This window comes from Streptomyces sp. NPDC060205 (genome assembly GCF_042728395.1).
Lineage (GTDB): Bacteria > Actinomycetota > Actinomycetes > Streptomycetales > Streptomycetaceae > Streptomyces.
Window position 1 is genome coordinate 1 of the sequence record NZ_JBHWZP010000007.1, and the last position, 54,787, is coordinate 54,787.

At 69.7% G+C, this 54,787-nt stretch carries 58 protein-coding genes (1 of these 58 cut by a window edge); 37 read left to right on the forward strand and 21 right to left on the reverse strand.

What is annotated here, in order from left to right; genetic code table 11:
* Positions 1–154: 154 nt before the first annotated feature.
* Both ACFWGJ_RS02080 and ACFWGJ_RS02085 read right to left on the reverse strand, forming a co-directional pair.
* Positions 155–607, reverse strand: coding sequence for a GNAT family N-acetyltransferase (locus ACFWGJ_RS02080; RefSeq protein ID WP_381832982.1), 453 nt, complete (start codon positions 605–607; stop codon positions 155–157).
* Positions 608–719: 112 nt separating this feature from the next.
* The gene (locus ACFWGJ_RS02085; protein ID WP_387320368.1) at positions 720–1,829 is read right to left on the reverse strand and encodes a sensor histidine kinase; all 1,110 of its coding nucleotides are present in this window, start codon (positions 1,827–1,829) and stop codon (positions 720–722) included.
* Positions 1,830–2,146: 317 nt separating this feature from the next.
* Between ACFWGJ_RS02085 and ACFWGJ_RS02090 the strand changes: the two genes are divergently transcribed.
* The 5 genes from ACFWGJ_RS02090 to ACFWGJ_RS02110 all read left to right on the forward strand — a co-directional run bounded on the left by ACFWGJ_RS02090 (position 2,147) and on the right by ACFWGJ_RS02110 (position 4,803).
* A complete protein-coding gene (locus tag ACFWGJ_RS02090; protein ID WP_387320312.1) occupies positions 2,147–2,530 on the forward strand; it encodes a sortase-dependent protein in 384 nt (127 codons plus the stop codon).
* 35 nt (positions 2,531–2,565) lie between these two features.
* The gene (locus ACFWGJ_RS02095) at positions 2,566–3,159 is read left to right on the forward strand and encodes a class F sortase (RefSeq protein WP_381834088.1); all 594 of its coding nucleotides are present in this window, start codon (positions 2,566–2,568) and stop codon (positions 3,157–3,159) included.
* A gap of 180 nt (positions 3,160–3,339) precedes the next feature.
* Complete coding sequence (locus tag ACFWGJ_RS02100) at positions 3,340–3,831, forward strand: RNA polymerase sigma factor (RefSeq protein WP_387320313.1); 492 nt, start codon at positions 3,340–3,342, stop codon at positions 3,829–3,831.
* Complete coding sequence (locus ACFWGJ_RS02105) at positions 3,815–4,327, forward strand: hypothetical protein (RefSeq protein ID WP_387320315.1); 513 nt, start codon at positions 3,815–3,817, stop codon at positions 4,325–4,327. Before ACFWGJ_RS02100 ends, ACFWGJ_RS02105 begins: the two co-directional genes overlap by 17 nt.
* Positions 4,328–4,569: 242 nt before the next feature.
* Complete coding sequence (locus tag ACFWGJ_RS02110) at positions 4,570–4,803, forward strand: hypothetical protein (protein WP_387320316.1); 234 nt, start codon at positions 4,570–4,572, stop codon at positions 4,801–4,803.
* 55 nt (positions 4,804–4,858) lie between these two features.
* On the opposite strand, the gene ACFWGJ_RS02115 is transcribed toward ACFWGJ_RS02110, so the two are convergent.
* Positions 4,859–5,227: a PLD nuclease N-terminal domain-containing protein gene (locus tag ACFWGJ_RS02115; protein WP_387320318.1), complete on the reverse strand. Its 369-nt coding sequence runs from the start codon at positions 5,225–5,227 to the stop codon at positions 4,859–4,861.
* A gap of 124 nt (positions 5,228–5,351) precedes the next feature.
* Between ACFWGJ_RS02115 and ACFWGJ_RS02120 the strand changes: the two genes are divergently transcribed.
* From ACFWGJ_RS02120 to ACFWGJ_RS02160, 9 genes are all read left to right on the forward strand, one after another.
* A complete protein-coding gene (locus ACFWGJ_RS02120; RefSeq protein ID WP_387320319.1) occupies positions 5,352–6,812 on the forward strand; it encodes a menaquinone biosynthesis decarboxylase in 1,461 nt (486 codons plus the stop codon).
* Entirely contained in the window at positions 6,809–7,711 is a 903-nt protein-coding gene (mqnP, locus tag ACFWGJ_RS02125; protein WP_387320321.1) for a menaquinone biosynthesis prenyltransferase MqnP, read from the forward strand. The genes ACFWGJ_RS02120 and mqnP overlap by 4 nt, the downstream gene beginning before the upstream one ends.
* A gap of 153 nt (positions 7,712–7,864) precedes the next feature.
* Positions 7,865–8,539, forward strand: coding sequence for a UbiX family flavin prenyltransferase (locus ACFWGJ_RS02130; protein ID WP_387320322.1), 675 nt, complete (start codon positions 7,865–7,867; stop codon positions 8,537–8,539).
* Between the two features lie 55 nt (positions 8,540–8,594).
* The gene (locus ACFWGJ_RS02135) at positions 8,595–9,053 is read left to right on the forward strand and encodes an Lrp/AsnC family transcriptional regulator (protein WP_210881899.1); all 459 of its coding nucleotides are present in this window, start codon (positions 8,595–8,597) and stop codon (positions 9,051–9,053) included.
* Positions 9,054–9,117: 64 nt separating this feature from the next.
* Entirely contained in the window at positions 9,118–10,281 is a 1,164-nt protein-coding gene (mqnE, locus tag ACFWGJ_RS02140; RefSeq protein ID WP_107020871.1) for an aminofutalosine synthase MqnE, read from the forward strand.
* A gap of 301 nt (positions 10,282–10,582) precedes the next feature.
* Entirely contained in the window at positions 10,583–11,161 is a 579-nt protein-coding gene (locus tag ACFWGJ_RS02145; protein WP_387320369.1) for a hypothetical protein, read from the forward strand.
* 137 nt (positions 11,162–11,298) lie between these two features.
* Entirely contained in the window at positions 11,299–11,832 is a 534-nt protein-coding gene (locus ACFWGJ_RS02150; RefSeq protein WP_387320325.1) for a GNAT family N-acetyltransferase, read from the forward strand.
* Positions 11,833–11,940: 108 nt separating this feature from the next.
* Positions 11,941–12,291 carry a DUF4229 domain-containing protein gene (locus tag ACFWGJ_RS02155; protein WP_381832940.1) on the forward strand — a complete coding sequence of 117 codons (351 nt, stop codon included), beginning with the start codon at positions 11,941–11,943 and terminating at the stop codon, positions 12,289–12,291.
* An 83-nt stretch (positions 12,292–12,374) separates the two neighbouring features.
* Positions 12,375–13,049: a TetR/AcrR family transcriptional regulator gene (locus ACFWGJ_RS02160; protein WP_381832943.1), complete on the forward strand. Its 675-nt coding sequence runs from the start codon at positions 12,375–12,377 to the stop codon at positions 13,047–13,049.
* On the opposite strand, the gene ACFWGJ_RS02165 is transcribed toward ACFWGJ_RS02160, so the two are convergent.
* Together ACFWGJ_RS02165 and ACFWGJ_RS02170 are read right to left on the reverse strand one after the other, a co-directional pair.
* The gene (locus tag ACFWGJ_RS02165; protein ID WP_387320327.1) at positions 13,050–13,946 is read right to left on the reverse strand and encodes a MaoC/PaaZ C-terminal domain-containing protein; all 897 of its coding nucleotides are present in this window, start codon (positions 13,944–13,946) and stop codon (positions 13,050–13,052) included.
* 607 nt (positions 13,947–14,553) lie between these two features.
* Positions 14,554–15,894: a 3-oxoacyl-ACP reductase gene (locus ACFWGJ_RS02170; protein ID WP_387320328.1), complete on the reverse strand. Its 1,341-nt coding sequence runs from the start codon at positions 15,892–15,894 to the stop codon at positions 14,554–14,556.
* A gap of 225 nt (positions 15,895–16,119) precedes the next feature.
* Between ACFWGJ_RS02170 and ACFWGJ_RS02175 the strand changes: the two genes are divergently transcribed.
* Together ACFWGJ_RS02175 and ACFWGJ_RS02180 are read left to right on the forward strand one after the other, a co-directional pair.
* Positions 16,120–17,391: an acetyl-CoA C-acetyltransferase gene (locus tag ACFWGJ_RS02175; RefSeq protein ID WP_387320330.1), complete on the forward strand. Its 1,272-nt coding sequence runs from the start codon at positions 16,120–16,122 to the stop codon at positions 17,389–17,391.
* A gap of 251 nt (positions 17,392–17,642) precedes the next feature.
* On the forward strand, positions 17,643–19,559 hold the full coding sequence (locus ACFWGJ_RS02180; RefSeq protein WP_387320331.1) for an AMP-dependent synthetase/ligase: 1,917 nt from the start codon (positions 17,643–17,645) through the stop codon (positions 19,557–19,559).
* 165 nt (positions 19,560–19,724) lie between these two features.
* Here ACFWGJ_RS02180 and ACFWGJ_RS02185 read toward each other — a convergent pair whose 3' ends face one another.
* Positions 19,725–19,928 (reverse strand): cold-shock protein, encoded by a 204-nt coding sequence (locus ACFWGJ_RS02185; protein ID WP_033319512.1) that lies wholly within the window; start codon positions 19,926–19,928, stop codon positions 19,725–19,727.
* Positions 19,929–20,299: 371 nt separating this feature from the next.
* On the opposite strand from ACFWGJ_RS02185, the gene ACFWGJ_RS02190 reads away from it, so the two are divergent.
* Both ACFWGJ_RS02190 and ACFWGJ_RS02195 read left to right on the forward strand, forming a co-directional pair.
* Positions 20,300–21,181 carry a menaquinone biosynthetic enzyme MqnA/MqnD family protein gene (locus tag ACFWGJ_RS02190; protein ID WP_387320333.1) on the forward strand — a complete coding sequence of 294 codons (882 nt, stop codon included), beginning with the start codon at positions 20,300–20,302 and terminating at the stop codon, positions 21,179–21,181.
* A gap of 175 nt (positions 21,182–21,356) precedes the next feature.
* Positions 21,357–23,264 carry a protein kinase gene (locus ACFWGJ_RS02195; RefSeq protein WP_387320334.1) on the forward strand — a complete coding sequence of 636 codons (1,908 nt, stop codon included), beginning with the start codon at positions 21,357–21,359 and terminating at the stop codon, positions 23,262–23,264.
* Between the two features lie 85 nt (positions 23,265–23,349).
* On the opposite strand, the gene ACFWGJ_RS02200 is transcribed toward ACFWGJ_RS02195, so the two are convergent.
* Positions 23,350–27,966, reverse strand: coding sequence for an FtsK/SpoIIIE domain-containing protein (locus ACFWGJ_RS02200; protein WP_387320335.1), 4,617 nt, complete (start codon positions 27,964–27,966; stop codon positions 23,350–23,352).
* A gap of 272 nt (positions 27,967–28,238) precedes the next feature.
* On the opposite strand from ACFWGJ_RS02200, the gene ACFWGJ_RS02205 reads away from it, so the two are divergent.
* The 6 genes from ACFWGJ_RS02205 (at position 28,239) to ACFWGJ_RS02230 (ending at position 32,393) form a co-directional block, all read left to right on the forward strand.
* The gene (locus ACFWGJ_RS02205) at positions 28,239–28,544 is read left to right on the forward strand and encodes a WXG100 family type VII secretion target (RefSeq protein WP_328495768.1); all 306 of its coding nucleotides are present in this window, start codon (positions 28,239–28,241) and stop codon (positions 28,542–28,544) included.
* Positions 28,545–28,692: 148 nt separating this feature from the next.
* Positions 28,693–29,016 (forward strand): hypothetical protein, encoded by a 324-nt coding sequence (locus ACFWGJ_RS02210; RefSeq protein ID WP_387320336.1) that lies wholly within the window; start codon positions 28,693–28,695, stop codon positions 29,014–29,016.
* Between the two features lie 77 nt (positions 29,017–29,093).
* Complete coding sequence (locus ACFWGJ_RS02215; RefSeq protein WP_387320337.1) at positions 29,094–30,386, forward strand: hypothetical protein; 1,293 nt, start codon at positions 29,094–29,096, stop codon at positions 30,384–30,386.
* 16 nt (positions 30,387–30,402) lie between these two features.
* Positions 30,403–31,026, forward strand: a complete 624-nt coding sequence (locus ACFWGJ_RS02220) for a hypothetical protein (RefSeq protein WP_381833605.1) — start codon at positions 30,403–30,405, stop codon at positions 31,024–31,026.
* Entirely contained in the window at positions 31,019–31,618 is a 600-nt protein-coding gene (locus tag ACFWGJ_RS02225; RefSeq protein ID WP_381833607.1) for a hypothetical protein, read from the forward strand. Before ACFWGJ_RS02220 ends, ACFWGJ_RS02225 begins: the two co-directional genes overlap by 8 nt.
* Before the next feature lie 196 nt (positions 31,619–31,814).
* Positions 31,815–32,393 carry a hypothetical protein gene (locus tag ACFWGJ_RS02230; RefSeq protein WP_387320338.1) on the forward strand — a complete coding sequence of 193 codons (579 nt, stop codon included), beginning with the start codon at positions 31,815–31,817 and terminating at the stop codon, positions 32,391–32,393.
* Here the strand turns inward: ACFWGJ_RS02230 and ACFWGJ_RS02235 are convergent.
* The 12 genes from ACFWGJ_RS02235 to ACFWGJ_RS02290 all read right to left on the reverse strand — a co-directional run bounded on the left by ACFWGJ_RS02235 (position 32,376) and on the right by ACFWGJ_RS02290 (position 41,932).
* Positions 32,376–32,990, reverse strand: a complete 615-nt coding sequence (locus ACFWGJ_RS02235) for a hypothetical protein (RefSeq protein WP_387320339.1) — start codon at positions 32,988–32,990, stop codon at positions 32,376–32,378. The genes ACFWGJ_RS02230 and ACFWGJ_RS02235 overlap by 18 nt on opposite strands.
* A 6-nt stretch (positions 32,991–32,996) precedes the next feature.
* Positions 32,997–34,385: a hypothetical protein gene (locus ACFWGJ_RS02240; protein WP_387320340.1), complete on the reverse strand. Its 1,389-nt coding sequence runs from the start codon at positions 34,383–34,385 to the stop codon at positions 32,997–32,999.
* Positions 34,382–34,684, reverse strand: coding sequence for a hypothetical protein (locus ACFWGJ_RS02245; protein WP_366782212.1), 303 nt, complete (start codon positions 34,682–34,684; stop codon positions 34,382–34,384). Before ACFWGJ_RS02245 ends, ACFWGJ_RS02240 begins: the two co-directional genes overlap by 4 nt.
* A gap of 30 nt (positions 34,685–34,714) precedes the next feature.
* Entirely contained in the window at positions 34,715–35,362 is a 648-nt protein-coding gene (locus tag ACFWGJ_RS02250; protein WP_387320341.1) for a hypothetical protein, read from the reverse strand.
* A gap of 72 nt (positions 35,363–35,434) precedes the next feature.
* On the reverse strand, positions 35,435–36,043 hold the full coding sequence (locus ACFWGJ_RS02255) for a hypothetical protein (protein WP_387320342.1): 609 nt from the start codon (positions 36,041–36,043) through the stop codon (positions 35,435–35,437).
* Between the two features lie 98 nt (positions 36,044–36,141).
* Positions 36,142–36,876: a hypothetical protein gene (locus tag ACFWGJ_RS02260; protein WP_381832601.1), complete on the reverse strand. Its 735-nt coding sequence runs from the start codon at positions 36,874–36,876 to the stop codon at positions 36,142–36,144.
* Positions 36,877–36,923: 47 nt separating this feature from the next.
* On the reverse strand, positions 36,924–37,835 hold the full coding sequence (locus ACFWGJ_RS02265) for a hypothetical protein (protein WP_381832604.1): 912 nt from the start codon (positions 37,833–37,835) through the stop codon (positions 36,924–36,926).
* A gap of 96 nt (positions 37,836–37,931) precedes the next feature.
* Entirely contained in the window at positions 37,932–39,194 is a 1,263-nt protein-coding gene (locus ACFWGJ_RS02270; protein WP_387320343.1) for an enoyl-CoA hydratase/isomerase family protein, read from the reverse strand.
* Between the two features lie 2 nt (positions 39,195–39,196).
* On the reverse strand, positions 39,197–39,496 hold the full coding sequence (locus ACFWGJ_RS02275) for a hypothetical protein (RefSeq protein ID WP_387320344.1): 300 nt from the start codon (positions 39,494–39,496) through the stop codon (positions 39,197–39,199).
* A gap of 55 nt (positions 39,497–39,551) precedes the next feature.
* A complete protein-coding gene (locus ACFWGJ_RS02280; protein WP_387320345.1) occupies positions 39,552–40,637 on the reverse strand; it encodes a hypothetical protein in 1,086 nt (361 codons plus the stop codon).
* Positions 40,634–41,302: a hypothetical protein gene (locus tag ACFWGJ_RS02285; protein WP_387320346.1), complete on the reverse strand. Its 669-nt coding sequence runs from the start codon at positions 41,300–41,302 to the stop codon at positions 40,634–40,636. The genes ACFWGJ_RS02280 and ACFWGJ_RS02285 overlap by 4 nt, the downstream gene beginning before the upstream one ends.
* Before the next feature lie 249 nt (positions 41,303–41,551).
* Entirely contained in the window at positions 41,552–41,932 is a 381-nt protein-coding gene (locus ACFWGJ_RS02290) for a hypothetical protein (RefSeq protein ID WP_387320347.1), read from the reverse strand.
* Between the two features lie 351 nt (positions 41,933–42,283).
* On the opposite strand from ACFWGJ_RS02290, the gene ACFWGJ_RS02295 reads away from it, so the two are divergent.
* Entirely contained in the window at positions 42,284–42,565 is a 282-nt protein-coding gene (locus tag ACFWGJ_RS02295) for a winged helix-turn-helix domain-containing protein (RefSeq protein WP_381834495.1), read from the forward strand.
* A 47-nt stretch (positions 42,566–42,612) separates the two neighbouring features.
* Positions 42,613–44,019 (forward strand): metallophosphoesterase, encoded by a 1,407-nt coding sequence (locus ACFWGJ_RS02300; RefSeq protein ID WP_387320348.1) that lies wholly within the window; start codon positions 42,613–42,615, stop codon positions 44,017–44,019.
* 26 nt (positions 44,020–44,045) lie between these two features.
* Here ACFWGJ_RS02300 and ACFWGJ_RS02305 read toward each other — a convergent pair whose 3' ends face one another.
* Positions 44,046–45,020 carry a hypothetical protein gene (locus ACFWGJ_RS02305; RefSeq protein ID WP_387320349.1) on the reverse strand — a complete coding sequence of 325 codons (975 nt, stop codon included), beginning with the start codon at positions 45,018–45,020 and terminating at the stop codon, positions 44,046–44,048.
* A gap of 209 nt (positions 45,021–45,229) precedes the next feature.
* Here ACFWGJ_RS02305 and ACFWGJ_RS02310 point away from each other — a divergent pair, with 209 nt between their 5' ends.
* The 4 genes from ACFWGJ_RS02310 (at position 45,230) to ACFWGJ_RS02325 (ending at position 47,798) form a co-directional block, all read left to right on the forward strand.
* Positions 45,230–45,877 carry a hypothetical protein gene (locus ACFWGJ_RS02310; RefSeq protein WP_387320370.1) on the forward strand — a complete coding sequence of 216 codons (648 nt, stop codon included), beginning with the start codon at positions 45,230–45,232 and terminating at the stop codon, positions 45,875–45,877.
* A 187-nt stretch (positions 45,878–46,064) separates the two neighbouring features.
* Complete coding sequence (locus tag ACFWGJ_RS02315; protein WP_387320350.1) at positions 46,065–46,586, forward strand: hypothetical protein; 522 nt, start codon at positions 46,065–46,067, stop codon at positions 46,584–46,586.
* Positions 46,587–46,630: 44 nt separating this feature from the next.
* Positions 46,631–47,143 (forward strand): hypothetical protein, encoded by a 513-nt coding sequence (locus tag ACFWGJ_RS02320; protein WP_387320351.1) that lies wholly within the window; start codon positions 46,631–46,633, stop codon positions 47,141–47,143.
* Between the two features lie 10 nt (positions 47,144–47,153).
* Complete coding sequence (locus ACFWGJ_RS02325) at positions 47,154–47,798, forward strand: hypothetical protein (protein WP_387320352.1); 645 nt, start codon at positions 47,154–47,156, stop codon at positions 47,796–47,798.
* A gap of 17 nt (positions 47,799–47,815) precedes the next feature.
* On the opposite strand, the gene ACFWGJ_RS02330 is transcribed toward ACFWGJ_RS02325, so the two are convergent.
* Positions 47,816–48,790 carry a hypothetical protein gene (locus ACFWGJ_RS02330; protein WP_387320353.1) on the reverse strand — a complete coding sequence of 325 codons (975 nt, stop codon included), beginning with the start codon at positions 48,788–48,790 and terminating at the stop codon, positions 47,816–47,818.
* Positions 48,791–49,253: 463 nt separating this feature from the next.
* Between ACFWGJ_RS02330 and ACFWGJ_RS02335 the strand changes: the two genes are divergently transcribed.
* The 7 genes from ACFWGJ_RS02335 to ACFWGJ_RS02365 all read left to right on the forward strand — a co-directional run.
* Positions 49,254–49,988 (forward strand): hypothetical protein, encoded by a 735-nt coding sequence (locus ACFWGJ_RS02335; RefSeq protein WP_387320354.1) that lies wholly within the window; start codon positions 49,254–49,256, stop codon positions 49,986–49,988.
* 21 nt (positions 49,989–50,009) lie between these two features.
* The gene (locus tag ACFWGJ_RS02340) at positions 50,010–50,861 is read left to right on the forward strand and encodes a hypothetical protein (protein ID WP_387320355.1); all 852 of its coding nucleotides are present in this window, start codon (positions 50,010–50,012) and stop codon (positions 50,859–50,861) included.
* Positions 50,858–52,168 carry a CpaF family protein gene (locus ACFWGJ_RS02345; protein ID WP_387320356.1) on the forward strand — a complete coding sequence of 437 codons (1,311 nt, stop codon included), beginning with the start codon at positions 50,858–50,860 and terminating at the stop codon, positions 52,166–52,168. Before ACFWGJ_RS02340 ends, ACFWGJ_RS02345 begins: the two co-directional genes overlap by 4 nt.
* An 88-nt stretch (positions 52,169–52,256) precedes the next feature.
* Positions 52,257–53,228 carry a type II secretion system F family protein gene (locus ACFWGJ_RS02350; RefSeq protein WP_387320371.1) on the forward strand — a complete coding sequence of 324 codons (972 nt, stop codon included), beginning with the start codon at positions 52,257–52,259 and terminating at the stop codon, positions 53,226–53,228.
* The gene (locus ACFWGJ_RS02355) at positions 53,225–54,157 is read left to right on the forward strand and encodes a type II secretion system F family protein (protein WP_387320357.1); all 933 of its coding nucleotides are present in this window, start codon (positions 53,225–53,227) and stop codon (positions 54,155–54,157) included. The genes ACFWGJ_RS02350 and ACFWGJ_RS02355 overlap by 4 nt, the downstream gene beginning before the upstream one ends.
* A gap of 81 nt (positions 54,158–54,238) precedes the next feature.
* Positions 54,239–54,490 carry a hypothetical protein gene (locus tag ACFWGJ_RS02360; RefSeq protein ID WP_055509289.1) on the forward strand — a complete coding sequence of 84 codons (252 nt, stop codon included), beginning with the start codon at positions 54,239–54,241 and terminating at the stop codon, positions 54,488–54,490.
* Between the two features lie 113 nt (positions 54,491–54,603).
* Positions 54,604–54,787 carry the 5' end (the start) of a TadE family protein gene (locus ACFWGJ_RS02365; protein ID WP_387320372.1) on the forward strand. It continues 197 nt past the right edge of the window, so 184 of the gene's 381 nt are visible here — the first part of the coding sequence; it begins with the start codon at positions 54,604–54,606; the stop codon falls past the right edge of the window.

A 54,787-nucleotide genomic window follows, 5' to 3' on the forward strand; every position in this document is an offset into this window, starting at 1 on the left:
CCAGGGGCGCGGGGAACGGCGCGAGCTTTTGGTCTTTAGGGGCGCGGGGAACTGCGCAGGCTTGTGGTTTTTTGGGGGCGCGGGGAACTGCGCGGCCCACCCCCACCGGCCCGCAGGTGAACGCGGTGTTTGAGGGGCGCGGGGAACGGCGCGGTCAGCCCCCACTCAGCCGCAGATCGATCCACAGGTCGCTGCCACCCGGCAGGGTGTAGCGGTCGAACTCGGCATACCCGTGGGCCAGCGCGAACCGCAACCCCTCCGCGTTGGCGGCCAGCACGACGGTCTCGACCGTCGTGGCGCCGAGCGCGCGGGCCAGCGCCAGCCCCCGTACGTGGAGCCGCTCGCCGAACCCCCGGCGGCGATGGCCGGGGAGCACGCGGGCGATCACGGTGGCCGCGGCCCCTTCGCCCTCCGGCGGCCGGACCGTCGTACAGCCCACCAGTACGCCGTCGAGGTACGCCACCTCCAGGTGGTACCGCCCGGCCCGGTCGCGGACCTCGGCCAAGGACAGCGCGGCCGGCGGGACGATCACGTTGTGGACGTGCCGCCAGTCCTCCAGAGCGCCCTCGGAGACGGCGTCGACGTGCTCGATACGAAGGTCGGTCATCACAGCAGGCAAGCGCGTGGGCCGACAACGCGTCAACCGGGTTGATGCCGTTGCCCCTCCGGCGGGGATCCGGCGGGGGTCCGGCGAGGACGAGGTGATCGATGTCGGCGGCTCAGTCGGTTGTGGGGGGCAGGCGCAGGCGGACTCCGTAGCCGCCGTCGGCCGTGGGGCCGGCCTCGAAGGAGCCCGCGAGGTTCTCCGCCCGTTCGCCGAGGCCTATCAACCCGACCCGTGAGCCGGGCAGTTCGAGTACGGGGCGGGTCGGTGGGGTGTTGATGACGGTGACGCCCAGTCCGTCGCCGCCGTGCCACAGGCATACCGTCGTGGTGGCGCCGGGCGCGTGCTTGCGTACGTTCGTCAGGGCCTCCTGCACGGTCCGGTAGACCGCGCGCTCGGCCGGTGCCCCGATGCCGGACGGCAGTTCGCCCCTCAGCGTCACCTCGATACCGCTGGAGTCGATCAGCTGCCGGAGGTCGGCCAGGGTCGGCTGCGCCGCCGGTTCGGGCGTACGGCCGCCCGAGGCACGTAACAGCGCGACCATGTGCCGCAGTTCGTCGAGGGTGGTCACGCTCAGCCCGCGGATCGCACGGGCGGCCTCGCGTGTCTCGGCGTCCTTCGCGCCCACCTGGAGAGCCCCGGCCCGTACGGCGATGAGGCTGACCTGGTGGGAGACGACATCGTGCATCTCCCGCGCCAGCTGAGCCCGTTCGCGGGCCACGACGCTCTGCGCGTGCATGAGGCGCTCGTGCTCCCGGGCCTCCTCGACCTCGGCAAGCCGGTCGGCGGCGTCACGGCTGGCCTGCACCAACTGGCCCAGGAAGACCGGCGCGGCGGCCGTCGCCAGGAGATAGACGAAGTCCACGAACGTCCAGAAGCGGTCGTCCCGCGTGTACTCCGACAGCGGCCACGGCAGCGCGGAGGCCAGCGCCGACGCGATGGCGCAGCCGACGAGCAGCCGCCGGTCCCGGCTGCGTTCGGCGAGGGTGTAGAGGGCGGCGAGCGGGACCACCACGACCGACGAGAACAGCGCGGCGGGCAGTGACAGCAGGAACACCGCCAGGGGGAAGCGCCGCCGCACGACGAGCGCGGCGCAGGCGGCGGCCGAGAGGGCCAGTTCGAGCGGGTTGTAGTCGTCGAGCTGGAGTCCCACGTCCACGGCCGCGAGGGCGGCGAGCAGGGCGTCGGCCGGTATGGCTCTCACGTATGCGGCTCCGGCGGACACGGCCTTCACGGGGTTGCGGACCGGTGCCTCGTCGTCCCCTGCTGCCTGAACCCGGATCACGCGCGTTTCGCTCCTCCCCGCCCGGCCGCCCTGCCGCCCCGTCCCCGAGGCGCCCCCGGCCAGGCCCGCCGAATGCCGGCCAAGCCTAGAGCGAGGCGGCAGGCGGTGGGGCTGGTGTGTGCCGGTGCCGTACCCGTTCGAGGACTTTGCCTGCTCTTTACAACCCGGTCCGCCGCTGCCTCGTCTCTCCGCTCGCCATCCGCAACGCAGCCGTCCGCCGTACCACCGTGCGGACGGACCGATGAGAGAGAGCACACATGCGCCGAACTGTCCTCAGCGCCCTGGCACTCGCGTGCACCGCCGTGCTGGCGAGCACGGTGCCCGCGTTCGCCGACGGGTCGTCCCCGAGCCCCGTCCCCGCCTCGGCGAAGCCGAGCGCCGAACCGACGAAGGCCCCGGCCCCGGCCGAGAGCAAGCCGGCCACCGAGCCGAGCACCGCGCCCACCGAGGCGCCGTCCAAGGCACCCTCGGACGCCGAGGTGTCCGCCGTACCGAGCGGAGCGCCCGACACCGGTGAGGTGTCGACCGGTTCGACGTCCGGCGGCGAGAGCGGTCTGATCGGCGGGGGCGCCGCCGCGGCGGTCGCGCTGGGCGGCGCGGCCGTCTACGTCGTACGCCGCCGTCGGGCGACCGGGGCGTGACTTGGCCGTCCAGGCGCGCCTTCGTCACCGCGGCGATGGCCACCCTGCTCGTGGGCTGCGGCGGAGGAGGGGGTGGCGTGCGCGACGGCGCCGTCACCGACCGCGGCCGCGAGAGTTCGGCACCGCCCGCGAGCTCCGCCGGGAAGAACGTGCGCGCCCTCGCCCGCTCGGTGCCCGTCGGGCTGCGTATCCCGGCCATCGGGGTCGACACCCCGGTCATGAAGCTGGGGCTCGCCCCGGACGGCAGCGTCGAGGTGCCTCCGGTCGAGGCCGGCGACCGGGCGGGCTGGTACCGCCATTCGCCGACGCCCGGCCAGGTCGGCCCGTCGGTGATCCTCGGCCATGTCACGGTCGGCAGGTACGGGGACGGCGTGTTCCTCGATCTCAAGCGGCTGCGGCGGGGCGACCGGATCGAGGCGCGGCTGGAGAACGGCACGGCGGCGGAGTTCACCGTCAGCGAGGTACGGACGGTCGCGCAGGCGCGGTTCCCGACCAAGGACGTGTACGGGGACGTGGGCCGGCCCGAGCTGCGGCTCATCACGTGCGGCGGCCCCCGCAGCGGTGACGGCTACCGCGACAGCGTGATCGTCTTCGCGGAGCTGAGTCAGAGCGGCCCGGGGGGTTCCTGACCCGCGCCACCCGCGCCGCCCACGCCACCCGCGCCGCCCACGCCGAAGTCACACCACCAGTATCACCAGTACCACCCGCACCACCCGCACCCCTGAATCCCGGGCCGTCGGAACCGTACGCCGACGGTCCGGGATCCTTCCGGGTGCACGACCCCTACAGTCGTCACGACCTGGAGAGCGTTGAAACGGTCCCGCGAGCAGGCAGCGTCCGAGCTGTTCGCCGCCCTCTACCCGCGCCTCGCCGGCTGGTGCCGCCGACTGGTCGACGACGACGAGACGGCCCACGAGATCGCCTCGGAGGCGTTCACCCGGCTCTGGGCCCGCTGGACCGCCGTGGCCGAACCCCGCGGCTTCCTCTACGTGACCGCGGCGAACATCGTCCGGGACCACTGGCGCAAACTGGAGCGCGAACGCAGGGCGGTGCGCCGTGCGACGGCCGAGGCCGCCGTCCGCCCGGAGACCGAACAGGCGGACCCGTCGGTGCGCCTGCTCGTACAGTCGCTGCCGGAACGGCTGCGCGTCCCGATCCTGCTGCACTACTACGCCGACATGCCGATCCGGGAGGTGTCCGTGCTGACCGGGCGCAAGGAAGGAACCGTCAAGGCCGATCTCCACGCGGCCCGTGAACTGCTCCGCGCCCATCTGAGGAGAAGCGTTGATCACACACTCTGACGACGGCCCGGACTTCGAACCCGACGATCCCCTCGCCGTCATCCTGCGGCCCGCCTCCGACTACCTCGGCCCGCCCCCCGGCCGGTACGAGGCGATCCGGCGCGGCGCGGCCCGGCGCCGGCTGCTCCGTGCCGCGGCCGGGGCCGGCCTGCTGTGCGCCGTCACGGCGCTCGTGGCCCTGCCGGTGCGGCTGGCGGCGCCCGACCGGCCCGTGACCCCGACGGTCCCCCTCGCCCCGCCGTCCACGAGCGGTCCTCCTGCGGCCTCGCCCACGCCGTCGCCGTCGACCGGGGCCGGTGAGTCCGACAGGCCCACCCCGGCGGCCGAGGCCACCGAGGCGCCCCCGGCCGCGAGCCCCGACGCGTCGACCGGTCCGTCCGCGGCGGCCCCCAGCAAGCCGCCCGCGGACTCGTCGGCACCCGTCGCGGTACCGACCGAGAAGCCGACGACGGAACCGACGCCGACCCCGAAGTCACCTTCCAAGAGCCCTCAGTGACGGTATGTCAGGCGTGGTGCGGTGGACGCCGGGTGCCGGGCGCCGGCCGCATGCCCGGGGTGGGGCTGGCCCCACCCCGGGTCTGGTAGGTCGCTTCATGGCGACGGCGGGCGGACGGCGGCAGAGTTGAACTCAGGAAGTCCAAGGGGAAGTTCGGTCCGAACTTCAACCAAGAACTTCAACCGCGAACTGAAGCCAGGAACCTCGACCGACAGCCGCCCCGCCGCCCGGAAGGAACCGCCATGAACATCTCCACGACCTCCGGTCCGATCACCGGCCTCGCGACCACTGCCGTCGTGACCGATGTCCGCGCGACCCCCGAGAGCGAACTCGCCCCGCTGCTCGCCGCCTGGGACGACGCGCACTCCGGCGCCTGCGACGATCACGATCTCGAATGGCGGCACCTGCTGGACGAGATGGCCCACCCCCGGACCACGCAGGCGTTCTACCGGCTGGCCGCGTCCGCCGGGAGCTGATCCCGGCGCGGCCCCCGGCGCCCGCCCCCGGTCAGGACTTCGCTCAAGATTTCGGTCAGGACTTCGGCGGAGCGGCGTCCTCGGGACCCTCGCCGCCGGTGTCGTCCTTGCCGCTGCCCCTCCCGTCGCGTTCGCCCTTGTCCTTGCCGTCGTCCTTGTTCTCGTCCCTGAGGGACTTGAGGAAGTCGGGGTTGTCGTCGGGCGCGACCCAGCCGCCCCGGCGGGACGAGGAGGCGTCACGCGGGGTGCGGACCCGGCCGACGATCAGCCAGGAGATCGAGCCGACGAGCGGGAACAGCAGCACGAGGATCGCCCAGAGCGGCTTCGGGATGTAGCGGACGTCCTTCTCATCGGTCGTGATGCAGTCGATGAAGGCGTAGATGCTGAGTGCCAGCGGCACCAGGATCATCAGCACCCGAAGCATGCGGTGGTTCCCCCTGCTGTGGAGACGCGTACGGAGACGGGTCCGGAAGAACCCGTGGCCGTCGGGGCCGGTCGAGCGGCCCCCCTTACAGGACCAGCGTAGCGAGTAGCCGATACTGGGACGCATGGCTTACGACGATCTTCGCTCCCTGCTCCGGGCGCTGGAGCGCGAGGGCGACCTCCAGCGCATCAAGGCCGAGGTGGACCCGTACCTGGAGGTCGGGGAGATCGTCGACCGCGTCCAGAAGGCGGGCGGCCCCGCGCTGCTCTTCGAGAACGTGCGCGGCTCGGCGATGCCGCTGGCGATGAACGTCTTCGGGACGGACCGCCGCCTGCTCAAGGCGCTCGGCCTGAAGTCGTACGCCGAGATCAGCGAGAAGATCGGCGGACTGCTGAAACCCGAGCTGCCGCAGGGCTTCGTCGGGGTGCGCGAGGCCTTCGGGAAGCTCGGCGCCATGACGCACGTACCGCCGAAGAAGGTGAAGTCGGACAACGCCCCTGTCCAGGAGGTCGTGCTCACCGGCGACGACGTCGACCTCGACCTGCTGCCGGCGCTCTTCACCTGGCCGCAGGACGGCGGGTCCTTCTTCAATCTCGGGCTGACCCACACCAAGGACCCCGAGTCCGGCATCCGCAACCTCGGGCTCTACCGCCTGCAGCGCCACGACAAGCGCACCATCGGCATGCACTGGCAGATCCACAAGGACAGCCGCAACCACTACGCGGTGGCCGCGCGCCGCGGCGAGCGGCTGCCGGTCGCGATCGCCTTCGGCTGCCCGCCGGCCGTGACGTACGCCTCCACCGCGCCGCTGCCCGGAGACATCGACGAGTACCTCTTCGCCGGGTTCCTCCAGGGCAAGCGGATCGAGATGGTCGACTGCAAGACGGTGCCGCTCCAGGTGCCCGCGCAGGCCGAGGTCGTCATCGAGGGCTGGCTGGAGCCGGGCGAGATGCTTCCCGAGGGCCCCTTCGGCGACCACACCGGCTTCTACACACCGCAGGAACCGTTCCCGGCGCTCACCATCGACTGCGTCACGATGCGCAAGCGTCCGCTGATCCAGTCGATCGTGGTCGGCCGCCCGCCCACGGAGGACGGTCCGCTGGGCCGCGCGACGGAACGCTTCTTCCTCCCGCTCCTCAAGATCATCGTGCCGGACATCGTGGACTACCACCTCCCCGAGGCGGGCGGTTTCCACAACTGCGCGATCGTCGCGATCGACAAGAAGTACCCGAAGCACGCCCAGAAGGTGATGCACGCCGTCTGGGGCGCCCACATGATGTCCCTGACCAAACTGATCGTGATCGTCGACTCCGACTGCGACGTCCACGACCTGCACGAGGTCGCGTGGCGCGCGCTGGGCAACACGGACTACTCCCGCGACCTCACCGTGGTCGAGGGCCCGGTCGACCACCTCGACCATGCCTCCTACCAGCAGTTCTGGGGCGGCAAGGCGGGCATCGACGCCACACGCAAGTGGCCCGAGGAGGGCTACACACGCGACGGCGGCTGGCCCGAGATGGTCCTCTCGGACCCGGATACGGCGGCGAAGGTCGACCGCCGCTGGAAGGAGTACGGACTCTCGTGAGCAGCGCATCAGCGGCGATCCCGCAGCCCGGGCGCACGAAGGCGTTCCTGCGGCTCGTCATGATCGAGCACTCCGTCTTCGCGCTGCCGTTCGCGTACATCGCGGCGCTGACGGCGATGTTCCTGACGGACGGCAACATCCAGTGGGGCCGGCTGCTCCTCGTCACCGTGGCGATGGTCGGGCTGCGGACCTTCGCGATGGCCGTGAACCGGATCATCGACCGGGAGATCGACGCCCGCAATCCCCGTACGGCCCAGCGTGAGCTGGTCACCGGCGCGATGTCGGTCAAGCACGCCTGGACGGGCGCGCTGGTGGCCCTCGTGTTCTTCCTCGGCGCGGCGGCCCTGCTCAACCCGCTCTGTCTGGCGCTGGCCCCCGTCGCGGTGATCCCGATGGTGGTCTACCCGTACGGCAAGCGGTTCACGAACTTTCCGCAGGCCATCCTGGGTCTCGCCCAGGCGATGGGCCCGATCGGCGGCTGGCTGGCGATCACCGGCGAGTGGTCGTGGGACGCCGTGATCCTCGGCCTCGCGGTCGGCATCTGGATCGGCGGCTTCGACCTGATCTACGCCTGCCAGGACGTGCGCACGGACCGCGAGGTCGGCGTGAAGTCGGTCCCGGCGCGCTTCGGCGTACCGGCCGCGATCTGGGGCGCGCGCGGCTGCCACGCCGTGACGACCGGCCTCCTGGTCTGGTACGCGCTGGCCACCGACGCGGAGATCTTTTTCTGGCTGGGACTGCTGATCGTGGCAGCCGCCTTCCTGTACGAGCACACGATCGTCCGCCCGACCGACCTGTCCCGGCTGAACCGGGCGTTCTTCCAGGTCAACGGATTCATCGGCATCGCCCTGTTCGCGTGCGCGCTGCTGGACCTGCTGGTGCGGGGCCTCACGGTCTGACCGGCGGCACGTTTCGGCCCGGCCCGCGCCGGCCCGGCGGGCGCGGGCTTTCCCGACGGGAGCGGGGGCGTCGGCGCACCGCCCGGCCGCCCGTGGGCCCGAAGGCGCGCCACCGGTCCTGAGCCGGTGGCGTCGCGCCGGTAGGCTCAAGGTGTGAACGCAGGAGAAACAGAGCGTCGGCCTTGGATCGTGGGGGTCTCCGGCGCGTCCGGAACGCCGTATGCCGCCGCCGTGCTGCGTGCTCTCCTCGCGGCCGGTGAGAGCGTCGACCTCGTCGTCTCCCGGGCCTCGCGGCTCACCCTGCTCGACGAGACCGGGATCAGTTTCCGGGACGCCCACTGGCAGGACGACCTGCGGGAGTGGCTCGGCCGGGGGGCCGACGGCAAGCCCGGCACGTTCGCGGTGGACGTCGACGCCGTACGGCACTGGAGCGCGGGGGACCTGGCGGCGGGGCCGTCCTCCGGTTCGTACCCTTCGAAGGGCATGCTCATCGTGCCCGCCTCCACCGCCTGTGTCGCCGGGGTCGCGCTCGGCCTCTCCAAGGACCTGCTGCAGCGCGCCGCGAGCGTCGTCCTCAAGGAGCGGCGCAAGCTGGTCGTCGCCGTCAGGGAGACCCCGCTGAACGGGCAGACGCTGCGGCACCTGGTGACCCTCGACGACGCGGGCGCGACCGTACTGCCGGCGTCCCCGGCGTTCTACGCGGGGGCCACGCACATCCAGGACCTGGTGGACTTCGTCGCCGGGCGCGCGCTGGACGCGGCGGGCGTCGGGCACACGCTCTACCGCCGCTGGGAGGGCGAACTCGGCGGCGGCTCCCGCACCACCTGAACACAGCGCTACCCACTCATACTTCAGGAACTTTCAGCGGAAGGCTATCGATCGCATGGACGCGGTGGACAGGCAGCTCATCCAGGCTCTCAGGGAGAACGGCCGGGCCTCCTACGCGGAGCTGGGACGCCTCGTCGGACTGTCGGGGCCCAGCGTCACCGACCGCATCAACCGCCTGGAGGCGGCCGGTGTCATCACCGGCTACCGCGCGACGGTCGACTCGGCCTCGCTCGGACTCGGCGTCATCGCCCTCATCGGCATCTCCCTCTCCGACGCCGCCGACCACGAGGACGTGGCACGCCGGATGAAGGACCTCGGCGAGATCGAGGACTGCTGGTTCATCGCCGGCGACGACTCCTACATGCTCAAGGTCCGCGCGTCCGACGTGGACGGCCTGGAGCGGACCATCCGCCGGCTGTCCGGGACGAAGGGCGTCTCCAGGACCCGTACCACCATCGTGCTCTCCACGAAGTGGGAGAACCGGGTGGGCGAGCTGCCCGAGGAGGAGCAGTAGGGGCGCCGGAGTACGGTTGAGCGGTTGACACGAATAGGCGCAGGTCACAAGGAGAGGTACACGCATGGACGTCGGGCTCAAGCGCGAGCTGGAGGACAAGGTCCGGGCCGGTGAGCGGCTGACCCGCGAGGACGGCATCGCGCTCTACGAGTCGGACGACCTGGCCTGGCTGGGCGGGCTCGCCCACGAGGTGCGCACCCGCAAGAACGGTGACGTCGTCCACTTCAACGTCAACCGCCACCTCAACATGACGAACGTGTGCACCGCGTCGTGCGCCTACTGCTCGTTCCAGCGCAAGCCGGGCGAGAAGGACGCGTACACGATGCGTATCGAGGAGGCGGTCAAGCTCGCCAAGGCGATGGAGGGCGAGAACCTCACCGAACTGCACATCGTCAACGGGCTCCACCCGAACCTGCCGTGGCGCTACTACCCGCGGTCCTTGAGTGAACTGAAGAAGGCCCTTCCGAACGTCTCCCTGAAGGCCTTCACCGCCACCGAGATCCACCACTTCGAGACGATCTCCGGGCTCAGCGCCTCCGAGATCCTCGACGAGCTGATCGACGCGGGCCTCGAATCCCTCACCGGCGGCGGCGCGGAGATCTTCGACTGGGAGGTCCGCCAGCACATCGTCGACCACCGCACCCACTGGGAGGACTGGTCGCGCATCCACCGCCTCGCGCACGAGAAGGGTCTCAAGACCCCGTGCACGATGCTGTACGGGCACATCGAGGAGCCCCGCCACCGGGTCGACCACGTCCTGCGGCTGCGTGAGCTGCAGGACGAGACCGGCGGTTTCCAGGTCTTCATCCCGCTGCGCTACCAGCACGACTTCGTCGACATGAAGGACGGGAAGGTACGCAATCGGCTGCAGGCCCGTACGCAGATGGCGACCGGCGCGGAGGCCCTGAAGACCTTCGCGGTCTCGCGGCTGCTCTTCGACAACGTGCCGCACGTCAAGGTCTTCTGGGTCATGCACGGCGTCCAGACCGCGCAGCTCGCGCTGCAGCACGGCGCGGACGACATGGACGGGTCGGTCGTCGAGTACAAGATCACGCACGACGCGGACAACTACGGCACGCCGAACAAGCTCACGCGTGAGGATCTGCTCGACCTGATCCGCGATGCGGGGTTCCGGCCGGTGGAGCGCAACACCCGGTACGAGATCATTCGCGAGTACGAGGCCGCACCCGCGGGGCGGCGGGAGTCGCCCCAGCCCATGCGGTTCTGATTTCTGGCCGGCGCCGACCCTGGGGGCTGCTCCGCCGACCCTGGGGGCTGCCGCCCCCAGGCCCCCGCCCAGCCCCTCGCCTCCGCGTTCTTCTGCGGGTGCGTGAGGGCTGGGCGCGCCGTTCCCCGCGCCCCTGAGGGGCGAAAAGATTGCGCCGTTCCCTACGTCCTTTCGATGAGATAGAACGTTCGGTCTTGACAGTGGCCGCCGGCTGCCTTTAGCTGTGATGTGACCGAACGTCCTCCCTCATCTCTGTGACGTCTTGAAAGGCATTGCTGTGGACACCTCCGTGAACTCCCCCGTGGACCCCTTCGTCGGGACCGCCCCCGCCTCCGCCTCCACCCCGGCCACCGTCCCCGCGGCCCTGCGCAAGCTGTACTTCGTGCGCTTCGCCTTCGCCGCGGTGTGGGCCGCCCTGCTGTTCACGAGTGCCGACACGCTGGGGCCGGTGAGCGTGACGCTGCTCCTGCTGTACCCCCTGTTCGACGTGGCGGCGGCGGTCGTGGACCTCCGGGCCGCCCGGGCCAACGGCGGTAAGGCTCCGGCGCTGCTCGTGAACATCGCGATCAGCTCGCTGACCGTCATCGGCCTGGCCGTCGCCGCCACGTCCGGCATCCCGGCCGTCCTGCGGGTCTGGGGAGCCTGGGCCGTCGTCTCGGGCATCGTGCAGCTCGTCGCGGGCGCCCTCCGCCGGAAGCTGGGCGGCCAGTGGCCGATGATCGTCAGCGGCGCCATCTCGACCCTCGCGGGCTCGTCCTTCATCGCCTCGGCCGCCGGCGACGACGCCTCGCTGTCGAGCCTCGCCGGTTACGCCTTCCTCGGCGGCCTCTTCTTCCTGGCCTCGGCGCTCCGTCTGGGCCGCGCCCGCGACGCGGTGTGACCCCGACCTCGCCCGCGGCGGCGGTGAGGGTCGCGCGACGGTCGCGAGAGGGTGGTGCGAGGTCGCGTGCGGGGTCGCGCGGCCCTCGTCACGGCAGCCACTTGAGTCACGGGCCAGGTAATAAGTAATCTGCCCTCATGGCCCTTACGTTCGAGCTCGACCCCTCCGTCGGCCCCGCCCTGCGGGACGGCATCACCGACCTGTGGGCCGACGTGTCCAATGCGGGCGGCTCCGTCGGCTTCGTACCGCCCGTCTCGCGCGAGACCGTACGGCCGGAGCTCGTGAAGCACTTCGTCGCGATGGCCGAGGGCCGCACCCGGCTCCTGGTCGGCCGCGACGAGGACGGAACCGTCGCGGCGACCGCCTTCCTCACCCACAACACCCACCGCCTGATGACGCACTGGCTGTGGCTGTACACGGTGATGGTGCACCCGAGACACCAGGGCAAGGGCTACGGCCGTGACCTGCTCACGGCCGCCGCCGACGCCGCCCGCGGTCTCGACGGCATAGAGGCGATACGGCTCACCTGCCGGGGCGGTGAGGGCCTGGAGCGGTTCTACGGATCGTGCGGCTACAAGGAGGTCGGCCGCGTACCGGACGCGATCAGGGTGTCGCCGGGCGACGACCGGGACGACGTCACGATGCTGCTGTCCCTGGGCCGCGTCGACTGAGGCCGGCGGGGGCGCGTACCCCGGTACCCCCCTACAAGATCGCGGCCCGCGCGTGCTTCACTGGACGGTGCCCTTTGGGAACGTTCGGAACGGGAAGAGTGGATTGAGATGCTCCGCTACACACTGATGCGCCTGGGGATCTTCGTGGGCTGCCTCGTGGTCGTCTGGGGCCTCGTCTACTCCGGCGTCGCTCCGCGCGGCCTCGGCGACTCGAACGGCATGTGGGTCGTCATGCTCGCCCTGGTCGTCTCGGCGCCCATCAGCTTCGTGGTGCTGCGCAAGGAGCGCGACCGCGCCTCGATCCAGGTCGTCCAGCGCGTCGACCGTATGAAGTCCAACCTGGAGGCGAACCGCAACCAGGAGGACGAGGCGGCCGACGCGGCCTCGGTCACGACGTCCGGCGAGACGCCGGGCGAGGTGTCCGGCGACGTGTCCGGCGCCCGGAGCCGGACGGCCTGAAGGCGACGGCGGGCCGCACCCCGGCTCCGCTGCGACGCCACCTCGCCCCGGCGCGACCGCCCGCAGAACATACTCTTTCCTGTATGGGTGCAGTGAAGAGCAAGCGGATGCCCCGTGCCGTGCGCGAACAGCAGATGCTGGACGCCGCCGTACGGACCTTCGGGCAGCGGGGCTACCGGGCCGCCTCGATGGACGAGATCGCCGATCTGGCGGGCGTGTCCAAGCCGTTGGTCTACCTGTACCTGAACAGCAAGGAAGACCTCTTCACCGCGTGCATCCGGCGTGAGGCCGCCGCGCTCACCGCGGCCGTACGCGCCGGAGTCCGGCCCGAGCTGCCCGCCGACCGCCAACTCTGGGAAGGCCTGCGGGCGTTCTTCACACACACCGCGCAGAACCCGGACGGCTGGGCGGTGCTGCACCGTCAGGCGCGTACGCACGGGGAGCCCTTCGCCGCCGAGATCACCTCGATGCGCGAGGAGATCGTGGCGTTCGTCACCCAGCTGATCGTGGTCGCCGCGCGGGAGGCCCACCGCGACCCCTCCCTGCCCGAGCGTGAGGTCGCGGGCCTCGCGGAAGCCCTCGTCGGCGCCGCGGAATCCCTCGCCGCCTGGGCCAACGCCACCCCGGGAGTCTCCGCCCGGCAGGCCGCCGCGACCCTGATGAACTTCGCGTGGGCGGGCCTGGGCGACCTGATGGAGGGGCAGCCGTGGGCGCAGGCCCCGGAGACCGCACCCGCACCGGAGGGCGCTGCGCCCTGATCAGGTGAGCGGCAGCACTTCCCCCGTCAGATGCAGCCGGCCGCCGTCGGCCCCGCGCAGCTCGAAACGGCTGCTGCCCGCCCCGTACGACACCGTGCCCGGCAGCAGCACCGGTGCCTTGAACTCCGCCCGGATACGGGCCGCTTGGGGTGTGCCGCGTTCGGCGAGGCAGCGCGCCACGGTCCACATGCCGTGCGCGACGGTCCGGGGGAAGCCGAACATGCGGGCGGTGAGGGGGTGGAGGTGGATCGGATTGCGGTCCCCGGACGCGGACCCGTACCGCCGTCCGACGTCCTGCGCGAGACGCCACTCGGCGAGCACGGGCAGCGGCTCGGGCTCCGCCGCGGCGGCCCGCTCGGCAGCGCGTCCGTCTTCCGCGGGCCGCGCGACGGCGTGCCGTGCCAGATACGTACTGCGGGACTCCCACACGAGGTCGCCGGCCGCCCGTACCTCGGTCGTGACGACGGCCTCCGTCCCGCGCCTGTGGGGCACCAAGGCGTCGACGCTCACGGCGAGTTCGTACTCGCCGGTGGCCGTGAGCGCCCGGTGCCGGGTGATCCCGATGGACGTGTGCACCAGCCCGAGCAGCGGCAGCGGGAACGTCCGCGCGCTCATCAGCCGCATGGCCGCGGGGAAGCCGAGCACGTGCGGGTAGGTCGGGGGCAGCTCGTCCGCCCCCACGCCGAACCCGCAGGCGCGCTCGTACGCGGCGAGCCTGCCGAGGTCCACCCGGACGCCGGGGAGGATCAGCCGGGTGCGGGGTGCGGTGATCCCGGTCCGAGGGCGCTTGAACGGGGAGAGCGCCGCTCCCCGGGCGAGCAGGGGCCACAACGCCGGCGACCGCCCGAGGGTCCGCGTCCGGGTCCCGCCGTTCCCGACATCCACCAGGTCAGCCATGTCCAACTCTCCTCTTCCGCAACGGGGTTGTGCTCGGGGGCCACTGTCGGGTGCGGGCCCGGCGGGGGCCGGCCGCGCAGTTCCCCGCGCCCCTAAAAGCCAAGGGCTGCGCCCTTGAGGAACGCGGAGCACGACGCGCCGAGCCACGACGCACCCGCCCCAGACAGCGCCGCTTTTCAGGGGCGCGGGGAACGGCGCGATCAGCGACGACGCACCCGCACCCGACAACGGCCTGCTTTTCAGGGGCGCGGGGAACGGCGCGATCAGCCACGACGCACCCGCACCCGACAACGGCCTGCTTTTCAGGGGCGCGGGGAACGGCGCGATCAGCGACGACGCACCCGCCCCAGACAGCGCCGCTTTTCAGGGGCGCGGGGAACGGCGCGATCAGCCACGACGCACCCGCACCCGGCAACGGTGCTTTCAAGGGGCGCGGGGAACTGCGCGACCAGCCACAGCGCACCCGCACCCGACGACGGTGCTTTTAGGGGGCGCGGGGAACGGCGCGATCAGCCACAGCGCACCCGCACTCGACAGCGGTGCTTTCAAGGGGCGCGGGGAACTGCGCGACCAGCCCCCACCGGGCCCGCACCGTGAAACGAACCCCTCACGCCCCCAACAGACTCTGCCCGCACACCCGCACAACCTGCCCATTGACCGCCCCGGACCCCGGACTCGCGAACCACGCCGTCGTCTCGGCGACATCCACCGGCACCCCACCCTGGGAGAGGGAGTTCATCCGCCGCCCCGCCTCCCGGATGAACAACGGCACCGCGGCCGTCATCCGCGTCTCGATGAACCCGGGCGCGACGGCGTTCACGGTCACCCCGTACTCCGACAGCGCCCGCGGCCCGAGCGACCGTACGAGCCCCACGATCCCCGCCTTGGACGCCGCGTAGTTCGTCTGGCCGGCGTTCCCCGCGATCCCGGCGATGGACGCGGTCATCACGATGCGCCCGCCCGCCCGGAGCGTGCCACCGGCCAGCAGCGCGTCGGTCGTGCGCAGCACACTGCCGAGGTTGACGTCGAGCACCGAACTCCACCGCTCGGCCGGCATGTTGACCAGCCGCCGGTCCCGCGTGATGCCCGCGTTGTGGACGAGGACGTCCAGCCCTTCGGGCAGCGCGCCGGCGATCCGCGCCCCCGCGTCGTCCGCCGTGATGTCCAGCGCGAGGGCGACCCCGCCGAGCCGCCCGGCGACCGCGGCCAGGTCGGCCTCGGCGGCGGGCACGTCCAGGCACACCACCCGCGCCCCGTCCCGCGCGAGCGTCGCGGCGACGGCCTCGCCGATCCCGCGCGCGGCCCCGGTGACGAGCGCGGTCCGTCCGGCGAGCGGTGTGCCCCAGTCCGCGGGTGCCACGTTCCCGGCCTCACCGTCACCGACCTCGATCACCTGCCCGCTGACGTACGCCGACCGGGGCGAGAGCAGGAAGCGGAACGTCGACTCCGCGGCGCGCGCGTCCGTGAGCCGTACGAGGTTCACGGTCCTGCCCCGCCCGATCTCCTTGCCGAGGGACCGGACGAACCCTTCGAGGCCCTGCTGCACGGCGGCCTGGTGGTGGTCGGTGGGGTCCGGGGGCGACCCGAGCACCACGATCCGCCCGCTCTCGGCGACCGACCGGACGACGGGGTGGAGCGCCGCGTGCACTTCGGAGAGGGTGTCGACGTCACGGACGCCGGTGGCGTCGAAGACGACGGCGACCGGGTTCTCCGTGCCCAGGTCCAGTGCCGAACCGGCTGGTACGAGGTCCAGGTCCAGCCCCGCGAGGGCGAGGACGGGTGCCAGGTCGAGGTCGGATTTGCCGGCTGCGAGATGCAGCAACCGGCCCTGCAGGGAGGGGTTTTCGGCGCTCCACCGGCGTAGCCGCGCCGGCTGGGGCAGGCCGAGCCGCCGGGTCAGGAAGCGGCCGGGCGCGGTGCCGGTGAGGCTCAGATAGCGGTCGGCCATGGTTCAGCTCCCAGCTCGGTCGGATGCGCTCGGGCGCAGGCTCGCGCGGGCGCCCACTCCGTGCTTACTCTGGAGTAAGGTTACCCGAGGTAATGCTACGTCACCGTGAGGGAGCAGGTCGAGATGAGCCCCGCCGAACCCAGTCGCGCACCCCGGCCGCTCCGTGCCGTCGGATCCACCCCCGCCCCTGCCCCTGGGGCCGTCCCCGCCGCCGGCCCCCTCCGTATGCCGCAGCCGCGCCCCGTCGCGGTCGTCGGCGGTACGCGCATCCCCTTCGCCCGCTCCGACGGCCCGTACGCCACCGCCTCGAACCAGGAGATGCTGACCGCGGCCCTCGACGGCCTCGTGGACCGTTACGGGCTCGAAGGGCCGGGCGCGGTCGGGGAGTTGGTGGCCGGTGCCGTGCTCAAGCACAGCCGTGACTTCAACCTCGCGCGCGAGACCGTGCTCGGTTCGCGGCTCGACGCCCGCACCCCCGCGTACGACATCCAGCAGGCCTGCGGCACCGGTCTGCAGGCCGTCGTCGCGGCGGCCAACAAGATCACGCTCGGGCAGACCGAGTCCGCCGTCGCGGGCGGCGCGGACACGGCCAGCGACGCCCCGCTCGGCGTCAACGACCAGCTGCGGCGCATCCTCCTCGAAGCCCGCCGCGCGAAGTCGGCGGGCGCCTGGCTGAAGGCGCTCGCCCGCGTCCGCCCCGGCCACCTCGTCCCGGAGATCCCGCGCAACGCGGAGCCGCGTACCGGACTGTCGATGGGGGAGCACGCGGCGGTCACCGCCCGGACGTGGGCCGTCACCCGCGAGGCGCAGGACGAACTGGCGGCAGCCAGCCACCAGCGGCTCGCCGCCGCCTACGAACGCGGCTTCTTCGACGACCTGGTCGTGCCCTTCCGCGGGCTGGCGCGGGACCAGAACCTCCGCCCCGGCTCGACGGTCGCCAAGCTGGCCGCGCTCAAGCCCGTGTTCGGCGTCCGGGGCCCCAACCCCACCATGACGGCCGGTAATTCGACGCCCCTGACCGACGGCGCGGCCACCGTGCTCCTCGCGAGCGACGCGTGGGCGTCGCAGCGCGGCCTGACGCCCCTCGCGTATCTGACGGCGTACGAGACGGCGGCCGTCGACTTCGTGGCGGGGGACGTGGCCGGCGGTGAGGACGGGCTGCTCATGGCGCCCGCCCACGCGGTGCCGCGCATGCTGGAGCGGGCCGGGCTAGGCCTCGACGACTTCGACTTCGTGGAGGTGCACGAGGCGTTCGCGTCGCAGGTGCTCGCCACCCTGGCGGCCTGGGAGAAGCAGGGCCTCGGCCAGGTCGACCGGGCCCGCCTCAACGTGGCGGGCTCGTCCCTGGCGACCGGCCACCCCTTCGCGGCCACCGGGGCGAGGATCGTGGCGACCCTGGCGAAGCTGCTCGCGGAGCGCCAGGGCCCCGGCCGCGGCCTGATCTCGATCTGCGCGGCGGGCGGCCATGGCGTGACGGCGATCCTCGAACGCCCGTGAGGCCTGCGCGGGGACGCCCGCAAGGCCCGTAAGACGCCCGTAAGGCGCCCGTGAGACGGCGGGCGTGCGCCCGGCCGCGCGCCCCGCCAGGTGCGACGCCCATCCATGCCCACACCTTCGGCAAAAGATGAACAGCCGTCCGAACGCGCACCAACCTCTCACTCTTGTGCACACAAGCCCCCCAGTTTCCTGGGTGAACCTGCCCCTTCACGGGTCCGTAATGGGAGCAGTACGAGAGTAAGGAGCCGCCCGTGTCCCGCGATCCCTCATCCCGCCCCCAGCCCGCCCTGCCGGAACCCGAGGTCAGGCGGCTGGACGGGGTCGTGCGAGAGGTCTCGGTCCCGCCGCTGATCCTCCCCGTGACACACGGCTCGCTCGCGGACATCCCGTTCGACAACGCGGACCAGGTGCCGAACGCCCCGGTGCTCAGCCGCAAGGGCCCCGACGGCCGCTGGCAGGACGTCACGGCGGCCGAGTTCGCCGAGCAGGTGCTCGCGGTCGCCAAGGGGCTGATCGCCGAGGGCCTGATGCCCGGCGACCGGCTCGCGATCATGGCGCGTACGACGTACGAGTGGACGCTGCTGGACTTCGCCGCGTGGGCCGCGGGCCTGGTGACCGTCCCCGTCTACCCGACCTCGTCCGTCTTCCAGACGCGCTGGATCCTCCAGGACTCGGGCGCGGTGGCGATCGCCGTCGAGCATGTGTCGCAGGCCGCCGCGCTCGGCCCCGAACGCGACCGGCTGCCCGACGTCCAGCACGTGTGGATCTTCGAGAAGGGGCACACGGACCGGCTCGCCGAGCTGGGCCGGGGCGTCCCCGACCAGGAGGTCGCCGTGCGCCGCGGGGTCCTCGGCCCCGACTCGCTGGCCACGGTCATGTACACCTCCGGCACCACCGGGCGCCCCAAGGGCTGCGCGCTGACCCACGGCAACTTCTTCGCCGAGGTCGACAACGCCGTCGAACTGCTCCACCCCGTCTTCAAGTCCACCTTCAAGGAGCCCGCGTCCACGCTCCTGTACCTCCCGCTCTCCCACGTCTTCGGCCGGATGGTCGCCGTCGCGTGCATGCGCGCCCGGGTACGCCTCGGCCACGCGCCGAGCATCCGTACGGAGGAACTCCTCGCGGACCTCGCGGGCTTCAGCCCGACCTTCCTGCTGGCCATCCCGTACGTGCTGGAGAAGGTCTACAACAGCGGCCGCGCGACCGCCGAGAGGATGGGCCGCGCCGCCTCCTTCGACCGCGCCGCCCGGGTGGCCCGCGGCTACGGGGAGGCGCTGGAGGCCCAGCAGCACGGCACCGGCCCCGGACCGAGCGCGAAACTCAGAGCGGCCCGCGCCCTCTACGACCCCCTCGTCTACCGCCGTATCCGCGCGGCCCTCGGCGGCAAGGTCCGCCAGGTGGTCTGCGGCGGCTCCCCCCTCGGCCGCCGCCTCGCCTCCTTCTACGCGGGCGCCGGCATCCAGGTGTACGAGGGCTACGGCCTCACCGAGACGACGGCCGCGGCGACCCTCACCTACCCGCACCGGCCGCGCCTCGGCACGGTCGGCTGGCCGCTGCCCGGCACCCGGGTGCGGATAGCCCAGGACGGCGAGGTCCTGCTGAACGGCAACCAGGTGTTCCGCGGCTACTGGGACCCGCAGGCGGGCGGACTGGTCCCGGCCGCCCAGGACGGCTGGTTCGCCACCGGCGACATCGGCGAGCTGGACGACGACGGCTATCTCACGATCACCGGCCGCAAGCGGGACATCCTGATCACCACCAGCGGCAAGAACGTCGCCCCCGCGCCACTGGAGGACTGGCTCCGCGCGCACCCCCTCATCAGCCAGTGCGTGGTCATCGGCGACAACCGCCCGTACGTCACCGCGCTGGTCACCCTGGACGGCGAGGGCATGGCCCACTGGTGCCGGATGACCGGCCGCGCGGAGGTCCCGCCGGCCACGCTGGCCACCGACCCCGACCTGCTCACCGTGCTCCAGCGGGCGATCGACGACGCCAACCGCCTGGTCTCCCGCGCGGAATCGATCCGCCGCTTCACGGTCCTCCCCCTCAACTTCACGGAGACGGCCGGCCACCTGACCCCGACGATGAAACTCCGCCGGGCGGTGGTGACCCGGGAGTTCGCCGGGGAGATCGAGGAGATGTACGACGGGGCACTCGGCAGCGAGTAGCCGGCAGGGAGGAAGCGGGGGAGCGCGAGGAGCGCGAGGGGATACGGGGGCGCGAGGGGAAAAAGGCAGGAGCCCCTTCACCTGACGGTGTGGGGCTCCTTGGGTCTTGCTTCTAGGTTCCGGATCAGAGTGTCGGGCTCGGGGAGCCCGGACTCAGCCGAAGGATCAGACGGGGGTGACGTTCTCCGCCTGCGGGCCCTTCGGACCCTGGGTCACGTCGAAGGTAACCGCCTGGTTCTCTTCGAGGGAGCGGAATCCGCTCGCGTTGATCGCGGAGTAGTGGACGAAGACGTCCGGGCCGCCGCCTTCCTGGGCAATGAAACCAAAGCCCTTTTCGGCGTTGAACCACTTCACGGTTCCGGTAGCCATAAGCCCTCCTTGGGCCCAAAGGGTTGCCCTGCTCCAGAACCTGCAAGGTGTAAACAAAAGCTTGTGAACAAAACCTTGTAAACAACTGCATTCGTCTGAAAACGACGAGAGCCCGCGGTCACATGCTCCGCAGGCTCTGTACTGCAAGGGAAACCAAACTGCAACTTGCGGACGACCTTACCCAGGAGGGCAGCCGAAAGCAATAGAGGGCAAGATCACGTCACCCGGAAGTTTGGCGGGCCCGCCGAAGGGGCTGACGTAGCGGTATCACTCGGTGTCACAGGGGTTGACACGGGAGGCCGGGACGGTTTCGTACACCGCTCGGGCACCCTGGATCCTGCACCGTACCGCATGGGGGCTAGCCTCGCGATGTGGACAATTCTCCTGAGTCTCCCGAGGGGCGTCCCGACGCCCGCCGCTCACGGCCGCGCGTCGGCCACATCCAGTTCCTGAACTGCCTGCCCCTGTACTGGGGGCTCGCGAGAACGGGCACGCTGCTCGACTTCGAACTCACCAAGGACACCCCGGAGAAGCTCAGCGAGCAGCTCGTACGGGGCGATCTGGACATCGGGCCCATCACCCTCGTCGAGTTCCTCAAGCACGCCGACGAGCTGGTCGCCTTCCCCGACATCGCGGTCGGCTGCGACGGCCCCGTGATGTCCTGCGTGATCGTCTCCCAGGTCCCCCTGGACCAGCTGGACGGCGCCCGGGTCGCCCTCGGCTCGACCTCGCGTACGTCCGTACGCCTCGCGCAGCTCCTCCTGTCGGAGCGGTACGGCGTCGAGCCGTCCTACTACACCTGCCCGCCCGACCTCAGCCTGATGATGCAGGAGGCCGACGCGGCGGTGCTGATCGGCGATGCCGCCCTGCGCGCCAATCTGCTGGACGGCCCGCGCTACGGCCTCCAGGTGCACGACCTCGGTGCCCTGTGGAAGGAGTGGACGGGCCTGCCCTTCGTCTTCGCGGTCTGGGCCGCCCGCCGCGACTACCTGGAACGCGAGCCGGTCCTCACCCGCAAGGTGCACGAGGCCTTCCTCGCCTCCCGCGACCTGTCCCTGGAGGAGGTCGGCAAGGTCGCCGAGCAGGCGGCCCGCTGGGAGGCCTTCGACGAGAGCGTCCTGGAGCGCTACTTCACGACGCTCGACTTCCGCTTCGGCGCGCCGCAGCTGGAGGCGGTCACGGAGTTCGCGCGCCGGGTCGGGCCGACGACCGGTTTCCCGGCGGACGTGAAGGTCGACCTGCTGGAGCCGTGAGCCGCGGCCCCGGCCGTCCGGCCCCGTACCCTCCGGCCCCGAGCTGCCGGGCCGCGAGTGCGCGGGGCGCGCGGCACTACCCTGCTGGAGTGCGTGCGGCTCGTCCGGGGGACACACCCGGGGGACGGCAGACACACGTGCACGGGTTTACGGGGGACGGGGGAGGTGCGGACGCATGCGGCCGCTCGATGTCGATGAACCCACGGTGGTGGGGCCCTACCGGCTGCTCGGCCGGCTCGGCTCTGGCGGGATGGGCCGCGTCTACCTGGGCCGCAGCGCGGGCGGCCGTACCGTCGCGGTCAAGATCGTGCACCCGCACTTCGCGCTGGACGAGGAGTTCCGCGCCCGGTTCCGCCGCGAGGTGGAGGCGGCGCGGCGGGTGGGCGGCGCGTACACGGCCCCCGTCCTCGACGCCGACCCGGACGCCCGGATCCCGTGGGTGGCGACCGGTTACGCCGCGGGCCCCACGCTGACCGCCGCGGTCACCGGCACCGGCGCCCTCGCGGACCACTCGGTACGGGTCCTCGGCGCCGGGCTCGCCGAGGCGCTGACCGCCGTGCACGGCCTGGGCCTGGTCCACCGCGACGTCAAACCGTCGAACGTGCTGCTGACCCTCGACGGCCCCCTCCTCATCGACTTCGGCATCGCCCGCGCGACCGACGGCACGGCGTCCCTCACCTCGACGGGCGTCTCCATCGGCTCGCCCGGCTACATGTCGCCCGAGCAGATCCTCGGCAAGGGCGTCACCGGCGCGGCCGACGTCTTCTCGCTCGGCGCGGTCCTGGCGTACGCGGCGACGGGCTCGTCCCCCTTTCCCGGCGACTCCTCGGCCGCCCTGCTCTACAAGGTGGTCCACGAGGAGCCCGAACTGGGCGCGCTCACCGGCGAGTTGCGCGAGCTGGTGGCCGGCTGCCTCGCCAAGGACCCGTCGGCCCGCCCCTCCCCGGCGGCCCTCGCGACCGCACTGGCCCCGGAAGGCGCGGCCCGGCTGGTGGCGGCGGGCTGGCTGCCCGGCCCCCTGGTGGAACAGGTCAGCCGCAGCGCCGTACGCCTGCTGAACCTGGAGGTGGCGGACGGGGCGGCGGAGGCGGCGCCGTCGGGGGTGGTGGACTTCAGCAGGCCTTCGGTGGACAGCCCTGCGGAGGGCAACTCTTCGGAGGGCAGTCCTGTGGAGGGCAGTCCTGCGGAGGCCGGCCCTTCGCCGGCCGGTGCGGCGGGGGAGGGAGGGGTCTCCGGGGCGCCCGGGGCTCCTGGGGTTCCCGGGGCTCCTGGGGTTCCCGAGGTGCCCGGGGTATTCGGCCCGCCGGACCCCTCGTACGCGTCCCACTCGCCCTCGCCCTCCCCGTACTCGCCCTACGTCCCCGGTTCTCACAACGGGCCGCACACCCCGTACCCGGGCGCCGCCCCCACGTACGTACCGGAACCGAGGGACGCCGACGGCTCGCCCGCTCCTTCCCCCGCCCCCGGCAAGGTGTCCGTCAGCGTGGCCGCGACCTCCGTGCCGGGCGCGGGCGGCCGGGGACGCAGGCTGAGCTGCACGGTCGCGCTGGCGGTGGCCGGGGCGCTGGCGGCGGTGACGTTCGGCTCGGTGTTCGTGTTCGACCTGCTGCCGGGCGCCGACTCGGGCGACAGCAGCGACTCGGGGGCCGCCGGGAAACCGCCCGCGGCCAGCGCGGGACCCTCGACCGGGGGCAGTGCCACCCCCAGTACCGCCCCCACCGGCGGTGAGGGCGCGATCCCCACGTCGTACCTCGGCACCTGGGAGGGCGACGGCTTCGCCCTCGACGGCAACCTCCCCATGGGCACCTTCCGGGTGACGGTCGGTCAGGCCGCGAAGGGCGAACGGCTCGGCACGTTCCGCCAGACCGACCTCATCGGCGGCACCTGCGACACCGACCTCTACCTCAAGAAGGTGACGGCCGGACAGCTGACCGCCACGAGCGTGGCCAAGCCGTCCACCACGTCCGAGTGCACGACGGGCCGCCACGAGGTCCGCCTGATCCCGGCCGGCGACGACCTGCGCTACGAGACGGACAACGCGGACGCGGGGGATCCGGTGGCTCGGATGTCGAAGGTGGGGTAGCGGGGGCGGCTGAAACGGCGGTGGGCCGGAGCGGTGTCCTGTGCGACACCCCTCCGGCCCACCGCCGTTTCCGGCCAACCGTCGTCTACAGCGGCACGGTGACCGTGATCGTCTCGCCGTTGCCCAGGTGCAGCATGCCCTTGCCGGGGGTGACGGGGCCGCCGACCATGCTGCGGGTCGTACGGATGCCGATCAGCTCACCGGCGCCGGAGTCCTGCGGGGAGAGCAGCAGGCCGCGGCGGCCCTTCTTGGCCTCGACCTGCCAGCCGGAGAAGCCGCTGCACACCTCCTCCTCGTCACCGCCGATGACCAGCGCGAGGCCGCGGTCGGCGCCGCGCTGGACGAGCCGCTTCAGCTCGCGCTCGCAGTCCGCGTCCTCCAGGACCTCGCCGTCGTCGACGATGAGCACGACGGGCTCCTCCGGGCTCGCCGACTCGATCGCCTCGTTGAAGTCGTCACTCTCGATGTCGTCGTCGGTGAAGACCTTCAACACCCCGTCCTGGCCGTCGAGTTCACGCAACGGCGACGGGCGCGGGGTCGCGATGACGAGCCGTACGCCCTGGAGGAGGTAGGAGCGGGCGAGGTTCAGCAGGGCCGTGCTGCGGCCGGACTTCGCCGGGCCCGCGACGACGAACGTCGGCACGCCCTGCGAGAGGTCCGGGCCGAACGCCATGATGTCGTCGCCGCCGATGCCCGCCAGACCCCACAGCCTGGACTGGGCGACCGCGGGATCCCGCATCTCCCAGGCCTCGCTGAAGCCGATCCTGGAGGGCAGCGAGTCCACCCTGAACGGGCGTCGCGCGCGCGGCACTTCGGCGTCCCGGGCGGCGGCAGCCTCACCGATCGTGGCGAGCGCCGCGGCCTGCCCCTGACCGCTCACGTCGTCGGAGAGCAGCGCGAACTGCGTCTCGATGGCCGACTCGTTCTTGAAGCCGCGACCGGGCGGGATCTCCTCCGGCACCTTGCGCGCGTTGATGCCGAGCATCGTGAAGTCGGAACGGTCGGCGAGCCGCAGACCGTACTTCTCCTCGGTGAGCGAGGCCATCCGGCCGAGCAGCACCTGCCGGTCACCGGTGACGACGAGGTGGATGCCGACGCTCGCGCCCTCGCGCATCATCGTCTGCAGCTCGTCGGTCAGCTCGCCGTGGTTGTACTCGCCGAGCGTCGGCAGCCAGCCCTCCCACCGGTCGAGCAGCACGACGACGTGCGGCAGCCGCTCCTCCTCGGTGACGGACGCCCGCTGCTCCCCGATGTCCGCGAACCCCTTGTCGGACAGCAGGTCCTGGCGCCGGGTCAGCTCACCCTTGAGGCGGGTGATCAGCCGGACGGCACGCTCCGTCTGGTTGCGCGCGACGACGGCTCCGCAGTGCGGCAGCCGCGTCAGGGCGTTCAGGGCGCCGTTGCCGCAGTCGATGCCGTAGAGGTGCACGTCCGACGAGGAGTGCGTACGGGCGATCGAGCCGGCCAGGGTCCGCAGGATCTGCGAACGGCCGCTGCGGGGCGCGCCGCCCACGATGAGATGCCCGAAGGAGGAGAAGTCGACGACGACAGGACGGCGGGCCTGGTCGGCGGGGATGTCCTCGACGCCGTACGGGGCCGGAGGGAGCTTCCCCGGTGCGAGCGCCGCGGCGGCGGGCACCTCGACCTCGTCGAGCAGCAGCGTCTCGGAGAGCGCGGGCAGCCAGGGGCTGTGCTGCGAGGGGATGCCGAGCGAGCGGTTGGCGTCCCGGACGGCGTCGACGAGCACCTTGAGGTCGGTGATCTCCTCTTCCTCCCGCGCCTCGACCTTGGGCTTGACCAGCGCGGCCCGCCCGAGGTCCGCCCACTCCAGCGGGCCCGCCCAGGGCGCGAGGAGCCGGGGGTCGGTGGCTCCGGGCCGCCGGCCGCCGACGCGTCCCGACTGGAACGGCACGAGCGAGGCGTGACCGAGCCGGACGTACGCGCGGCCGGGCGTGTTCTTGGAGATGTGCCCGGCCTCGGGGGAGTCGATGACGTCGCTGGACTCGCCGCCGTCCGTGACGCGCAGCGCGATACGGAGGTTGGTGTTGGCCCGGATCTCGGGCGACACGACACCGCTCGGCCGCTGGGTGGCGAGCAGCAGGTGGATGCCGAGCGAACGGCCCCGCTGGGCGATGTTGACGAGTCCCGTCACGAAGTCGGGCAGGTCGCGCACCATCGAGGCGAACTCGTCGATGACGATGAGGAGGCGCGGCAGCGGCTGGTGGGACGGCTCGCGGCGTACGAGGTCCTGGTAGTCCTCGATGTCCTTGGCGTCGGCGGCGGCCAGGATGTGCTCACGGCGGTGCAGTTCGGCGCCGAGGGATTCCAGGGCGCGCTCGACGAGGTGGGCGTCGAGGTCGGTGACCATGCCGACGGTGTGCGGCAGGTTGACGCAGTCCTTGAAGGCCGCGCCGCCCTTGTAGTCGACGAGGACGAACGTCATGTTCTCCGGCGTGTTGGCCACGGCCAGCGCCGCCACGATGGTCTGCAGCAGCTCCGACTTTCCGGAACCGGTCGTTCCGGCGATCAGGCCGTGCGGCCCGTCCCGCCGGATGTCGATGCCGAAGGGCCCGTCGTACGACTCGCCGACGACGGCCATCGTCGACTGCCCGCCCATGCGCCAGCGAGCGGCGACCGCGTCGCTCGTCGGCGGCTCCAGCTGGAGGACGTCGAGCAGCCGGCTGGAGCCGGGCAGCGCCGAGTCCTCCGTCTCGCCGCTGATGTCCCGGATGGGGGACAGGGCGCGGGACAGGCGCGCGCACCAGGCGGACGACACGAAGTCCGGCCGTACGTTCCTGACCCGGGCGGTGCCTGTCTGCTCGACGCGCAGCCGCAGTTCGAGCGGCTTCTCCTCGCCCTCCTCCCGGTCGTCGGCCTCGGCGGTGTGCCAGGCCTGGAAGGAGGGGAAGCCGTTGGATCCCGCCTGATAGCCGAGGCCGGGCGCGACGGCCGGGACCGCCCCGGAGGCGCCGCGCTCCTGCGGCTTCTCCCGCTCCCTGGGCTTCGGCTCGGCGATGACGACGGCCTGGCACTCGCCGGGCAGGAACCGCTCCTCCGCGTCCAGGCAGATCGCGTACATGCTGACGGCGGGGCCCTCGCGCAGCAGCCGTACGACGCCGGGCATGGACCGCAGACGCCGGGAGCCGTCCCAGACGACGACGATGTCCGGGTCGGTGAAGTTGGTCTGGCGGCCGTTCTCCTTGGCCGCCTTCTGACGCGCGTCCAGGAGCTGGGTCAGCTCGCCGATCCGGGCGCCGACGGTCTCGGCGTCCGTACCGATCAGGACGTTGGTGTCCTGGGCGCCGGAGGGCCGGGAGTGCGGCAGCCACCGGACCCAGTCCCAGGCCTGCTGGGCGCTGTTCTCGGTGAGGACGTAGAACTGGACGTCGAGCGGGCTGTGCAGCACGGCGCTCTGCGCGACGATCCACCGTCCGATCGCCTGCGCCGAGTCGCCGGGTCCCGCGATGCCGACGACACCGCGTTCGCGCAGCGGTACGGCGACGGGGGCGTCCTCGATCTGCCAGGTGACCTCGCGCTTGTGGTCGTCCTGCTCGGGGTCGTCGAGCACGACCTCGGAGGGCAGCTGGCCCGTGCCGACCCTGATGAGCAGATGGTCGGCGTCGGTGCGGCGCCGCTCCCACAGACGGGTGCGGGGGCCGGTGCTCAGGGACAGCACGGAGGCCGGGTCGGGCACGGCCTGCCGCCGGTCCAGCCGCTCGTCGACGAGGGCGTCCTGCGCGTCCTTCTCGATCCGCTCCTTGTGCTCCTTGTACTCCTTGACCTGCTTCGCATGGGATGTGCGCCCGTGCTTCTTGTCCATGAAGTAGTTGCCGAACAGGATGACCGGGCTCAGCAGAGCCATGATCAGGTAGTACCAGCGCCCGAAGATCATCACGGCCACGACGGCGCCGACGAGCGGGGTCACCGCCATCAGCCAGGGCAGCGGCCGGGCCTCGAAGTCGCGCGGCTTCGCGGGCAGCTTGAACCGGGTCTGGCGCTCGGGGGGCTGGAGCCGGGGCGGCCGGTTGTAGTCGAGGCCGGTGCCGTCCTCGGACCACTTCAGGGCGGCGTTCGGCGGGGAGTAGCGGTCCAGCTCGAACAGGGTGTTGCCGACGGCGACCTGGGCGCCGAGAGGCCAGTCGGCCGTGGTCTTCCCGTCCTTCTCCTCAAGGGGCTCACCGTCGAGGGTGACGCTTGCCTTGTCCTCCCCGTGGAGGGCGAGCTGGCAGGTTCCGTCCGTTGCAACTGACAACGTGAGCGCTCGCGCGGCCAGCTCGGGGTCGTCGACGCGGAGGTAGGAGGCGGGGCCGCTGCCGATGTCGTAGCGCCCGATGCCGAGCCGGTGCACGGCGCCCGCGGCGGGCCCGCTCGCCACCCGCAGTTCGACGAGCCCCGTCGGCTCGCCCGGCAGACAGCCGGCCGGATCGTACAGACTGACGACGGCGCCCTCGCGCAGCGCGGAGGTCCCGACGGTGGCGCCCGGGTCGACGGGATGGCCGTCGACGTAGACGATCGGGGAGCCGCCGCCCGGGGGCGTCCCGTGCTGCTGGCCGATGGGGATGATCTGCGCCCCACCGCTGTAGCCGACGTGTGAGGCCAGCTCCTTCGCTATGTCCCCCATGGAGGACTCAGGATCCGCGTCGAGCACCACGTCGGCGCTGGCGCCGCCGAGCGGATCGACGACGGTCAGAGTCAGGCGCACGATCGTCCTCCCGTATACCCCTGCTGCCAGCTCGGGGCTGCCGAATACCGCCCCGTGCACTGACCCGCGTACTGACCCGTGACGATATCCGCTCCACCCTTCCCACAGGCAACGGCGTATGTGCCGGTTCCCTGAAGGCTCTTGCCGGAACCGGGGTGTGCTGCTGCAAGCGTCCTGCGTAAGCTGCATGCTCAGCGGACGATCGCATCATCCGCAACGGGAGCCACGGGGGTTGGCCCTGCGGCAAGTCGATTTGTTTCGGAGGACGCCACATGGCCGGCGGCAAAGACGCAGACATCACATATGACGAGATGCACAAGGCGGCTACCAAGCTGACCGACGCCAAGGACAAGATCGACGAGAAGCTCGACGCCCTTGAGCGCTACATCCAGGGCCTCGTCAAGGACGGCTACACCACCCGCAAGGGCTCGCAGGCCTTCGAGGACTCCTTCACGGAGTTCAAGAAGGGCGCGAAGGACACGATCGACGGCCTGACGGGCATGTCCAAGTTCCTCACGAGCGCTGCGAAGGCGTACGAGGACTTGGACAACGAGTTGGCCAAGGGTGTCAAGGGCTGAGGTTGCCCTTTTGGGTGGTTCGCTGCCTTTGGTGGGTGGGACTGCCCGGTGATCGTGTGAACTGGTGCGGTGGGGCGGAACATTGCCCTGCTGCACCAGTTTGCGTTGAGGACGTTTCGTTGATGGCAGGACTCGAAGCGGGGGCAGGGTGACTGTGGGCGAATATACGCGAATCGAAGACCTTGAGGTGATTCGCGGCATGGGTCGAGGGCTCGGCAGCATCAAGAAGTCATTCGACGGCCTTGAGGATCTCAAAGGAAAGTACGACGAAGATTTTGGGGAGAACGATCTCAAGGAAAAGTTCGAAGACTTCGTCGACAACTGGAAGCTGAGTCGGAAAGAGCTGACGGAAGAAATCGACGCGCTCTCTCAGATCGCGAAAGCTGCTGCAGAGGCGTACGAGGCAATCGACCGGCAGTTGGCGGACGCGATTCGCGGTGCAGAGGAACCGAAGAAGAGTAAGCGGGGGTAGCGAAGATGAGTGGGCGACCGCGCGATTGGCATCCTCTGGCGGATGCCGACCCTGTTCCCGGCGATCCGGATCAGCTCGTGGGGCTCGGAAAGAAGCTGCGGAAGACAGCGGACGAGCTCGGTCGACAGGTCAGAAACCTCAAAGCGATTTCGAAGGTCGACTCATGGGATTCTGATGCCGGAAAGGAGTTCCGAAAAAAGGCCGAGGGCAGCCAAGGGAAACTGGAGGCCGCCTATAAAAGGTACGATGCGGCGGCCGTCGCAATCGGTTCCACCATCCACGAGGTGGGTGGCGGCTATCAGGACCAGTTGCTTGCCCCGCCGACGAACTATGCATCCGATCTGAATCGAGCACAGAAGATCGCCGATTCGGCGTTGAAGGAAGCGCGAGAGGCGGATGAAAGGAAGAGTGCGACCCAGAAGAATATCGACAGCCTCTCGGGAAGCAACGAAAAAGAGGACAAGAAAAAGCTGGAAGGCAAGCTGGACCTGGCGTCCGGCGATATCGAGGCGGCCCGAGAGAAAGTCGAGTCTGCGAAACGCATTCGGGATGATGCGGCAAGGAAGGCTCGCGAGGCCATCGGTGACATCATCGCGCATGATTCTTTGAAGGATGGCTTCTGGGACAGTTTCCTCGATGCCGTGAACAACTGGTCGGCGAAAATCGCGACAGCTTGTGGTATCGCTGCCATGCTTGTGGGTTGGATTCCGATCATCGGGCAGGCGCTTGCAGGGTTGCTGGGGACGATTGCCATGACTGCCAGTCTCATCGGGCTCGTCTGTACGGTGATTCAATTTGCCAGAGGTGACGCGGACTGGATGGACCTTGGTGTGGCAGCCCTTGGGTTTCTCGCGGCAGGTGTCGGTAAGGCCTTCAGTAAGTATGCCGGAAAGTATCTCGCCAAAACGCTGCCCAGACTTCAGAGAGCTGTCAGCAGGCCAGGAGCGCGTGCAGCGGGAAATATCGCCAAGCGGGACAGGCAGAAACTGAACCGACTTGCGGGACAGAGGTCCAGCCTCACCGGCAGGGAAAAACTCAGGGCATTTGGAGAACCTTTTAAAGACCATCTCCTCTCGCCGTCCGGACTCAAGGGTTCGTTGAGCAACCTCAAGGTCCTGGGCAGGCCTGAGTCATGGAGGGGCATGAGGCAGACTTTCGGAGCGCAAGGAGGGTTCAAATCCTTCACGTTCCTGGATTCTGGAGTGGCTGCTGAGGTAAACGCGGCAAAAATTGCCGCGAAGGAGCTTCCAGAGATCTCTGCCATCAATAAAATCTCCAGTAGGGCAAGTGCTATCTCTCTTACTGGATCCGTGATCACTGTCGGTGGCCTCGCGGCAGACCCGGAAATTAATCCCTTGCTACCCGGCTGAGAGCTGAGAGGTGTAAATGAGTAGCGACGACCTTGAGTACAGGTATTCACTCGACCTTGGGCCGGGCTGGGCGGACCTTACGTTGCCCGACGGATCCAAGGCGGCAGCTCAGAGATTGGCTGCTGCTCGGGTTGCTCAGTTCAATCCGCTGAGTTTGGCTGTGCAGAAGGCATCACTGGTCGACAGTATGGCTCGCGCGGCGATGGAGGCCCACGAGAACGGGGCGGTCGTAGCGGGCGCTTATTATACGGACTCTGGGGTCAGTATCGCCGATCTGGAACTCGCTGTATTCGGTGATGAGGGTGTGCAGCCCACGCCGGTGGATATTCAGCCCATGCTTCTCGAATGGGAAAACATAGAGGTGGTCGGCGACTCGGACGTGCGCTTCCTGGATCTGCCGGCGGGTCCCGCTGCCCGGGTGCAGGCGATGATGAAGGAGAAAAAACTCTTCGGGCGAGGCCGCTTGTCTGAGTTCATCAGGTATGCCGTGTGCCCTGCGGTCAATGACGACGTGGTGCTGGTGACGGTTCGGTGGACGACGGTGCAGTATTCCGAGGAGCTCGCACACATGGTGGACAGCATGATTGACTCGCTGAGTGTCGCACCGGTGCAGTCCGACGGGGAGGATTTCCGTGCGTGACGCAAACGATTGGGAATACCCTCCCAAGGACTACGGTCTGATCGTCCCGGACGGCTGGTTCAAAATCCGGCTGGAGCCCGAACTCCGAGACCAGGGAATTATAGCTCTTGCCGATCAGCAGTTCCGCGGTATGGACAATGCTCCGCACGTCAAGGAACGGGTGATGCGTGATTTGCAGAAGCAGGCGAAGACGGCATTCCAGCGCGGTGGAATCGAATTATACATTTCGACCCTGACAGTAGGAGATGTCCCTCTGGCCTCCTCGCTTCTGGTATCTATTTCCCCGCCTGATTCCTGGCCTCGCAACGCGACTGTTCATCAGCTGGCGGAATATTTGGAGACGCCCGCCAAATACGTTGCGCTGGTCGACCTCCCGGTGGCGGGAAAGGCTGCACGGGAAAGATACCGGGAGGATCCCGACCCTGAGGTGCAGATGGGTAACACCTTGCCGACCACAACCGTCGCCTTCCATATTCCCATTCCTGCCACCCGCAACGTGCTCAGCCTGACCTTCTCGACACCTGTCGATCCTTTGGCCGACCAGATGGTGGAGCTGTTCGACGCGGTGGCGGAAACGCTGCACTGGATCTGACGTCAAAAGGGTGAAGGTTTAGGGCAGTTCTACTGGTGCGCTGAAGACATCGGCTCGGCAACCCGACGGCCCAGTCCGTCCGTCAACTGGTGGGCAGCCAATGTTCGGCAGCGACGTCTCTGCCGCCGACGGCCCTGCCTCATGGTCGCCCTCGCCAGCTATCCTCGTCCGAACCCCGTGAGGAATGGGAGAGTCCATGTCTGTCGGATCAGGGGCCGGGAAGCCTCGGGTACAAAGCTCCGGGCGGTCGGTCGCGGGGAACATCGCCTTCGGCGCCGGGCTGCTGTTCGTGCTGGCGACCATGACGCTCGGTGGCTACGTCGGAGTCGCCCTGGCCCTCGGCCTGGCGGACGACTCGTTCCTGTCGTCGGCGGTGCCGGACGACGGACGCAACGCCCTGGTCGTCGGCGGCATCGGCGCCGGCGGTCTGGCGGGCCTGCTGGTGCCGCTGACCGTCTTCGCCGCGATCCGGGGGACCGATGAGAAGCCCAGGATCGGAACCGGTGAGGCCTTGCTGAAGGTACTCGGCACCCTCCTCCTCGGCGTCTACCTGCTGCTGGTCTCCGTCGTCGTGGCGCAGCTCGGCCGGCTCCTGCCCGAGGGAGCGACCACTCTGGTGAGCGTCTTCGTCGTCGGCTTCAGCTGGATGCCGTTGGCACTCGTGCCGTGGGAGCGGTTCGGCCTCGGCGGCGTACAGCGACTGCTGGGCCCTTCGCAGGGCACTGCCCCCGGCCGGGCGCGCGGGCAGGACGAGGGTTCAGACGAGTCGGACTGACTCCGCCAACTCGTCAGCCACCTTGCCCAGTTCCTCACCCAGCCCCAGGGCTCCCCACAGCAGGCGGCACTCCAGTGCGGTGGGATGCGCCCGCGGCAGGACGTAGTGCGCCACACCTTCCACTACCGTGCCGCTGTCGGCGTCGGGATCCGTCGGCTCCAGGCGGTGCACCCGCAGCGCGGCCCCGAGCGGCAGCTCCACCTCCGTGATCTCCGGCGGCCGGAAGAACGGTCCCTCGGCGCTCTCCGCCTCCGCGCGCAGCACGTCCAGGCTCAGCGACCCGGCGGGGATGCCCGCCAGTTCCCGTACGCAGTAGAAGGCGGCCACGCCTCCGTCCTGCGGCGCGAGGACCGCGGCGCAGAGCGCTTTCTGGCGGGCGGCGACGTCGCGGTACCAGAGCACGTCCTGGGCGAACGCCGTCCGCAGGTCGTCGGGTACGTCCGCCGCGAAGTGCTCGTCGGCTGCGGACCGGGCCCACTCGCCGGGCCGTGGGGTGGCGAGGTCCAGTACGAGCCAGTTGTGCGCGGCGGGCAGCGTGACGCGGCACTGCTGCCAGTCGGCCGCCGCGGTCTCCGTGGCAGTGTCGGTGCTGGGCATCGGTGACTACCTTCCCGCCAGTGAGGCATCGGGGCCGGTCACGTCGATGTCGTCGCCGCCGAAGAGGCCGATGAAGCTCTTGGTGTCGGAGGTCGCCCCCGTTCCCGTCGCCCCGAGCGCCCACGAGTTGTACTGCATGGCCTGCTTGAACGCGTCGGGTGTACCGATGATGCTGAGGTCCGACGGGTCGATGTTCTTGATGCGGGAGAGTTCGTCGACCATCCCCGGACCCACGTACATGCTGGCCAGGCCACGCGCACCGCCCGCGCGCCAGGCGTCACGGACGGCGGAGACGTTGTCGCCGACCTTGAGGAGGTCCCGCCAGTTGCCGCGGATCGTGCCGAGGTCGTCGGCGAAGGAGGTGCCGAGGCCCCTGAAGGCGGCTCCGAGCCCCACGTTGGGCGCGGCGGCCGACGCGGTCGCTCCCGCGCGCGCACCGACCATCTCGACGACCAGAGCGCGTCGTGCGGCCGCGTTGAGGCCGGGATTCCAGCCGCGTACGTACTGGGCCGCCGCGGTCCACACCCGGCTGCGGCCGGCCGTGGCGGCGAGTTTGGCGCCGGCGGAGAAGACCCGGCCGATGCCGAAGGTCGCAAGGCCCAGTACGTCCATGGCGACGTCGCCCCACGATCCGTCGCCGTTGATGGCGAGGAGCAGATGACAGACCAGGGAGATGGCGGTCGCGATCAGTGCGATGGTGCCCAGGACACCTGCGATCGCCTGCCCGATGACCGGGATCCAGCCGACCAGGAGCGCCACCAGCCCGCAGACGGCCGCGACGGCTCCCGCGATGTCGGCGACGATCTTCAGGGTGTCGCGCAGTTCGTCCAGCCAGGAGTCGTTGAGGTCGTCGCCCTCGGTGATCTGGTGGATGCGTTTGGCGGCGGTGTTGCCCGCAGTGTTGTGACGGGTCTTGAGCGGGGCGAGTTTGTCGCGCAGGCCGTCGAGGTCGCCCTGCAGATCCGTCACCGCGCCGTCGAGCTTCTTCTGCCCGGCCTTGTCGGTGTCCTTGGGCGGGGTGTCCGCCTTCGACTTGGCGGTCGTCAGGTCTCCGCTCTTCGTCTCCGCCTGCCCCAGGAGCCGGTCCGCGTCCTCCTGGATCTCCTCAAGAGCCGTGTGGTACTCCTTCAGCGCGATCCCGGCTTCCTCGTACCGCTTGTGCGCCTTGCTCACGGTCTTCGCGGTGTCGTCGGCCTTCTCGGCGAACTCCCGGCCCGCCTTGGAGTCCCAGCTCTTCTGGTCGCCGAGGCGGCGCAGCGCGGCGGCGGAGTCCGAGATCGTCTTAGCGGTGGCGGTGAAGCGTTTGGCGAGCGCCTTGAGGTCGTCCACGCTGCCGGGCACCGGGTCCGCGCTCTCGCCCAGCACCTCCCAGCGGTGGTCGGCGGGGCGCGTCACTTCTTGTCCTTGCCGATGAGAGCTTTGTAGAGCTGATCGTCGATCTCGGTGTACGCCTCGCCCGCCGTCTTGGCCACCTCGCCGAGCCCCTTGATCTCCTCGATCATCTTCTCGCGGTTGTCGTTCCAGCCGTCGGAGAACTCCTGCAGCCGCTCCTGCAGCAGTTTGTGGCCGACGGTCCGGCGGTCGTAGGCGTCCAGGAGCTTGTCCAGCCCTTCGAACTCCGTGGCCACCGTCCGCAGTCCCACACCTGCCGTGTGCAGATCGTCGGTGGAGACTCTGAGCCGCTCGTCACCCATCCGTGCTACCCCCGTGCTTCCACTGTTTTGTCAGTCCTTTTTCTGCCAGCGCAGAGTACTGGCGACCGCGTCGAAGAGTTCCGCCATCGCGTCAGCGATCGGCTCCAACGGGGTGCTGAACGTCAGCATGAGCACTTCGTCCCGATCCGGTACGGGGACGAAGTACTCCACGACGGTGTCCTCGAACTCGGAGCCGAGCCGCCGCGCTTCCCGGGTGCGTTCCGAACGCCGTCGACGGACCGCCCGCCCGGCGGCCGGCAGACGCACCTGGGAGGTCTCGCCCTTGTCGGACAGCGCCGAGACCGTGTCGAGGGCGTCGAACCGCCGCTGCAGGCGCGAGATCAACAGGGAGGCCGACAGCGGAATCCCCGCCGCTTCCAGGAACGACAGGTAGAGCACCACGCCGCCCTGCTCGACGCCCGCCTCGGCCGCGCCCAGCAACTGCTCCCGCGCCTGCCGCCGAAGCGTCGGCTGGTCGTCCACCCCTGCGAACTGCCTTTTCACCAGAGCGCTCACGGACGCTTCCCGACGGTCCTCGGGCTGGAGCGGAATGCGATACCAGTCCTCGGGCGTGATGAGCCCGAAGACGTTCTCACTCTCGACGGCTTCGGTGCCGTCGTCGCTCCCGGGGCTTTCGGGGCTCTCGGCACTCCGACTGGACGGCGGGGTCTGCTGCATGCCGCCCGACGCTAGCCGTGGAGGGTGTGTTTTCGCCACAGCGAACTTTTCCGCGAGCATTCGCATAGTGGGTCAATGCGGACTGGCGGGGCTTGGATCACCGCTTCGTGTACGCCGCCCGTCGAGGACCATGGCCACGGTCATCCCCAGTGCGGCCGTGACGACCGTCGCCGCGAATCCGACCGCCCACAGCCAGGGCTGGGTACGGAAGGTCCAGCTGGGCGGACTCGATGCCCCGCGGCCCCACTTGCCCGTGTCCTGGGCGACGAAGATCAGCGATACGAGCCGCAGCATCACCGCTCCGCACGCGACGGCCAGCAGCGTGCGGCCGATCGAGCGGGCGGTGTGAGCCCTCCAGAACGTCTTGTTCAGCGGAGAGAGGGCCTTGATGAAGAGCATCAGCACGCAGGGCACGAGCGCTCCCGTGAACACCGCGAAACCGTACGTGCCGCCGGGCCATTCGTCGGCTGCCCATTTCCAGGTGTCGTCGCCCCAGTGCTCACTCGCAAGGGCGAGCAGGACGAACACGGCGGCAAGGGATAGGAATACGAGGCAGCCGAACAGCACGTTGCCCTTGCCGGATCCCTTGTCCTCGCGCGCCGACCGGCTACCGGGCCGGTGCTCGTACTGGAGAGAGGGGGCGGCCGCCCTGCGTCGACGGGGCTTGGCGGATCCTGCCATCCTGTCGTCTCCCATGTGGCTTTGGTCCGAGGGTTCGCAGAGTGGTGTCTGTGGAGCTTCGAGAGAAATGAGCTCTCGGATTCAGGTCGGGTGTTGTCCTACGGTTCCGTGAGTGCATCCTCGGTAAGGGCCTCGGTGTCCTCGGCAAAGGAAACCGTCTGGAGAACGGCCCCTAGTATCTCGACGAACTTGGCCCAGTGATCCACGGATGCTGTGAAGAGCGTGAAGACGGCGGTGAACGGGCCCGTCGGGAAGGGGACATGGACTTGGATCTGAGCGGTGACGAGATCTGTTGTCTCGCCACTCGCCGAGAATTCTTTGTTGATGGTGAATTGACGCCAAGTGGTGCACGAAACTGCTGGGCCGCACGGCAGATCCAGCCATTCGACCTCGTTGTACGGGTCCTTGGAGAGGGTTGCGAGAACTCCCTGAGCGACGACGTCCGCGTCTGTGCCGGCCTGGTCCGTGGGGATGGCGGCCAAGGTGAAGGCGCACTGGGCCGCGCCGTCGGTCAGGTCATGCCTGGCCGTCTCACCCGAAGGGGTCTGTATCTCCTCGGATGTTGAGAACAGGCCCATTGCGGCATAGGAGAGGCCCGTATTCTCCATGAGTTCGGCCATCGCCGTGAAGTAGGGGGCTGCGGGGTCCCAGACGGTTTCGTCCCCTCGGGTGTAGAGCTCGCGCACGAACGAGTGCGCACGGTCTGCGCGTTCCCCGGGGTCGTCGGCTAGGGGGAGCGCGAAGAATCCTTCGGGGACCAGGAACCAGACCGGCGGCGGTTCGGCCGCCGGAGAGAGCGCGTCAAGTGGTGCGACTGGGTCGGTGGAGGGCATGGGCGTCATTTAGCTGTAGACCGGTCCAATGGTAGGTGTCGCGGTTATCAGAAATCTTCTGGGTGATAGTCCTCGACATCGACTTCATGGCCGTCGGAGTCCATGACGAGGCTCTCCTCCGATGATCCGAAGGCGGAGGTGAACTGATCCGGTGGCAGGATGTCCACGTTGTAGTGGCCGCACGGATTAAGCGTGATGATGGGTGTCACAGAATTCGTCACGCCCGCTCCTGCGGTGAATTCCACGACGGTTGCGCGCTGATTTGCGCTGAGTGACTTAAGGGAGAGCAGGTCGGGTGGCTGCACCAGGTAACGCGTCAGCGCTCTCCGCCAGACGCAGGTCAGTCGGCACCACGAGCTGTCCGCGAAGGTGACCTTGAAGTCGTTGCCGTCCTTGAAGTCCTTGAGTTCGACGCTGCTGATATCAGCGCGTGGGCGCTGCCAGAGGACTTCGTCGTCGATCGCTTCAAGGTTCTTCTTGTCGAAGGGCAGGCTGACGATGACCAGCCTGTGGTCGGTCACGATCGCGTGAGTGCGGTGGTGCTTCTGGTCGAAGCGGCCGGGATCCAGTTGCCAGGGCAGGGTTCGAGCGATGGTGTCCGGTGCGGCCCACATCACCGGGAAGTCCTCGACTTCGTTCGACGGCTCGTCGGGGGTATCGGAGCCGGAGTCGTCGGACGGGGGGCTGATATTGCCCCCTGCGGAGCTGAGGAAGGCCATGACCGCTACGCCGGCAGCCGTCGCCGCCCCCTTGAGGGACCTCTGGGCAACCGCGGCTCCCGTTGAACGGGCAGTGAAGGAGGGGCCCTCGGGCCATCCCGGCAACTCGCCCTGGATGTCGTTGCGGTCGGTGTCGCGGAACCAGCGCAGACCCTTAACGCGCGGCGCAGCACCCGTGGCGAACGTGACGGGAGCGCGACCTAGGAGTGTTTCACCAGGATCTGGCTGCCAGATGTTCATTTCCGTACACACTTTCTGTGTGGCGACCCATCAGCCTACTAGTCTCAGATTTGCCCTAGCGTACGCACTCATGGGGCGGTTGTAACTCGGCATCACCTAGTCGCCGGACAGTGTGTCCTTGATATTGGTGGCAGCCTTCGGTGCGATCTTGAGAGTTCCGTCGATGACCCTTCCGAAGTCACTCAGCGGGTCCACGTTGCCCTTCATGAGTGTGTTGATCCCCTTGGTGCCGAGCCATTGCCCTTCGTGATAGCCGGCGCTGACAAGGCCTCCCATGCGTGACGCCAATCCGCTACTCGTGTGCGAGACTTCGTAGACATGTTTGGAAATTCCGCCGATCTTCACCAAGCCGGCTTTTCCGAGCCCATCTGTGAGGCCCTGTGAATTTTTGCCGAACGCCATCAGGACTCGCGATTTGCCAATTCTCGTGTATTGGAATCCATCCCCGAGAACGGCCACCTTGGCCTTGGCCGCTTGCCGGCCCAGCTTGGCGGTCTTGCCAGCGACCTTGACCCCCTTGCCGAACATACCGATGCCGGGCAGCAATCCCAGCGCGTCCGTACCGAGCGTCATCCAACTCACGTCCGCTCCGGCCGCCATGGCAACGCCGTGGGCTACCAGGGCGAGCCCGCTGCCGATGAGTGCCGCCGTACCGAAAATGGCAGCGAGTGGCGGGAACGGAAGCGTGATGATGGCCAGCATCCCCATCAGCGCGGAGATGTTGCTCAACACGTCACCGATCGCCTTGATCAGGTCGGCGTGCTCCTTGAGCCATTCGCCGGTGGCGTCCCAGCTGTCCGAGATTCCCTGGCCCAGCTTGTCCCAGAAGCCCGGCTCGTCCGGGGCGATGTCGCCCGCCTTGTCGAGTTCCTTGCTGATGGCTCCGGCGGCCCGCTTGTAGCGGTCCTCCAGGTCGTGGACCTTGCCCGTGACCTCGTCGACCGCGCCGGAGGCCTTGCCCAGTTCCTCGCTGCCCTTGCCGTCGCCCTTCGCGTCGGCTTTCTGCTGGGCCGTCTCGCGGGCTTCCAGCTTCTCGCCGGCTGACTTCTCCAGGCGGTTCGCCTCGTCCTGGAAGTCCTGGAGTTCGTTCGCCCAGCGGTGCAGGGCGCGCGAGGCCTTGTCGAAGGAGTCGTGGCTCTTGCTGATGAGCGGGGTGACGTCCTGGCCCACGTACTCGGTGAAGGCGACCGCCGTCTTGCCCTTCCAGGCCCCCGCCTCGATCCGCTCCAACTCCCGCAGAGTCGTGCTCAGATCACTGGCCAGGCCCCCGAGCTTCTTCGCGAGGTCCCGGGTGTCGTCGACGTCTCCCGGCGTCGGATCCCAGCCTATGTGGGGGAAGGCGGGTCGCTTGCCGGCCACGTCTACTTGTCCTTCTTCTTCGTCTTGAGGGACTCGGCGAGGTCGTGGTCGAGTTTGCCGAACTCCTCGCCGATCTTGTTGATCATCTTCACGGCACCCTGCGTGTGCTTGCCGAGCTGCTTGATGCCGTAGCCCCAGTCGTCGGCGAACTCATGTACGTCCTCTATGAGCCCGCTCTCGCCGACCGCGGAGCCGTCGGCTCCGCGGAGCGTGCGGCGCGCGCTGTCCATCCGGTCGCTGATCGTCGAGAAGGTTTTCTTCAGATCCTCGAAGACGGTGTCCTCAAGGCGCAGGTCACTCATGGGTACTCATAGCCCTTCACGGCCACTCATGTGGGGGACGGACGGTGGAGAAGAGTCAGCGGTTCACCGACTGGATCTCCTCCACCGTGATGTTCTGCGTGGCCTCGATCGTGCCGTCCGGCATGCCGATCGCTCCCGCCTGGCCCGTGCCCGTCCAGCTGATCTCCCAGGTGAGGGCTGCCTTGAGGGGGAGCGTCTCGCCGCCGGAGGAGCGGCGGTAGATGATCCCGCAGGGCGGCGTCTCCCCGGCCTTGCCCTTGGCGTAGGGCTCGCCGATCTTGCCGTCGACTATGGGGCAGCCGCCGTTCGCCGGGATCGTCGTGGCGTCCGCCGTGCCCGGGCTCAGCGTCAACGACTTCGGCTTCGCCGTCGTGGTCGCCTGGATGTTGAAGCCGGGGACGTTGATCGCCGCCGTTGCCTGGACCTCGTCGAACACGGCCTCGTCCAGCCATGCCCACGTCGGCAGATTCACTTTGGTGATCGCCTCGGGGGCGAGCGTCACCTTGGTGCCGGGCAGTTCCATGTGCTGGTACGCGAGTGCCGCCAGCATCTCCGGAGTGATGGCCTGCTCGTACCGCGCGGGCGGGGCCTCGCCGTTCTCGACCCAGAAGGGGAGTTCGCTGCACGCGGTGCGCTTGAGGTAGTCCGGCTCGTTCGGGTTCTCGACGCCGGCCCAGAACATCCCCTCGCCGTCCTTGTCGACGTTGTAGTCCTTGTAGCCGGGGGTGTCGGTCCAGCCGTAGTCGTCCTCGTAGTGGCGTTGCATCTCACCGATGGCCGAGCCCGCGGTTCCTGTGATGGCGGGGTCGTTCTGCCACTTGTCGATGTCGCCGGACATCTTCTTCTTGAAGTCCTTGGCGCCCATGTAGGGGGCGTACCAGCAGGGCGGGGGCGTCCAGTTGACGTCGGCGGAGGCGACGTTTCCGGCGCCGCCGCTCTTCGTCACGGCTCCGGAGTACTGGATGCTGGCGGCGGCGTAGATGCTTTTGCCGTCGCCGCCGCCCTTCTGATCCGTCTTGGTGTCCCCACTATTGCTCGGCGTCTCCGTCGCACTGGCCGGTGTTCCGAGCGTGAGCGTGCCGAGAGTCAGTGCCAGCGCAACCGTGCTGATGCTGAGGGGCGTACGCCGTGGTGTGTTCACTGGCACTTCGCCGCCTTCGTCTCGACGAGCACCTTGGACGCCTGCCACAGGCCTTCACCGGTGGGGAACTTGACCATGATGATCTTGAAGTAGTCGAAGCCGTCGATGCTGGGCTTGGTCTTGAGGACCTTCCCGGTCTTGATTTCTTCGCTGTAGAACTTGTTCGAGTCCACGCAGAACGCGACCTCCACCGAGTTGCCGTTCGCGGCGGACCGGGTGGCGGCCTGGTAGTGGCGCCGGGTGCCAGTGGCTGTCCAGCCGCCGTCGACCCTCCTGTCGATCTGCGTCTTCGCGTAGGTCAGGCCCTCACCGGTGGAGTACGTGGTGACGGCCGCGTCCTTCGTCGTGCCCTTGTCGATGCCGCGGTAGATCGCGCGGACATAGTTCGCGGCATCATCCATAGCCGCCGCCTCGTTCTTCGCCTTCGGCTTCTCCCAGTCGAAGACCAGGTTCATGTCCTTGGGCAGGGACACGTCCACCCCGTCGGGGCTGTCCTCTGCCGCCCCCGCCGGCTCCGCCGACTTCGTCGGCTTCTTCGAACCCTGGTCGGCGCCCGCGATCTTGTCGTTGTCGCTGGACTTGTCGTCCCCGCCGCCGCACGCCGTGAGCAACAGGGCTGCGGTCGCGGCGAGCGCGGCAGCAACGGGCAAAGAGCGGCGCTTCACAGTGAACCCCCGTGAGATTTTGATGCATTCCAGAGCCACGACGGTATCTGTGGGGCAAACGGTTTCGCTACCGCGAACTTCCCCACGCGGCCGGTCGGACCTGGAGGAATCGGGGCAAGCCGATGGTGTAAGTGACCCGATCGTGTCTGAGTGCACAGCGGACCCGGACATGCCCCCGGATCTGACCCGACATGTGCCTCGTGCCCCGGACGCCGACCTGCGTCCGGGGCCCGGGGCCCGAGACCCGCCTCAGTTCTGCTGGGCCGCGCCGCGCTCCGGCGTCCGGCAGCGCGGGCACCCGCACGGCGGGTACGCCGACGTCCGCGGCAGTGGCGGCGGCAGTGGCCCGGCTCCTCCGCCGGTCCGGATCTCGACCCTGCTCCGCTCCCCGGTCACGGCACCCTGTGCGTCAACCGTGTAGACGCGCAGGGTGAGGCGCGCACTCCGGTGAGGGGGAGGGGGTTGCGTGAGTTCCAGTACGTCCGTCATGGGCGGGTACTGGTCCGCGCACTCCGGGCACGCGTAGACGTTGAAGCCGGGTCCCGTCGCCGCGTGCACCTCGTGGACCAGTACCGGCTGGGCCGTCACCCGGTGGCAGCGTGCGCACATCCGCACCGCGGGGCGCGTCATCGGGCGGCCACCGGGACGCCGTGAATGCCGTGTTCCGCTGCGCGGCGGCTGCGGACCGAGGTGAGGCGGGGCGGCGGGACCGGGATGAACCGGAGGGGTGGGAGGGCTCCCAGTCGGTGACGGCCGTGCGGCCTCGGGGTGCACAGGCTCAGCACCCAGGCGAGGAGGCGGAGAGTAAGGTTCAGCACGTTGACGCTCCTTGCAAGCGTTGGCCACAGCCCCGGGACGGTTACCGCCGTCGCCGGGGTGCTTAGAGTAACAGGCACGCTACAGGGTGCAGCTGGGAGGTGTATAGCGGTTTGCAGTGCTCCAAGGAGCCGTGCAGTTCCCTGCTGTCGTACGTTGTTCGATATGACAGCAGAGTCAGGGCAGTCGCCGATCGACCCGACGAAAATTGCTTACGTCTACATGCAGATGGCGGATCACATCGAGGCCCGCATCCGTTCTGGCGAACTGTCACCAGGGGCACGGCTGCCGGGTGAGCGTGACCTGGCGGAGGAGTACGGCGTCGCGCACCTGACCGCTCGCCGGGCGACGCGCGAACTCCGCGAACGCGGCCTGGTGGTGACCCTCCCCGCCAAGGGCACCTTCGTCGCGTACCCCGAGACGACAGACGACGGCCAGGAGCCGTAAGGGAGCCGTAGGAGTTCGCGTTCACCGCACGTGGGCACAAAACAGGCATGCCATGCTGCCTCACCGCCCCGCACGCCCTCCTTCGGACCCTCCTCCACTCCGCGGCCCGTCCCCCCGACGCCGCGTCCGCCGTCAATCTGGAACTCGTGACGCTCACCGAGGACCGGGCCGTCATCACCTGGTACACCGGTGTGGAGTCGGAGGGCGAGGTCGTCTACGGCACCCACCCCGCCCACCTGAACCGGACCGCCTCCGAAGGCCGCGACACCGCACACCACTACGTGGAACTGACGGACCTCGAACCCGGCCAGACGTACTACTACCAGGCCCGTTCGCGCGGATCGGCGGCCACGCCCACCCCGCTGCACCTGGTGAGCGGCAACGCCGTCGGCACCTCGCTCCACGGCTTCGGCACCCGCGCGGGCCCGTACTCCTTCACCACGCCCCAACCCCCGCCCGGCCGCCACCTGTTGTCGATCGCCCTCTGCAACGACCTGCACCTCGGCGAGACCACCGCCGGACTGGTGACGGGCATGCCGTTGATGCGCGGCATCTCGCAGCGGCTCGGCCTCGGCCCGTACCCCGAGATCATGGGCAGGGCACTGGTCGAGGAGGCGCACCGGCGCGGTGCCCGCCATCTGCTGGCCGCGGGGGACATATCCGCCGGCGGAGTGCCGCGGGACCTGGCGGAGGCTCGCCGGCTGCTGGACGGTTTCGGTTCGCATGGCCAGGACTATTTCGTCGTACGCGGAAACCACGACCGCCGCGGCCGGCAGGGCCCGCACCACGGGGAGCGGGGGGACACCTTCCTGGAGGCATTCCCCACCGACGGCGGGCCCGACGGGGAGGCCGCCTACTTCTCCCGAGACCTCGGCGGCCTGCGCATCCTCGGGCTGGACACGTACGAGAAGAGAGGGAACGGGGCCGGGTCGGGCGGGCTCTCCGACGAGCAACTCGCCTGGTTCCGGGCCGACGTGCGGGCGCACAAGGACCAGCCCACCGTGGTCTTCGGCCACCACCCGCTGACCGTACGCAACTCGCCGTTCCCCGTGACGAGCGGACAACGCCTCAACCGCCGCCAGGCCCGCGCGATCCTCGACACGTATGCCGCCGCCCCCGGCGTCTTCCTCCACCACGCGGGCCACACCCACCGCAACAAACGCACGCTCCTCCCGCAGGCGCGGCACGTCACCCTCCAGGAGGTGGGCGCCGTGAAGGAGTATCCGGGCGGTTTCTGCCTGCTGCGGATCCACACGGGCGGCTACGCCCTCAACTACTACAAGGCGAGCAGCGCCCCGGCCCGCGAATGGAGCGAACGCAGCCGCCGCGTGGCGGCGGGCCTGTGGCCGCAGTACGCGCTGGGCCGCTCGGTCCGCGACCGCAACAGCGTCACGGCCCGAGACCTGTCGGGCATCACACCGGCGGAGACGAGAATCCCCGCCGCACAGGGCTGACCGTCCGGGCCGAGGGCGTCGTTGGCCTACTTCGGCGAACCGCCGAGCGCGGAGGGCGGGAAGTGGCGCAACCTCCGCAGCTCCTCCTGTTCGTCGGGCGAGTAGTCCTCCCAGTGGTACTTGACGGGCTCGACCTCAGTGCCTTCGGCGTCGATGAGTACGTCCCGCTCGGAGATTCCGAAGAACCCGTGAGCGGTGCTCGGCGCGACCGCGGCCACCCGGTAGCAGCCGCACAGGTTGCGAGTGATCACCGGAGCTCCGGCATCCGGTGCCCGCGCGGCCACGAAGGCTTCGGCCGTCTTGCGCTGGGCCGGCGTGAGCGAGTCCAGCGGTACGAGGTCGGGCTGGTCGACGATGTGGCGGGTGAGGCCCTCGCGCCTGAAGCTGTTGAGCCGGCACCAGGAACCGTCGGCGAAGACGATCTTCACGTCGTGGCTGCCCTTGAAGTTCCGTCGCTCGATCGTGCCGATGGCGGACAGCGGGGTCTCCCACAGCACCTCGTCCTCGACGGTTTCAGAGTTCCTCTCCTCGAAGGGCAGGCCCACGACGACCAGACGGCGGTCGGTGACGATCGCGTGGGTGCGGTAGTGCTTCTGCTTCGCGCGACCCGGGTCCAGCTGCCAGGGGAGAGTACGGGCGACGGTGCCGGGAGCGGCCCACATCACGGGGAAGTCGTCGATCTCGTCGACGCGGTCGTCGGTACGGTTCGAGCTTGGGCTCCGGTCCACGGTCAGTCCTCCGAAGGAGCTGATGACGCCCACGACGAGGTTGCCCAAGGTGAGCGCGACAGTCCTGAGAATGCCAAGCCCCAGCGCGCCGCCATCCGAACGGGCCGCGTACCCCCGACCTGCGGGCCAGCCCGGCAGCTCGTTCTGGATGTCATTGCGCTCGGTGTCGCGGAACCACCGCATGCCTCTGACGCGCATGGCGGCACCCGAGGCGAAGGTGACCGGGGTACGGGTCAGCAGGATCTCTCCCGGACCGGGCTGCCAATAGTCCATCCTCGTGCGCACGCATCCTCGGGTTCGCGGCCGACGGTCCGGGGCCCCGGACCTCGCTTCACTCTGACACTTCGCCCGGTACGTCGCCGGGGCCGGGTCCGGACCGGCACGCGACCTCGTAGGCTCTCCCCGGGTCGCGAACGTCAGTTCGCGTCGTGGCCTTCGCAGACTTCGTGACCGTCATGCCCGACCGGGGGAGTACAGCCGACATGGCCCGCTACATGGAAACGCTCACCATCGAACGCGGTGGATTTCGGATCAAGGTGCCGGAGTCGTGGTGGGAGTTCGACGTGCGGCCCGAGTCGCGGGGCGACTCGATCCGGCGCATGGTCGACGAACGCGTGCGGCAGCAGCCCGAGGTGCGCAAGTACAAGGACACGTACACCGCCTTCCTGCAAAAGGCCGCGGCGGACGCCTGGAAGTCCGGCGCGCTGTACTGCGGCTGCATGGCCGAGAGCTTCGGTGGCGACACCCCGATCACCGGGTCGATCACCGTCTCCCTCGTCGGCGGCCGTACGAAGGACGGCGAGCCCCTCTCCACCGACCCGCAGGTCATGGCGGCCCAGCTCGCCGTGCGCGAGGCCAAGAAGGAGGGCGACGCGTGGCGCAAGGTGACCACGGTCGACATCCCTGACGTGGGCCCGGCCGCGCGGACGTACGGCATCGAGGACATCCCCGTACCGGACGACGCCCTCAAGCGCACCATCCGCGCCGTGCTGATGCAAACGTTCATCCCCGTCCCCGGCCAGGAGGGCAAGGTCGCCCTCGTCGCCGGAAGCAGCCAGGTGCTCGACCTCGCCGACTCGTTCTTCGACATCTTCGACGCCATCACGTCGACGTTCCGCTTCGCGGAGTAGGGCGGGTCGGAGAACACGGACTCGGAAATCTTCGGCAGCCTTGTCCGGCGCACAACGCAGCAAGACCCACAGCTGCGTGAAAGGGCAGCAGATGAGCATTTGGAATATCTGCGTGAGATTGACCGCTCAAGAATTCCCGCCTCCCTTGGGGAATATATTCGTGATTTGCTTGAAGAGTAAGGGGTTGATGCTTGACTTGAGTGCCGAACTGAGTCGGATGTCCGACCTCGGCCAGCTCACCGGGCAGGCCGTGGAGTCGGTTCTCGTCGACTGCGGCTGGGCGGGGGAGCGCAGGAATCCGGCGAAGGACTGGGCGACCACGTGGAGTCGTGATGGCGCCGCCGCGTGGATTCAGGGTGACGGGCCGTCCGTGGAAGTGGAGTTCACGCTCTGGTACCGCGAGGTCGACGAGGAGCGGCTTGACCTCGATGCGTACATGGACGAGTTGTACGACGCCGCTGTCGCCGAACTGCCGCCTGTCGTGGAGCGACTGCTTTCCGGAGAGCTCGGGCCCCGCCTCGAAGCCTCCGACGACGAGGACCTGACCGGTGGCGCGGACTTCATCGAGCACTCCGCGTGGGGAGTCGCGGACAAGGTCGTGCTGGCCGGAGTGAAACAGGACGACACGGATACTCCCGTGCAACTGGTCGTCGTGCTGCGCGAAGACGGCAGGGACGAGGCTGCCGACGATGAGGGCGAATGGCTCTGAGGCCTTTGGTCGCATCTACCGCGCCTGCCGCGGCTGATGCTGCCGTGACCGTCACCGGTGAGTGGATCTGCGGATGGGCCGCGCGCATGGACGCGCTGTGCTCGACCCACATGGGGCGGTTCGCGTCCGCGTTCGGCTACCCGCCGGACGAGAACTGCGTCACGCGCGCCGCGAGTTCAGCCGCCGTGGAAGGCCTACCCGATGATCTGGTCACCTTCTACCGTCGCGTGGAGCAGGTCAGCCTTCCGGACGTCGGCTCGGGCTTTTTCGTACACCCGGAAGGGCAGACAGTGGCCGGGTTGTGTGGAGACCTTCCCACGCGGATCGTCGGCCCGCGCGAGGACTCCGTCGTCGTCTTCGGATCCGACGGCGGAGGTGCGCTGTTCGCGCTGAGTGCCATCGACGGATCGACCGTGTATCGCCTGCCCCCTTCGAGGGTCGAGGCACGCCTCTACACAGCAGGGGCTGTCCCGCCCGAGGTCGTCGCCTCGGACCGGGCGGGTTTCCTGTCGCTTCTCGAACGGGAACTGGCAGCCGTGAACAGGGCGATGCAGTGAGGAGAGCAGCTTGGTGCGCAATGGGGAGACCTACTCGGCACTGCGTGACATCCCCGGTCAGTTCCTGGTGGGGTTCTGCCTGGGGTGTGCGGAGCGGGCAAGCGGTGTTTTCGTCACGCTGGCCGATCAGGAGGATGCCGCGTGGTTCTCCCACTCCCTTGAGATCGCCTGGCGGGCGCCCCTCGGAGAGGCCGACGAGGACGAGCTGATTGAGATCCTCGGGGAGTTCGAGGGCCGGACGGAAGCGATCGACGCCGACGACCCGGGCAGCCGGGGTTTCTCCGTCGTGCAGTCCGCGATGCTTGCCGTCAACGCCATCGCGGTCCACCTGAACCCGAATCCGGTCCGGGCCGAGATGTCGGGGCAGGTCCTCGAAACGATTCTGGGCAGCTTCGACTTCAAGCTCGGTGGCAGCGAGGCCGTCGTCACCCGGGCCGGTGAGGACGAGAAGACCGGTCGGCTGCAACGGCTGGAGCAGGCGGCCCAGGATGCTTTCGTCGCATCCGTACGGGATCTAAGGGGCGGCGATCGGGCCGACCCGCATTTCGACAGGGCGTTTCTCGGAAGTCTCCGTGCGTCTTGTGCCCCCGTACGTGATGAGTTCAGGGGCGCCACTGTCTCCGTGGCCGAGCTGGCCGGGTGGGATCTGGAGTGATGTGCTCCCGGGGCCGGTCAGCCCCGGTTCTTCGCTGCTTCCTCCTCCAGCAGGGCGCGCAGCGGCGCCGAGAGTTCCGGTACCGGCGTGCCCGTCGACTGGGCCGCTGTGAGGGTCCGTACGTACTCCAGTGCCGCTTCCCGCAGGCGTTGGCGTTCGCGGCCCTGTTTCGCTCCTGCCAGCCACGTCGTCAGTGCGAGGGCGGTGGCGAGGGTCGCGGCCAGGTAGCCGGCGGGGTTCTCCTCGGAGTAGGCCCAGGCCGCGCCGCCGATGGCCGCGAGGAGCAGCAGGCAGCCCGTCTCGTCGTGCCAGCCGCCCTCGTCCGCCATCGCCTCGTACGCCGCGACCGCCGCCGGCTTCGCTGGCACGGGCACGGGCACGGGCACGGGAGCCGGTGCGGGTGCGGGAGTTGCGACGGCCTGCGGCTCCGGCGGGGGAGGGGGCGTCGACGATGGCGGCTTCACCTCTTCGGGCGACGATTCGCCGGCGGGCGCCACCTCCCCGTACGCCGGAATCGGTACCGTCTCCCGGTCGCCGCTCAGCGGGCGGCCCACCAGCCAGCGGGGGACGTGCGTCAGCGGGACGCCGTGGGCTCGCGCCAGGCCCAGGACATGGCGGTAGCCCGTCAGTCGCGGGTGCAGCAGCTTGCGCTTCCAGCGGCGTCGTACGTATGTCAGGCATGCCACGGCCGTCACGAACAGCGGGCCCGCCGGGCCGTACGCCAGCTCCGGGCGGCCGTCGAGGGCGGGCGCCGCCGAGCCCGCGAACGGCCATACGACGGCTGCCACCAGCAACAGCGCGCCCAGCCACATCGCGGGGCCGTGTTCCGCGGCGGCCACCGTGCGCCGGTGGTGCTCCAGGAGGGCCGCCGTCGCCGCGTCGTCCGTGTAGTCGAAGTCGATACCCGGGCGGCTGCCGACATCCCGGACGGAGGCGAGGAGCCGGGGATCCGCGGACAGGGCCGCACCACTCACGGGCAGAAGTCCCGTCACCGCACACCAACTCCCCGTCACCGACGGCCACCCGCCGTCCACCCCTGGCTGAAGATCGTCCCACGGCCCCCGCACCCCTCCCGTGAGCATGTCGTGCAGGGACCATGGACACAGCGTGACCGATACCCGGCGGGGCGGAAGCGGGTGATTCGCTGGTGCACAGCGGTGGGGTGGGGGGTGAGCCCGTGCGCGGTACCTTCCGTGGGCGGGAACCGAACGCCCCGCGTTGCGCGTGGACAACGTCGTGGTGTGCGGGGTTCGCGGTCGTGGTCGTGCCTTGAGGGGCTTATGTGCTGCTGATACGGTGCGGTGACTTGACACGCGTTCCGGCCATGGCTATTCGGCAGCATTTCGACGGCTATCCGACCAGGTCGGGCGATACGCCCGGTGAGAGCCCAGTGCGTCAAGTGTGCCAAGTGTCCTGAATGACGAAAACCTTCTTGGGTGTACGGGGAGCGGTTGCGTGAAGATCCAAGAGCGTACGGGGGCGGGCAACAACCGTTCCTCCGCGCCGGTTCAGCCGACGATGGGGGAGCGCCTTCCCTCGCCGCCTCGCGAGCGCAAACCCGCACTGGCCGCCCTCGCGGTGCTGCTGATCCTCGTGGGCGCGCTCGGGGCGACCATGCTCGTACTGCGCGCCGGCGACCGCATCGAGGTCGTCAAGGTGACCGGCGACATCCAGGCCGGTGAGTCCGTGGGCGGCAAGGTGGAATCGGTGCTGGTGGCCGACGACGCCGGGGTCAACTACGTCAAGTGGAACCAGATCGACACCCTCAAGAAGCTCAAGGCCAAGTCCACGATCTACGCGGGCACCCTCGTCATCGGCCAGATGTTCGGCACCGAGGCCAGCGTCCCGGACGGCAAGGCCGTGGTCGGTCTCTCCCTCAAGGAGGGGCAGTACCCGGAGGGCATCGAGGTCGGTGACCTCGTGGCCGCCTACCAGGTCGGCAACAACGCCTCCTCGAACTCCGGTTCGGACGACAAGACGGGCTCCGGCGCCACCGGTTCCACGGGTTCCGCCGACACCCCGATCGTCGAGGACGCCCGCGTCACCAAGGTGCCGAACGGCAGCGGCGACAGCACCATCAGCAGCACCAACCAGCGCGTGACCGTGACCGTCGACGAGAGCGACGCCGCCGCGCTGACCCGCGCCGCCGCGGCGAACGCGGTCGCCCTCGTCAAGGTCCCCGGCAACTAGCGGCGGAGAGTCACACACACCATGGCCCTCATCGCCCTCGCCGCGGACAAAGGCTCCCCCGGCGTCACCACGACGGCCGTCGCCCTCGCGGCGGTCTGGCCGCGCCGCGTGCTGCTCGCCGAGACCGACCCGGCCGGCGGCGACCTCGTGTACCGCAGCGCCGCGGCCCACGGCGGACCGCTGAACCCGAACACCGGCATGCTGTCCATAGCCGCCACGGCCCGCCGCGGACTCGTACCGGACCAGATCTGGGACCACGTGCAGCCGTTGAGCGGTGGGCTCGACGTGCTCGTCGGGCTCGCGCACGCCGAGCAGGCGGCCGGGCTCGCCGGTCTGTGGCCCACCCTCGGCCGGGCCTTCGCGCAGCTCGCCGACTCCGAGCACGCGCCCGCCGACGTCATCGCGGACTGCGGACGGATCAGCGGGGAGTCCCCGGCCGTCGAGATGTTCGCGCAGGCCGCGCTCGTCCTGCTGGTGTCGCGCACCGAGCCGGAGGCCATCGCGCGGGTGCGCGACCGGGCCGCCGCGCTCACCGTCAAGCTGCACGGCGGGCCGCGTGGCGCGGGAGCGCTCGGCACACCCCTCATCGGTGTCGTGCTGATCACCGACCCGGGCGACTCCGCCAAGATCGTCCACCAGGTCAACGACATGCTGATGGCCTCGCAGACCGGCGCCCGCGTCGTCGGCACGATCGCCGCGGACGCCACCGGCGCCGACCAGCTGGCCGGCCGCAAGCGGGGACGGCTCGACAAGTCGCTGCTCATCCGCTCCGCGCGCAAGGTGACCTCGGACCTCTACCAGCAGTTCGGCGCGGCCTGGTCCGTACCGGCGGGCGGTCCCCACGGGCAGCCCGCCGCCGGAGCCGGCCGATGACCGCCGTCGACCATCAGCTCGTCAAGCGGTTCCGGCAGGACGCCGGTGACCGGATCGCCGAGCAGCGCCGCCTCGACCAGGTCTCCGGCGTCACGCCGATGTCCAACGAGGACGAGCGGCAGTACGCCCGCGCGGTCATCGCCCAGATCCTGGAGGACTACGCCCGCACGGAGATCAACTCCGGGCGTACGCCGCTGGACGCCGAGACCGAGGAGCAGTACGCCGCCGCCGTGCACGCCGCGCTCTTCGGGGTCGGCCGCCTGCAGCCCCTGCTGGACAACCCCGAGGTCGAGAACATCGACATCAACGGCTACGACCAGGTCTTCGTCGGCTACGCCAACGGCGAGGAAATCAGGGCCGACCCGGTCGCCGAGACCGACGAGGAGCTCATCGAGCTGATCCAGATCCTCGGCGCGTACTCGGGTCTGTCCTCCCGGCCCTTCGACTCCGCGAACCCGCAGCTCGACCTGCGGCTGCCGGACGGTTCGCGACTGTCCGCCGTCATGGACGTGACCCGCAGACCCGCGCTGTCCATCCGCCGTGCCCGCATGGGCAAGGTCTTCATGTCGGACCTCGTCGGCAACGGCACGCTCACCCCCGAGGTCGGGCACTTCCTCGCCTGCGCGGTCCGGGCCCGCAAGAACATCATGATCGCGGGCGCCACCAACGCCGGGAAGACGACCCTCCTGCGCGCGCTCGCCAACGAGATCCCGCCGCAGGAACGCCTCATCACCGTCGAGCGCGCCCTGGAACTGGGCCTCGACACCTTCACCGATCTGCACCCGAACGTCGTGGCGTTCGAGGAGCGGCTGCCCAACTCCGAGGGCCAGGGCATGATCTCGATGGCCGAACTGGTCCGGCGGTCGCTGCGTATGAACCCCTCGCGCGTCATCGTCGGCGAGGTCCTCGGCGACGAGATCGTGACCATGCTGAACGCGATGTCGCAGGGCAACGACGGTTCGCTGTCCACGATCCACGCCAACAGCTCCCACGAGGTGTTCAACCGCATCTCCACCTACGCGCTCCAGGCCACCGAACGCCTGCCCATCGAGGCCAGCCAGATGCTCGTCGCGGGCGCGGTGAACTTCGTGGTCTTCGTCCAGCGCCGCAACAACTACGAGTCGGGCGGCCGGCTCCAGCGCGTGGTGACCTCGATCCGCGAGGTCAACGGCGTCGACGGACGCGTCCTGTCCAGCGAGGTGTTCGCCGAGACCCCGGACGGCCGGGTCCTGCCGCACGCCCCCATCGCCTGCCTCGAAGACCTGATCCAGTACGGCTATCGCCTGCCCGGCGGGAACTGGGGGTGACCTGACCATGCAAGAACCGACCATGACACCGGCCATGACCACGGGGCGGCCGAGCATGACGCTGGCCGCTCTCGACTCGCTCGGCTCCATGGGCGGGCTGTTCTCCACGACCGTCCTGTACGCGCTCGCGTGCGGGATCGCGGTGGGCGGCGGCCTCGCCCTGCTCGCCGTCGCGGTCCGCGGCCTGCCCGCCAAGCCCGAGCACGAGAAGCAGAAGGCGAGCGAACGGGCCTCCGAGCTCGTACGGTTCGCCGGCCGGCGCGGCTCGATCGCCGCCATCGCCGGCATCGTCGTGCTGCTCCTCACCCGGTGGGCCGTCGCCGGAATCGCGACCGCCGTCCTCGTCTTCTTCTGGGACAAGCTCTTCGGCGGCGCCTCCGAGGAGAAGGCCGCCATGAAGCGCGTGGAGGCCCTCGCCTCCTGGACCGAGTCGCTGCGCGACACCATCGCGGGCGCGGTCGGCCTCGAACAGGCCATCCCCGCCTCCGCCCGCGCCGCCGCACCGGTCCTGCGCCCGCACCTCGACGCCCTCGTCGACCGGCTGCGCTCCCGTACGCCGCTGCCCGAAGCCCTGCAGCAGCTCGCCGACGAGATCGACGACGCGTCCGCCGACATCATCGTGGCCGCGCTCATCCTCAACGCGCGGCTGCGCGGCCCGGGTCTGCGCCAGGTCCTCGGCGCGCTCGCCAAGTCGGCCCGCGAAGAGGTCGACATGCGCCAGCGCGTGATGGCCCAGCGCGCCTCGACCCGCCGCTCGGTGCAGATCGTCGTGGCCGTGTCGATCGCCTTCGTGCTCGGCCTGTCCATCTTCAACCGCGAGTTCGTCGAGCCGTACGGAACGGCCGTCGGCCAGCTCGTACTCGCGTGTGTCTGCGGTCTGTTCGCTCTCGGCTTCTGGTGGCTGCGCAAGCTGTCGACGATCGAGACGCCGGAGCGGTTCCTGGTGCGCGACGAGTCGGCGGTCCAGTTCGTCCGCCCCCGCACCGCTCCCGGCTCCCAGCCGCCGTCCCCGCAGCAGTCGCTGCCGCTGTCGTCGCCGGAGGAGGGGGTACGCCGATGAGCTCGACCCTGACCCTGCCCGTCCTGGTCGGTGCCGTCCTGGGCCTGGGCCTCTACGTCCTGGTCCGCGCCCTGATGCCCGCCAAGCGCAGCGCCGTCGCCCAGGTCGCCCGCATCGACGCGATGAGGGCGCGGGGAGCGGCGTACGAGTCCGCGCACCGCACCTCCGACGACGACGGCGGACGGCTCGGCGGCGTACGGGCCCGGGTCGGACAGCGCGTCGCCGAGCTGTACCTGCAGCAGGGCTGGGAACTGCGCTCGCTGCGGGCCGACCTCGCGGTGCTCGACCGGAGCTGGGAGAACTTCCTCGCGACGAAGGTGCTGCTGGGAGCCGCGGGAGTGTTCTTCGGGCCGCTCATGTTCGCGGTGGTCTGGACGCTCGGCTTCGGCCGCAGCCCCGCCATCCCGGTCTGGCTCGCCCTGCTCTTCGCGATCGTCTTCTTCTTCCTGCCCGACCTCGAAGTGCGGCGGGACGCGGCCGAGAAGCGGCGCGACCTGCGGCGCGTGATCGGCGCGTACCTCGACCTGGTGTCCATGAGCCTGGCGGGCGGGCGCGGTCTGCCCGAGGCGCTGATGGCGGCGGCCGAGGTCTCCGACGGCTGGGCCACGCAGCGCATCCGCAACGCGCTCGCGGACGCCCGGATCACCGGCATCAGCCAGTGGCAGGCCCTCGGGTCGCTGGGGGAGGAGATCGGCGTCGAGGAGCTGAAGGACCTGTCGGCCTCGCTGGCGCTGGTCGCCGACGACGGCGCGAAGGTGCGCGAGTCGCTCGCCTCGCGCGCCGAGACGATGCGGCACCGCGAACTCGCCGAGATCGAGGGCAGCGCCGGGGAGAAGTCGCAGTCGATGCTCGTGGCGCAGCTGCTGCTCTGCGCCGGTTTCCTGGTCTTCCTGATCTTCCCGGCGGCGATGCGCGTGTTCCAGGTCTGAGCCCGGCGACCGCCTCCGCCAACAACTGCATCCGTGAACTGCCCTGCACTGTCGTGAACTGTTTCGAGAGGACAACTCACCATGAACGGACGGAACTACAGCACCGGGATCCCGGGGGTGGACTTCCTGATCACCTTCCTCCAGGGCCGGGTGCAGCGCGCCCGCTCCGGCGAACTCGACCGCGGTGCGTCCGCGGTGGAGTGGGTCATCATCTCGGCGGTCGTCGTGGCGATCGTCGGTGTGGTCGCCGCGATCATCAACGCCGCGCTCAGCGACGGTGCCAACAAGGTCGGCGACTGCATCAAGGGCGCGGACGCGGGCAGCACCTGCTGATTCCCGCGACTGTCCCTTCTCTCTCGTACACGGGGTTGCTGGTGACCGCACGACGCCTGGTCCGCTGGGTACGCCGCCGGGTGGAGGCCGCCTCCGCCCGCGGCGACTCCGGCATGACCGCGATCGAGTTCGTGCTGCTCACGCCGGTCCTCTTCTTCATGATCTTCGCGACGGTGCAGTTCGCGCTGTACTTCTTCGCCGACCACGTGGCCCAGGCCGCGGCCCAGGCCGGCGCGCGCAAGGCCCGGGCCACGGCCGACGAGTCGCCGGGCGCGTGGCGCGGCGAGGCACGGGACG

What these genes read in the sequence shown, in the direction of transcription:
- ACFWGJ_RS02230 (WP_387320338.1), top strand. Translation starts at nt 31,815, where the DNA reads ATGTCTGTCGGATCAGGGGCCGGGAAGCCTCGGGTACAAAGCTCCGGG.
- ACFWGJ_RS02305 (WP_387320349.1), bottom strand. Translation starts at nt 45,020, where the DNA reads ATGGACTATTGGCAGCCCGGTCCGGGAGAGATCCTGCTGACCCGTACC.
- ACFWGJ_RS02360 (WP_055509289.1), top strand. Translation starts at nt 54,239, where the DNA reads ATGAACGGACGGAACTACAGCACCGGGATCCCGGGGGTGGACTTCCTG.
- ACFWGJ_RS02135 (WP_210881899.1), top strand. Translation starts at nt 8,595, where the DNA reads ATGGACGCGGTGGACAGGCAGCTCATCCAGGCTCTCAGGGAGAACGGC.
- ACFWGJ_RS02290 (WP_387320347.1), bottom strand. Translation starts at nt 41,932, where the DNA reads ATGACGCGCCCCGCGGTGCGGATGTGCGCACGCTGCCACCGGGTGACG.
- ACFWGJ_RS02165 (WP_387320327.1), bottom strand. Translation starts at nt 13,946, where the DNA reads ATGGCTGACCTGGTGGATGTCGGGAACGGCGGGACCCGGACGCGGACC.
- ACFWGJ_RS02295 (WP_381834495.1), top strand. Translation starts at nt 42,284, where the DNA reads ATGACAGCAGAGTCAGGGCAGTCGCCGATCGACCCGACGAAAATTGCT.
- ACFWGJ_RS02175 (WP_387320330.1), top strand. Translation starts at nt 16,120, where the DNA reads ATGCCGCAGCCGCGCCCCGTCGCGGTCGTCGGCGGTACGCGCATCCCC.
- ACFWGJ_RS02120 (WP_387320319.1), top strand. Translation starts at nt 5,352, where the DNA reads ATGGCTTACGACGATCTTCGCTCCCTGCTCCGGGCGCTGGAGCGCGAG.
- ACFWGJ_RS02275 (WP_387320344.1), bottom strand. Translation starts at nt 39,496, where the DNA reads ATGAGTGACCTGCGCCTTGAGGACACCGTCTTCGAGGATCTGAAGAAA.
- ACFWGJ_RS02245 (WP_366782212.1), bottom strand. Translation starts at nt 34,684, where the DNA reads ATGGGTGACGAGCGGCTCAGAGTCTCCACCGACGATCTGCACACGGCA.
- ACFWGJ_RS02340 (WP_387320355.1), top strand. Translation starts at nt 50,010, where the DNA reads ATGGCCCTCATCGCCCTCGCCGCGGACAAAGGCTCCCCCGGCGTCACC.
- ACFWGJ_RS02310 (WP_387320370.1), top strand. Translation starts at nt 45,230, where the DNA reads ATGGCCCGCTACATGGAAACGCTCACCATCGAACGCGGTGGATTTCGG.
- ACFWGJ_RS02170 (WP_387320328.1), bottom strand. Translation starts at nt 15,894, where the DNA reads ATGGCCGACCGCTATCTGAGCCTCACCGGCACCGCGCCCGGCCGCTTC.
- ACFWGJ_RS02250 (WP_387320341.1), bottom strand. Translation starts at nt 35,362, where the DNA reads ATGCAGCAGACCCCGCCGTCCAGTCGGAGTGCCGAGAGCCCCGAAAGC.
- ACFWGJ_RS02255 (WP_387320342.1), bottom strand. Translation starts at nt 36,043, where the DNA reads ATGGCAGGATCCGCCAAGCCCCGTCGACGCAGGGCGGCCGCCCCCTCT.
- ACFWGJ_RS02300 (WP_387320348.1), top strand. Translation starts at nt 42,613, where the DNA reads ATGCCATGCTGCCTCACCGCCCCGCACGCCCTCCTTCGGACCCTCCTC.
- ACFWGJ_RS02355 (WP_387320357.1), top strand. Translation starts at nt 53,225, where the DNA reads ATGAGCTCGACCCTGACCCTGCCCGTCCTGGTCGGTGCCGTCCTGGGC.
- ACFWGJ_RS02260 (WP_381832601.1), bottom strand. Translation starts at nt 36,876, where the DNA reads ATGCCCTCCACCGACCCAGTCGCACCACTTGACGCGCTCTCTCCGGCG.
- ACFWGJ_RS02350 (WP_387320371.1), top strand. Translation starts at nt 52,257, where the DNA reads ATGGGCGGGCTGTTCTCCACGACCGTCCTGTACGCGCTCGCGTGCGGG.
- ACFWGJ_RS02115 (WP_387320318.1), bottom strand. Translation starts at nt 5,227, where the DNA reads ATGCTTCGGGTGCTGATGATCCTGGTGCCGCTGGCACTCAGCATCTAC.
- ACFWGJ_RS02155 (WP_381832940.1), top strand. Translation starts at nt 11,941, where the DNA reads ATGCTCCGCTACACACTGATGCGCCTGGGGATCTTCGTGGGCTGCCTC.
- ACFWGJ_RS02150 (WP_387320325.1), top strand. Translation starts at nt 11,299, where the DNA reads ATGGCCCTTACGTTCGAGCTCGACCCCTCCGTCGGCCCCGCCCTGCGG.
- ACFWGJ_RS02220 (WP_381833605.1), top strand. Translation starts at nt 30,403, where the DNA reads ATGAGTAGCGACGACCTTGAGTACAGGTATTCACTCGACCTTGGGCCG.
- ACFWGJ_RS02090 (WP_387320312.1), top strand. Translation starts at nt 2,147, where the DNA reads ATGCGCCGAACTGTCCTCAGCGCCCTGGCACTCGCGTGCACCGCCGTG.
- ACFWGJ_RS02095 (WP_381834088.1), top strand. Translation starts at nt 2,566, where the DNA reads ATGGCCACCCTGCTCGTGGGCTGCGGCGGAGGAGGGGGTGGCGTGCGC.
- ACFWGJ_RS02205 (WP_328495768.1), top strand. Translation starts at nt 28,239, where the DNA reads ATGGCCGGCGGCAAAGACGCAGACATCACATATGACGAGATGCACAAG.
- ACFWGJ_RS02315 (WP_387320350.1), top strand. Translation starts at nt 46,065, where the DNA reads ATGCTTGACTTGAGTGCCGAACTGAGTCGGATGTCCGACCTCGGCCAG.
- ACFWGJ_RS02160 (WP_381832943.1), top strand. Translation starts at nt 12,375, where the DNA reads ATGGGTGCAGTGAAGAGCAAGCGGATGCCCCGTGCCGTGCGCGAACAG.
- ACFWGJ_RS02110 (WP_387320316.1), top strand. Translation starts at nt 4,570, where the DNA reads ATGAACATCTCCACGACCTCCGGTCCGATCACCGGCCTCGCGACCACT.
- ACFWGJ_RS02195 (WP_387320334.1), top strand. Translation starts at nt 21,357, where the DNA reads ATGCGGCCGCTCGATGTCGATGAACCCACGGTGGTGGGGCCCTACCGG.
- ACFWGJ_RS02185 (WP_033319512.1), bottom strand. Translation starts at nt 19,928, where the DNA reads ATGGCTACCGGAACCGTGAAGTGGTTCAACGCCGAAAAGGGCTTTGGT.
- ACFWGJ_RS02345 (WP_387320356.1), top strand. Translation starts at nt 50,858, where the DNA reads ATGACCGCCGTCGACCATCAGCTCGTCAAGCGGTTCCGGCAGGACGCC.
- ACFWGJ_RS02265 (WP_381832604.1), bottom strand. Translation starts at nt 37,835, where the DNA reads ATGAACATCTGGCAGCCAGATCCTGGTGAAACACTCCTAGGTCGCGCT.
- ACFWGJ_RS02080 (WP_381832982.1), bottom strand. Translation starts at nt 607, where the DNA reads ATGACCGACCTTCGTATCGAGCACGTCGACGCCGTCTCCGAGGGCGCT.
- mqnE (WP_107020871.1), top strand. Translation starts at nt 9,118, where the DNA reads ATGGACGTCGGGCTCAAGCGCGAGCTGGAGGACAAGGTCCGGGCCGGT.
- ACFWGJ_RS02235 (WP_387320339.1), bottom strand. Translation starts at nt 32,990, where the DNA reads ATGCCCAGCACCGACACTGCCACGGAGACCGCGGCGGCCGACTGGCAG.